Source organism: Rhodococcus sp. 06-462-5, assembly GCF_002258315.1.
In the GTDB taxonomy this organism is placed as follows: domain Bacteria; phylum Actinomycetota; class Actinomycetes; order Mycobacteriales; family Mycobacteriaceae; genus Rhodococcoides.
In genome coordinates, this window is record NZ_NOYD01000055.1 from 1 (window position 1) to 49582 (window position 49582).

Genomic DNA, 49582 nt, shown 5'->3' on the forward strand with positions numbered 1-49582 from the left:
GGTGCGAGGCCAACGGCCAGGAAGAGGCGGCCTCGGCGTTGCCCAATGCACGACTGGACAATCCGTCGTCGTTCACCTGCACCGTCCCCGTCGGTCAGGAAACGCCCGACACCATCGCACCGATGAAGACAGTCGTCATCGGACCGGGTGGCGTGCCCTACCTGACCGACGGACACCACACGCTGACCTCGTTCTACGAAACGGCCGACGGTGGACCGAATCTGCATCTGCGCCTGCGGGTGGTCGCGAACCTCAGTGACCTGAGCCCCGCTGACTTCTGGGCGCGGATGAAGGCCGAGAAGTGGGTGTGGAACTACGACGTCGACGGCAACGAGGTTCCGGTGGAACAGCTGCCCTCGGGAGTGGGGCTCGCCAAGTTCCAGAACGACAAGTACCGCAGCCTGACGTACTTCGCCCGCGACATCGGCTTCACTCCCGGAACCATTCCGTTCCAGGAATTCTACTGGGGTGCATGGGTTCGCGACTCCGGCTCAGTCGACATCAGCGGCTGGGACGCCAACAACCTGACAAGCTACCTGAGCACCGTCGAGTCAGTGTCGCGTGCACAGGTCGCGGCTCCGAAAGACGCGGTGATCGACAGTGGCCGAACCGCAGCAGAACTCGGTGCGCTCGACGCCTGGAACGACGGCAAGGCAGCCACCAAGGGTGAATTCGGAAAGCTCTCGGCACCGTACTCGGACGACAAGCCCGGGAAGCTGGCCTACGCCTTGCAGTACAAGATGGGGCTGCCCAGGTAGTTCCAATCAGGCGTTGTCACAGCCTGGTCTGGAGGCGAGATCGCAGCCGCATCGCCACGAACACAAAGAAAGCGGTTGCGACCGAGACGATGACGATCTTCTGCAGGATTTCGGCGTAGGCGTCGACCAGGTGCCAGTTCTCGCCGAGCTGATAGCCCGCGGTGACGAAGATGGTGTTCCAGATCAGGCTGCCGAGTGTGGTGAGTACGAGGAATTTCGGCAACCCCATTCGCTCGATGCCGGCGGGCAAGGAGATGAAGCTGCGAAACAGTGGGACCATCCGGCCGAGGAACACCGCCTTCGAGCCGTGCTTGGCGAACCAGGCCTCCGAGCGGTCGAAGTCGGTGGCCTTGATCAGCGGAATCCGCGCCACCAGTGCCCGCGTGCGCTCGCGCCCGATGAGTGCGCCCACCGCGTAGACGATGATCGCGCCCAGTACCGAGCCGAGCGTCGTCCAGAAGAGAGCAGCACCGAAGGAGAACACGCCCTGACTGGCCGAGAAACCGGCAAGGGGCAGAACGAGTTCGCTCGGGATCGGCGGAAACAGATTGTCGGCGCCGACGACGACGGCGGCACCGGGCCCGCCGAGTGCGTCCATGACGCCGACCGCCCATCCGGCCAGCCCGTCGAGTTGCTCGGTTTCGGCCGCTGCAGCAATCAGCAAGTCGGACATATTCATTCCCCTGTTCGTAAGTGACGTCTCCGGTCGAGACGGCCACTGAGAACGCTAGAAATTTTCCGAATGGGGGACATCGAGGTAAACCGTCGACCATTCATCCGGACTCCCCCGCCGAAATCCTGCGGTTTACCGCAATACCAGCGACCACATACCTCGCTACGCTGCTCGGGTGCAGGGAAACGACGTCGTGAATCCACCTGACCTGGCAGATCGGATTGCCGTGAGGTCGGTTGCTCGGCGTTGGCTGGAGGCGCTTTCCGGGGTTATTCTCGGCGGTGTCACGGCGGTCTCTGCCCTGTTGTTCACCGTGGCAGCGGTATTCGCCCTCGCGTCGGTGCGCCTCCTCGGCCGGTGGGGAGCGCGACTTCGTAGGACAGTCGATCAGAGTGCACTAGCGTTGTCCGAGTTGGAGATTCGTCGTATCGCTCGCTTTCACGGCACTCTCCACACAGATGTCGCGACCCCTCACCGCTGTCGCTGGTATCTCGGAATGCGCTGGACGATCGGGCTACTCGGTTTAGGCGTAGTCCTGCTGCTGGCGCTGTGTCTCGCCGTGGCCGGCTCGATGGTCTCGGCATGGGTCCTCAGCGGCGGCTGGGGCCTGATCGAGAACTCCGACCGTGTCGACGGTGGACTCGTAGCACTGGTGTCGCTGCCCGGCATCCTCTTGATCTTCGTCGCGATCGTCGGAGTAGCAGGGGTGGGATCGTTGGACCGCTGGTTCGCCGTCCAAGTACTCGGAAGACAGTCGGATCGATTGCTGCAAGAGCGAGTAACCGAACTGACGAGCAGCCGCGATCACGTGGTCGATGCCATCGACGACGAACGCCGCCGCATCGAGCGCGACCTGCACGACGGCATACAGCAGCATCTGGTCGCTCTGGGAATGCTCATCGGCCGCGCCCGTCGCGCCGAGCAGCCCGACAAGATGAACGAACTCCTCGCCCAAGCCCAGGCCACATCGCAGGAGGCGATCAACGAGCTACGCGAGGTCGCCAACCGGGTGTACCCGATTGCGCTCGACAAGGACGGCCTGCGAGCAGCTGTCGAGGCGATGGCCGAGCGAACCAGTGCTCCCGTTCGAGTCACCTACGAACTGACGAACAGGTTGCGACCCGCTGTGGAGTCGGTCCTCTATTTCGTCATCTCGGAGGCCGTCACCAACGCAGCCAAGCATGCGTTCCCGAAACTGTTGGAGGTCAGCGTCACTCAGCAGAGGTTCGACCGCGTGCTAGCGACCGTCACCGACGATGGGCCAGGCGGTGCCGATCCGTCCGGCACCGGCTTGTCCGGGCTGGCCCGCCGTGTCGCCGCCGTGGACGGCATTCTGAGCGTGCACAGCCCGGTCGGCGGCCCGACTGTCGTGACGGCGAGCGTTCCGTGCGGGTGATCGTCGCGGAGGACTCGACGTTGCTGCGTGAGGGTCTGGTCCGTCTGCTGGTCGACGAGGGCCACGACGTGATCGCGTCCGTGGGCGACGCCGATGCGCTCCTGGTTGCCGTGGAAATAGATCGTCCGGACATCGTCGTCACCGACGTGCGAATGCCACCCGGTCACAGCGACGACGGCCTGCGGGCAGCACTGACCATTCGCGATCGATGGCCGGAGGTGGCGGTGCTCGTGCTGTCCCAGTACGTCGAAAACCGTTATGCGGCAGAGCTGATCAGCGGATCCGGCGGCAAGGTCGGCTACCTGCTCAAGGACCGCGTCGCCCAGGTCGACGAGTTCTTGGACGCCTTGGACAGGGTGGCCGACGGCGGGACGGCCTTCGATCCGGAGGTGGTGCGAGCACTGCTGTCCCGCACGACCCGATCGAATCCCCTCGAACGACTCACGCCTCGCGAACGCGATGTGCTCGAGCTGATGGCGCAAGGTCTGACCAACGCACGAATTGCAGCCGATCTGTACCTCTCGCTGAGCTCGGTCGAGAAACACATCAACGCCGTGTTCGACAAACTCGGTTTGGCGAACTCCACCGGCATGAGCCGACGCGTCATGGCTGTGGTGGCCTACTTGCGTACGTGATCGGTCCGCCTACCAACGGTCGACGTGCAGCACCGTTTCGATCGGATCCCGCGGAGCGACTTTGAACGTCTCACCCGTGTAGTACGCCGTGGGAATCAGCGCACCCTGATGGAAGTCCTCGGGGATGCCGAGCAGCTCGGAGATCTCTCTTTCCTTGGCGAGATGGATTGTCGTCCAGGCCGTTCCGAGACCACGCGCCCGCGCAGCCAGGGCGTAGTTCCACACAGCGGGCAGGAGTGAACCCCACAGACCGGCTTGATTTCCGGCCGGGAGGGTCTTGCCGGCCTGGATGCACGGAATCAGCAGCACCGGAACCTCACCCATGTGCTCGCCGAGCCATCCGGCACTGTCTCCGACGCGCTTCTGTACCGAGGCGCGTTCCGGGTCGTCGGCGAACAGCGCCGACGCGGAGTGCTTCGACGCCTGATACGCGGTGAACAGTTCGCCATAGATCGCGCCGATTCGGGCGCGAAGATCGGGATCGGAGACGACGATCCACTGCCACCCCTGCTTGTTCGAGCCGGACGGAGCCTGAAGAGCGATCTCGAGGCATTCCTTGATCAGCTCCATCGGAACCGGCCGCGTCAGGTCCAGGCGCTTGCGGACGGTGCGCGTCGTGGTCAGCAGCTCGTCTGGAGTCAGGTCGATGATCGGGAAGGAAGTCACCCCTCGATCATGCACCATCGAGATCGACCGAGGGCATCGTCGGCGAAGTCTGCGTTCGCGGCACCCCACGGCGGCGTCATGATCGCCTGCTCCGACCCAGCTCGGACTGCGCGATGCGGAATCTCAGTACAAGAGGATCCATCGAGATACCGACGCAACACCGGTAAGTGGAAATGCGCACTGCAGCACGTGTGCTGCCCTCACAAGCGCAGTGCAGTAAGCATTTCCACTCATCTCGGGCCTGGACCCCTACCCGTTCACCAGCTCGATGAGGTCGGTCGCCGCGGCGGCCGACGAGTTGGGGTTCTGGCCGGTGATCAGCAGGCCGTCACGGACGACGTAGGAGGCCCAGTCGGGGCCCTTGCTGTAGTCGCCACCGAGCTTGATCAACTCGTCTTCCACCAGGAACGGCACCACCTCGGTCAGAGCAACGCCCTCCTCCTCGGTGTTGGTGAAGCCGGTGACCTTGCGACCCTCGACCAACGGACTGCCCTCCGAGTTCTTCACGTGCCGCAGAACACCCGGCGCATGACATACCAGTGCAACTGGAATATGTTGCTGCAGTGCAGTTTCGATCAGCGTGATCGAGGTGCGGTCCTCGGCGAGATCCCACAGCGGCCCATGTCCACCGGGATAGAAGACTGCGTCGAACTCCGCGATGTCGACCGTACTCAGGACGACGGTCTCCGCGAGTTGCGCTCTCGCGTCCTCGTCCGCCTCGAACCGGTGCGTGTCCGCTGTCTGAAAATCGGGTTCGTTGCTCTTGGGGTCGAGCGGAGGCTGCCCGCCGAGGGGTGACGACAACACGATCTCGGCACCCGAATCCTTGAACCGGTAGTACGGTGCGGCCAGTTCTTCGAGCCAGAAGCCCGTCTTTCGTCCGGTGTTTCCCAGCACATCGTGTGAAGTCAGAACGATGAGAATTTTCATCGGTTACCTTTCATCTCTCGACCAGTAGACCGGTCGACTAGTGTTCGGCACGAATGTGTCGACGTGTGCGATTGTGTGAAGTGTTGCTAGATGCCCAGCAGGCGTTGGGTGAGCCTCAGAGCGTTGTCCATCGGCACTGTCGTCCGACTCAGCTTTGCTACGACGCTTGCTCCGAGCCAGAGGTCGTACAGCGAGGCCGCAACCTGTTGCGGATCGCCGCCGACAGTCATCGATCCATCGTCCGCACCACCTCGGACAGCCTTCTCGATTCGTTCGGTGATCGCAGTGATGCCATCCCCGAGTGCAACACGCATCGATTCCGACAGGTCTGCGACTTCGGCACCCAACTTGACGGCGAGGCACTTGCCCTGGCAGTCGAAACTGCTTTGCGATTCGATCCAGGACTCGAAATACTCCTCTATCCGCTGCGCCCACGTCCGGTCGCTACGGCTCAATATTGCATCGAAATCCGTGAGATAGTCCGTGAAGTACGACTGCAACATCGCCTCCCCGAGCGCATCCTTCGATGCGAAGTGATAGTAGAACGACCCCTTCGGGACATGTACCGCAGCCAGAATCTCGCTCAAACCGACTGCTGTGTAACCCTTTCGGGCCATCAGGCGCTGCGAGCAGGCAATGATCGCCTCTCGCGTGTCGGTCGTTTCGATCTCTGGCATGACGGCAACGGTACACGCTAGTAGACCAGTCGTCTACCTATCGATACTTCTCGGCTGCACGGCTCGTCCGGCCGGCGCGTCACGCCCGGATCGGGAGCATCGGACCGAGCACGTCCCAGGCGGATGCGTCGACCCACGACGGGTTCGATTGCTGCGGGGATCGGAACACCTCGAGCATCGACAGTGCCGCGATGGATTGGATGGTCGACGCGAGGATGGGCTCATCGAACAGCGTGATGTTCGTCGAGACCTTCCACTGCGGGCCGGGGACCGGGGTGCCTGTCAACCGACCCGCACCCCAGATCCCGCGTCGAGGATGGCTACCGACCCAGAACAACACGGATTGCCCGGGTGCCATAAGACGCGTTCGGTAGTTGTCTGCGACGCACCAGTGCTCGTGCGCACGTCTGGCCGCAATCATCGGCGCGAGGTCGGTCTTGTGCGGATTGCACTTGATCACCCACGCACCGAGAGTCCGATCGGTAATCGCCCGCGCAGTCACCTGGTGAGTGTAGAAACTCAGGACACCGCGTCGTTGCCCTGGGCCGCGGAGACCACCAGATTGCTTGCAGTCAGCCCGCTTCCGTTCTTGACAGCGTCGACCCACTGGTCGGTGGAGGCGACGGCCGCGAAGTTCGACTGCAAGAGCACCATCAGAGCCTTGTGCAGTTGCTCGGCCGAAACCGTGCCCGCCTCGTTCGAGAGGTTGATCGCACCGGTCGCGTCGGACAGGATCTCGACGGTCAGGTCCAGGACCTCGGCGTCGGCGCTGGAGGCGAGGTCGCAGTTGTTGGTCATGTATCCGACGATGGTGACGGTGTCGATGTTGTTGCTCTGCAGCCACTTCGCGATGCCGGTTCCGGCGAACACGCTGCTGTACTTCTTCTCGACCCGCTCGAAGGACGGCTGCACGAGCGCCTGAATGTCGGGGTGCAGCTCGTACGTCGGGGTGCCCTTGACGAATGCGGGCGCGCCTTCGGGCATCTCGTGCTGCACAATCGCGACGGGAAGATCCTGCGCCGCAGCCGCTTCGATCGCGCGAACGATGTTGGCCAACGACTCGTCACGGGGCGGGTACTGAATCTGCAAGACACCCTCGAAGTACTCCTGCTGGACGTCGATGACGATCAATGCTCTGCGCGGTGCGGTCATGGTGTTCTCCTTCGGCTGGCGATCTCGGTCGCTTCTCATCCTGCGGTGGCGGCCTTGCCCGCACGAGTGGCACGGATGCATACTTTCGATGGATTTGCGCCAACGTACGAGATCGGAGTCAGCCATGCGCATCGCGCTCTACGCGTTCGATGGCATCACGATGTTCCACCTCGCGGCACCGTTGATGGTGTTCGGCGAGGTGACCCGACTCGGGCTCGCCCCGGACTGGGAGACGCGAGTGTGGTCCGACGAAGCCGGGTCGATCCGCACCGAGGAGGGGTTTCCGGTCGGCGAGATCGCTGGGCCCGATACCGTCGACTGGGCCGACATCGTCATCGTGACGTCCTGGCCGGAGTCGTTGCCTCACATCGGCAATGACCTCTCCTCGGCGCTTCGCGGAGCGCATATGCGAGGCGCGGAGATCGCGGGACTGTGTCTCGGTTCGTTCGCCGTCGCCGATACCGGCCTGCTCGCCGGACGCCCCGCCGTCACACACTGGACGAAAATGCCCGAGCTGCGGGAGCGAAATGCACACGCCGGCGTCGACGAGTCCGTGCTCTACATCGACCATGGCGACGTGATGACCTCTGCGGGCACTGCGTCGTCGATCGATTCCTGCCTGCACATCGTGCGCAAGCACCTCGGTTCGGCCGCCGCGACGCGGGTGGCGCGCAGCCTCGTCGTCGCGCCCCATCGCGACGGCGGGCAAGCGCAGTACATCGAGCGCCCGGTGATCGAGGCATCCGGAGACACCACGATCGCCGACGTGCTGAGCTGGGCACTCGAACGACTGGACGAGCCACTGCCCATCGAGCGACTGGCCGAACGTGCGCGCATGAGCCGACGCAGCTTCATCCGCCAGTTTCAGCTCGAGACGGGGTCAACCCCGGCGCGCTGGGTGATGGACAAACGCCTGGAGGAATCTCGGAGCCTGCTCGAAACGACCGATCGCAGTATCGAGAACATCGCTGCCCTCTGCGGATTCGGCAGCGCAGTCACCCTGCGTCAGAATTTCCGCTCGGCATTCGCGGTGACCCCTACGGCGTATCGACGACAATTCGCCGTTGGTTGTGCAACCACGAGCATCGCCGACAGGCAAGGATGAGCGACGTGATCCTGTGGATAGTTGCCGGCGTCGAACTCGCCGCCATCATTGCTCTCGGTGTGGTCTTGATCGTCTCGCGTCGAAAGTTGAAGCACACGCGTCGCGCACTCGACCGCGCCCTCGAATCTCAGCAACGTCGAAAGCGACGCGGCCTGGTGCCCTTCGCGATCAGAACCGCCTTCCATACGACGGACCTACTCATCAACAAGGGTTTCGGCGCGACGGTCCGCAATTCCGTCGAAGACCTGGCGGGCTGGGCCAAGGTGGAACGACCCGATCTGGCACGAATGACGGCCGACGGCGACATCGTGGTGATGTTCTCCGACATCGAGGGGTCCACCGCACGCAACGAGGAACTCGGCGACCGCGGCTGGGTGAAGCTGCTCGAGAAGCACAACAAGCTGATCCGCAAACACGTCGACGATCACGGAGGTCACGTGGTGAAGAGCCAAGGCGACGGCTACATGATTGCTTTCTCCGACCCCGGACAGGCAGTGCGCTGCGGAGTGAAGGTGCAAGAGGCGTTGCTGAAGAACCCCGACCGCTGGGACCGCATCCGCGTACGCATGGGCGTACACGTGGGCAGTTCCGTGCGGCGAGGTGACGACCTGTTCGGCCTCAACGTGGCCATGGCAGCACGCGTCGCGGGACAGGCCGACGGCGGCGAAATTCTGATCAGCGAACCGGTGCGCAATGCCATCGGCACGGCGCATGATCTGACTCTCGGTACACCGCGAGACGTCGAACTCAAAGGAATGAGCGGAACCTTCCAGTTGTATCCGGTTGTCGTGGTCCCTCACGACCAAATAATGCAGTTGGAGTGACACTCTCCGAGTTCGGACGCGTACACATGGCCGTGGGCAAAACGGGCTCTTCGACCGGCTGCTGTTTACAGATCCCCCTGCACCAAGCCTTATGTCCGGAAGCCTGCGCGTGCAATGGCACCTGACACTTGGCAAGCGACGAGCTGTTTCACTCGAGACCGAACAGTTTCACGTAGGTGGCCGCCGCACGTTCCCTGAGCTGTTCGCCCGAAAGATCCTCCGGGCTCTCGCGAAGCACCGGATCCGAAAGATAATTATCGACATCGAAAAATAGCTTTTCTAGAATTATGAACTCACTAGCCTACACCTGACTTTTATCGTTGGTGAAGGTGCGAATATATTCCGCCTCGAAATCATGAGCCGAAATCTTTTCTCGCACAAATGACTCGATCATCTCCCTGTATTGGCTCGGCATTGTTTCGACTGATCTCTTGCTCCGTCACTACCCCCCCAAGAACTTCGTGCCCGAGCGCATCGCTGACTTGTGGACGCGGACCAACGAGAAATCGAAACTATCCATCTCGACTCAACTGACGAAGTTTAACCAACGCCGCGGTCGCACAGGTAAGCAATTGTCCTGCGTCCAGATCGTCATCACCACGCAACCTGTCCTCGGCAACGTAAGCGTCCACGTCGCCGAACAGACCGTTGACGATCTCGGACACTTCCCTTTCGAGTATCCCCGGCGTCCGCTTCACCAGCCTCAAATATGCCTTCTCAAAGACATCCGCGTTGTTCCTCCCATCTACGAAAGCCTCGATAGTGGGAATGAAAATCAGGGCCTGCTCGGCCGCCCTCCCGATAGCACTCATCAGTACAGTCTCCCCTCACTGAGAACCGACGCCATCTGGTCCTCACTCATTTCCCAGCCACTGACGAACTTTCCGTCTGGGCGTTGAACCACAATAAGCTTGGTGTCTGGGTTTACGCTCAGAAGCACTTCGTCACCCCTGTAGGTGCCGGAGATGTGCTCGGTTTTCGGATCCGCCATGAACTCGCGCACCCTCTCCGTGAAATGCCGGAAGCCATCACTACCACGCGGTTCAGATACGCCGAAGTCAGCTGCGTGCTTGAACTTCTTCTCGATCTGGCCCGCGTCGAAGGTGACATCTACCGGATCGATCCGCTTGATCGCCGGGCCGAGCCCAGGACCCGAACTGGGCGACGGGCTCTGTTCCCCGAGGTTTTTGATCCGATCCAGTTCCTTCTGCCTCCGCTGGAGATCACGTTCACGCTCCACCCCTCTCCCAAGGTTTCGGGCCGATTTCCACACATCGATCACACGCCGAAGCGGCGAAGCGAACCGGGCGGCGATCGACACCGCCCTCGCAGACGCGGCGATTGCACCAAGTCCGAAAGTGACGAAAGAGGCAGCGACACCGATAGCTGCGGTTATCGCCAACTCTTTCAGCAGATCATCGCGCAAACCTTCCAACTTGACCACCAGGTCGCCGCGCAGCTCATTCAAACCGTCACGGTGCTCTTCACAAGACACCCCGAGCTCGTTGGCTGCGTTGAGCACGTCATCGGCCGCAGCTTTCAATACGCGCAAGTCCTCGTCCACGAAAACCGCGTCGGGTGCGGTGACGCTATCGAACGCGGCCGCCGCTCGTTCAAGCGCGTCGGGTACTGCCGCACACGCGGCGTCGGCTGCGATTGCGGCCCATGCGGCCATCGCGATTTCAAGCTTGTCGGTATCGCCGTCCGGGACGATGACACCGATCTTTTCCACTAGTCCGAGGCCACTGTCCAAGAGTCCACCGTCGCCGCCGGCGGACGGTACGGGGACCTTGCAGACGAACATCGGTGCCGACGGGACCGGCGGTGGATCCGGCGGGAGCTGGGAGTGGTGGCCCGCCGCGACAGCCGCGTTGTAGTCGGCCATGGCGTGGTTGAATCCGAGCTGGGCGACGACGTTGCCGTAATGGTGAATGGCTTCGGCCAGAAATCGGATCGTGTCCAGCGTTTCGTTGGCCCGAGCGTCGTAGGACGATGCCCACGCCGCGGCCTCCTCGTAGCTGCCTGCCATGCTCCCACACCCGTACAGCTGTTCGAGATGCTGATTGGCGGCACCGAAAAACTCGGCAGCTACCCGGACGCAGACATCGGCCACGTCGTAGTAGCCCTGCGGATCGAGGTCCAGGTCGCTCATCCGGTCGTTCCGCGTCCCAGCAATCGCAGGTTGGCATTCGATGCCTCGGAGTACGAGCGGCGCGCGGCGGCCGCGGCGGCCCGCATTTCCATCAGCCCTGCGGCCATCTCGACTGCGCCGGCCCGCCACTCTCGCTGCGCGAAGCCGTACTGCGCTGCCGCGGCACCCTCCCAATGCTGTTGATGTTGGACGGTTCTCGCCTCGATTGCCTCGAGGTTGTCTTCGACAAGACCGAGGAAGGCTTCCAGCTCGACCAATGCACTATCCAGCTCGGCAAAATTCACCACGAAACGACCCACGTTGCGCGCCTACAGATTCAAAGAACTGTGGGTGCGCGCATTGGCCAGGTCGGTGTCGGAATACGTTACGCCTGCCTCGTTCAACAGATCGCCCATTCTGGCCAACGCTCCCGCGACTGCAACCGCGCCACTGTGAAAGTCGTTCCATCCCTCCCAATATGCGGTGGCCGCGGGCCCACGCCACGACTCGAGCAAACCCTCTATGTGGCGGTCCGCCTTCTTCGTTCCGCTCGACAGCGCATCGGCCGTCGCCTGAACGAACGCGGCGTACTCGGCGATCTGCTGCGACTCGACCACCAGCGCTGGCGCTGACCTCGTGTCATCCGACATGTGCTCCCCCGTCTGCGCCGCCGCTGCTCGCCGAAAATGGACGCTCATGGACTTGGACGTCGGCCAAGCCCAGTCGGTTCCATCGAACCGCACTAGGTTCCGTCGAGAATTAGCCTCGGACGAATCTTGGGCTCGAAGTGTGCCGGCGTGCCATCTCGTGCGAGACCGGGTCGCTGGCACCATTGCGCTCCAGCACATCGAAGTCCTCGAAAAGCTGACGAAGGTGTTCGAGGCAGCGGCCAAGCGGGACGTCGAGACAAACCAGCAAAATCAACAAATCCGGCTGCACAGTAAATTGATCGGGATGAGTGTTGTCTGTGCAGACTCGCTGGATCGGGGCATGCCAGCTGTCGGCGACGCCGCCTTTGGGCCCTACGACTTCGACCGGGCGATCTCCGTCGTGTAATTGCCGAGACGTCGCCAGAGCGCGCTCACTGCTCGGCGTTCTGATTGCCCCCCACTGAACGAATGAATGGTCCATTCAGTACGTCTGAGCGCGTGAAAGTCACATTGATCCGAACGGGGTGGGCGATGGACCGAATTCTGTTGCACCCCAATACGAATGAATGGTCCATTCACAGCGTCTGAGCGCGTGAATGGACCATTCATTCGATGAGGGGTGAGCCAGAGAAACTACTGCTTGGCCGACTCCAGTGCCTCGTTGAAGGTCTTGGACGGACGCATCACTGCCGCGGTGGCTTCGGGGTCCGGGTAGTAGTAGCCGCCGATGTCGACTGCGTTGCCCTGAACCTCGTTGAGCTCGGAGACAATTTTCTCTTCGTTCTCCGATAGCGTCTTCGCCAGCGCGGCGAAGTGCTTGGCCAGCTCGGTGTCCTCGGTCTGCTCGGCGAGTTCCTGCGCCCAGTAGAGAGCGAGATAGAACTGGCTGCCACGGTTGTCGAGTTCACCGGTCGAGCGCGAGGGGCCCTTGCTGTTCTCGAGCAGCTTGCCGGTGGCGGAGTCGAGCGCCTTGGCGAGGATGGTCGCCTTGACGTCGCCGGTCTTGGTGCCCAGATCTTCGAGGCTCACGGCCAGTGCCAGGAATTCGCCGAGCGAATCCCAGCGCAGGTGGTTCTCCTCGATGAGCTGCTTGACGTGCTTGGGAGCCGAGCCACCCGCACCGGTCTCGTACAGTCCGCCGCCTGCCATCAGGGGAACGATGGAGAGCATCTTGGCGCTGGTGCCGAGTTCGAGGATCGGGAACAGGTCGGTGAGGTAGTCGCGCAGGATGTTGCCGGTGGCCGAGATGGTGTCGAGTCCGCGGACCAGACGCTCCATCGTGTACCGGATTGCGCGAACCTGCGACATGATCTGAATGTCGAGGCCCTCGGTGTCGTGATCCTTCAGGTACTTGCGCACCTTGCCGATCAGCTCGTTCTCGTGCGGGCGGTACGGGTCGAGCCAGAAGACGACCGGCATTCCGGACTCACGCGCACGCGTCACCGCGAGTTTGACCCAGTCCTGGATCGGGGCATCCTTGACGATGCACAGACGCCAGATGTCGCCCTCTTCGACGGTCTGCGTCAGCAGTACCTCGCCGGTGGCCTTGTCGGTGATGTTCGCGATGCCGGCCTTCGGCACCTCGAACGTCTTGTCGTGCGAGCCGTACTCCTCGGCCTTCTGCGCCATCAGGCCGACGTTGGGAACGGTGCCCATCGTCGTCGGATCGAACTGGCCGTTGGTCTTGCAGAAGTTCACCATCTCCTGGTAGATCCGGGAGAACGTCGACTCGGGGTTGACGGCCTTGGTGTCCTTGGGACGGCCGTCCGCTCCCCACATCTTGCCGCCGGCGCGAATCATCGCGGGCATGGACGCATCGACGATGACGTCGCTGGGCGAGTGGAAGTTGGAGATGCCGCGAGCGGAGTCGACCATCGCGAGCTCCGGACGGGTCTCGTGACACTTGTGCAGGTCTTCGATGATCTCGTCGCGCTTGGACGCCGGCAGCGTCTCGATCTTGGCGTAGAGATCCGACAGGCCGTTGTTGACGTTGACGCCCAGCTCCTCGAAGAGCTCGTTGTGCTTGGCGAACGCGTCCTTGTAGAACACGCGCACGGCGTGGCCGAACACGATGGGGTGCGATACCCGCATCATCGTCGCCTTGACGTGCAGGGAGAACATGACGCCGGTGTCGTAGGCGTCCTGCATCTCGTGCTCGTAGAAGTCGAGCAGCGCCTTCTTGCTCATGAACATCGAGTCGATGACGTCACCGTCGGTGAGCGAGACCGTCTCCTTGAGCACGATCGGATCGCCGTCGGTGGGCAGCAGTTCCATCTTGATCTCGCGGTCGCCGTCGACGACGGTCGACTTCTCACCGTGGTAGAAGTCGCCCTCGCGCATGTGCGCAACGTGGGTGCGTGACGCCATCGACCACTCGGTCATGGAGTGCGGGTGCTTGCGGGCGAATTCCTTCACGGCCTTCGGGGCACGGCGGTCGGAGTTGCCTTCGCGCAGAACGGGATTGACGGCGCTGCCGAGGCACTTGGTGTACCGGTCGCGGATCTCGCGCTCTTCGTCGGTCTTCGGGTTGCCGGGGAAGTCGGGGATCGCGTAGCCCTTGTCCTGCAGCTCCTTGACGGCTGCGAGCAACTGCGGCACCGAGGCGCTGATGTTCGGCAGCTTGATGATGTTGGTCTCGGGCAGCTGCGTCAGCTTGCCCAGCTCGGCGAGGTTGTCGGTCACTCGCTGATCTTCGTTGAGGTAATCGGGGAACTCGGCGAGGATGCGGTTGGCAACGGAGATGTCACTCGACTCGACGTTGATCTCGGCCGCGCTGGCGAAAGAACGTATGACCGGCAGAAACGCGTGAGTCGCCAGCATGGGCGCCTCGTCGGTCAGGGTATAGATGATGGTCGGCTTCTTCGCTGTCATGTTTCGCCTTTGCCTCAGTTTCAACGTCGTCTTTTGGATGCGTCCACTGACGACTTTAATCTTTGAACCCGCCGCTGTGCGTCCCAGTGGGGTATCACTCCACCTGCGGTTCCAAGTTACCGACCAGTAGGGCGCTCAAAGGTTTTCACAGCGTTCCTCGATCCGCCCCTGACCACCGCCGAAGCATCCGATTTGCCCGAATTGGAACAACAGACCCCTCCCCGACCGTTGAACGAATCATGACGACCTACAAGACTGTCAATCCAGCCGACGGCACAACCGTCAAGGAATTCGAAACCCTCGACTCGGCCGGGGTCGAGCGCGCGCTCGCCGACGCACACGCCGGATTCCGGACGTGGCGCAAGACCTCACCGAAGCATCGCGCCGAAATTCTGCACAAGGTCGCCGACCTCTACACCGAGCGCTCCGACGAACTGGCCAGGACCATCTCACTCGAAATGGGCAAGCCACTCACCGAATCCCAGGGTGAGGTGGAGCTGTCGTCGAACATCTACCGCTACTACGCCGACAACGGCCCCGCCCTGCTCGAGGACGAGAAGCTCGACGTACCCGGTGCGGAAGACACTGTGCTGCAGCGCAAGCCGGTCGGCGCGCTCGTCGGCGTCATGCCGTGGAACTTCCCCTACTACCAGGTGGCTCGGTTCGCAGGCCCGAACCTGATGGTGGGCAACACGATTCTGCTCAAGCACGCACCCAACTGCCCGCAGTCGGCGCTGCTGATGGAGGAGATCTTCCAGCAGGCCGGACTCCCACAGGACGCGTACATCAACATCTTCGCGACCAACGAGCAGATCGCCGACATGATCGCCGACCCACGCGTGCAGGGCGTCTCGCTCACCGGTAGCGAGCGTGCCGGAACCTCCGTCGCCGAAACAGCAGGACGCAACCTCAAGAAGGTCGTTCTCGAGCTCGGCGGATCCGACGTGTTCATCATGCTCGACTCCGACGACATGGACGCAACGGTCGAGTCCGCGACCCGGGCGCGGCTGTCCAACGCAGGTCAGGCCTGCAACGCCGCCAAGCGGATTCTCGTTGCCGAGGAGTTCTACGACGACTTCGTCACCAAGCTCACCGCCTCGTTCGAGGCCGTGCAGACCGGCGACCCGCTGGACGCGAACACCACCCTCGGGCCGCTGTCGTCGCAGACCGCTGCCGACACGTTGATCGAGCAGATCGACGACGCCGTCGCCAAGGGCGCAACACTGCTCACCGGCGGCAAGAAGATCGACGGACCGGGTGCATTCGTGCAGCCCACGCTGCTGACCGACGTCACCCCGGACATGCGTGCGTACAGCGAAGAGCTGTTCGGACCGGCCGCGGTTATCTACAAGGTCGAAAGCCCGCAGCAGGCAATCGAATTGGCGAATTCCTCGGCTTACGGCCTGAGCGGCTCGGTATGGAGCGCCGACCTGGACAAGGCCCGCGACGTGGCCGAGCAGCTCGAGGTCGGTATGGCTTTCGTCAACGAGCACGGCACCACCCTTCCCGGCCTGCCGTTCGGCGGCGTCAAGCGCTCCGGCGTCGGCCGCGAGCTGGGACCGTGGGGCATGGACGAGTTCGTGAACAAGAAGCTGGTTCGAGTCTCCGCGAAGTAAGCGGCACCGACGATGCTCCCCGGGCGCGCTGCCCGGGGAGTTTCGTCGTTCGAAGCATGGTCATACTGTCCCGATGATCGTCGAACACGCCCTGCTGCATGTCATTCCCCACCGAACCGACGAGTTCGAGGTCGTCTTCGCCGACGCGAAGTCGATCATCTCCTCGATGCCGGGTTTCGTGAATCTGACGCTGTCGCGGGGCATCGAGCAGCCCGATGTCTACCTTCTGCTGGTCGAATGGGAACGCCTCGAAGACCACACGGAGGGCTTCAGGAAGTCCGACCGGTACCAGGAGTGGAAGACGGTGCTGCATCACTTCTACGAGCCGTTCCCCGTCGTCTCGCATTTCGACCCGATATCGAACGCCTAGGAGATAGGTTCGAGTCCCGTCCCATCGCCGTTTCGAGGAGATATTCGTGGCCAACGCTTCGTCGTTCGTATCCAAGCAGGACGACATCGAGATCAGCACCTACACCTGGGCCACGTCGGCCGACCCGGCTCGCGGCGTCGTGCAGATCGCGCACGGCCTCGCCGAACACGGCAGCCGCTACGCCCGATTCGCCGCCGCCCTGAACGAGGCCGGATTCCACGTCGTCGCGTCCGATCATCGTGGTCACGGCCAGTCGATAGTCGACACCCCTGGCGATTTCGGTGCCGCCGCGTTCGCCGGGTTGTGGTCCGACATCGAGCAGTTGGGCGAGTCGTTGCTGAACGAGTACCCGGACCTGCCACTGTTCCTGTTCGCGCATTCGATGGGATCGTTTGCCGCGCAGCATGTTCTGATCGAACGATCCGACCTGTACGAGGGTGTGGTGCTGTCGGGATCGACGACGCTCGACATCCTCGCAGCCGGCATGGCCGACGCGCCAGCAGGCGACCTGAGCGTGTTCAACGCCGCCTTCGAGCATCGCACCGGATACGAGTGGCTCACCCGTGACGAAGCAGAAGTGGACGCCTACGTCGCAGATCCGTTGTGCGGATTCGACCTCCCGGAGTCGACGGTCCCCGCATTGTTCGGTGAGGCCGACAAGCTGGCCGACCCGCACAACCTCGAGCAGATCCGCTCCGACCTCCCGCTGCTCATCACCTCGGGAACCGACGACCCGCTCGCCGGAGGCGGACAGTTGATCGAGACCCTCGCCGCCCGGTACCGCGAGGCCGGGATGAGCGACGTGACCGTCACTCTCTACCCCGGCGCGCGCCACGAAATCGTCAACGAGACCAACCGGGACGAGATCACCGCGAACATCATCGACTGGCTCACCGACCGCGCCGGAAAGATCTAGCGCTTTCGTAGCTGCACGGGCTGCCCGTCCTCGGGGAAGGGTAGCGACGTGAAGTTCAGCGGCGCAACGTAATCGGGGTCGACCGACCAGTCGAACCGCAGCAGCAGGTGGTGCATGATCGTCTTGATCTCCGCGCCCGCGAAGAACATGCCGATGCACTTGTGCACGCCTCCGCCGAACGGCTCCCACGCGTAGCGGTGCACCTTGTCCTCCCGGCGATCGTCGGCGAACCTGCCTGGGTCGAACTTCTCGGGGTCCGGCCAGTACTGCTCCATGTGGTGCGTGAAGTGCGGCGCGACCGACGCGTACGTCCCCGCGGGTACGAACCTTCCCTGCACCTCGGTGTCCTTGACAGCGCGTCGCGCCACCACCGGAGTGGGCGAGACCAGCCGCAGGCATTCCTTCATCACCAGATCGACACTGTGCAGTTCGTCGAGTTGCGCGAGCGTCGGCGCATCGGTGCCGAGGGCCTCGGACTCCGCGCGGCACTTGTCCTGCCACTCCGGATGTTGCCCGAGGTACTGCATCATCGTCGACAGCGTGATCGTCGACGTGTCGTGCGCGGCCATCAGCAGGAAGATCATGTGGTCGATCACTTCCTCGTCGGAGAATCGCTCGCCGTCGTTCCCCTCGATGTGGCACAGAACCGAGAACAGGTCGTCGGTTTCGGTGGCGCGCCGCGACGGTAGGTAGCGCCGGAAGAACTGCTCGAGCATGGCTCGGCCATCGAGGCCACGCTTCCACCGCGTTCCCGGAACGCGATAGCGCACGATCGACGTCGCCGCCTGAACGCACGCCACGAAACTCGAGTTGAGCTCGGCTATCTCGGCTTCGGTGCTGCCCTCGGCACCGCCCATGAAGATGCTGGTTGCCACCTCCAGGGTCAACGCCTTGAGCGCCGGGTAGACCTGGACGTCGCGCCCGCCCTGCCATGCGTCCAAACCGGTTGCGGTGACAGGATTCAACGCCTCGACGGATTTGGTGAGCCGGTCCCTCGTGAACGCCTGCTGCATGATTCGTCGGTGCTTCAGATGCTCGTCGGAGTCGAGCAGCATCAAACCACCGTGAAAGAACGGGCCGATCAGCAGCGACCAGCCGTCACCATTCGCAAACGCCTTGTCGGCGTTCTGCAATACCTCTTGGCATGCGTCCGGACCGAGGACGGTGATCCACTTCTGCCCGGCCATCGTCAGCCACGACACCTCGCCGTACTTCTCCCACCGACTCCCTAGCAGTTTCAGCGGATCTCGGATGTATTCGAGCGTGTGCCCCACAACGGGAATGCCGCCGTCGCCGTATACCGGTTGGAGCGTTGAATCAGCAGGTGGAGCAGCCAGAGCACGTGCCATTGTCGACCTCCGTCAATCTGACAGAGTGTCCTGTCAGATGGCATGTAGTCTGCGTCACACGTGCTTCCTCTGTCAAGATCTACTCATGGCTTCCCCGACGCGCCGCTACAACGGCATGAGCGCCGACGATCGCACCGCCGACCGTCGCGCGCGATTGCTCGAAGCCGGGCTCGAAGTGTTCTCCACGGCCGGTGCCCAGAACACGACCATGACCGCGATCTGCGCAGAGGCGAAACTGACCGAGCGCTACTTCTACCAAAGTTTCTCCGGCAAAGAGGATTTGCTCGAGAAGGTGGTCGAGTCGGTGTCCGACGAGATCCGGGCCGCAGCTCTGGACGCGCTGCACTCCCCTGCCCCCACCGTCGAGGAACAGGTGCGCAACGCCATCACTGCGTTCGTCGGCGTGCTCACCGAAGACCGACGCAAGGGACGCGTCGCGATGATCGAGTCATTGGCCGTCGACTCCCTTCGCGACTATCGACGACAGTCCATGCGCGCGTTCGCCCATCTGGTAGCCGAGCAATCACGCGAGCTGTTCGGCGAACAGGCCTGGCCGCAGCCACAATCCGAGATCAACGGCCTGCTCTTCATCGGTGGACTCGCCGAACTGGTCATCGCGTGGTTGAACGACGAAATCGACATCACACCTGCCGACATCGTCGACGCCGCAACCCGACAGTTCATCGCGACGGCACACCGCTGAGGTGCCTTCGGCAGTGGCGTGATCAGGTGCCGCGGAGGGCACTTATTCGCACCACTGCGCCGAAGGCGCACTCCTACCGGTCGAAGTGCGCCTTGGAGATCTGACCGTGCACGCCGACCGTCTTGTCGACCACCTGCGAAACGGTGAAGTTGGCGGCCGCGGAGAGGTAGGCATAGGCCGTCGCCCGGTCCATGCCGAGGTCGGTCTCGAGGAAGTCGAGCGCGTTGACCACGGCGCGACGCATGGCTGCGTTCAGGTCCGAACTCTGACCACCGACGGCACCGTCCGGATCGGACAGGCCGATCGGAATCCATGAATCCTCGTTCTCGGCAAAGGGATACGAGTACGCGACGGACGGCGCATCCCCGCTGCCCGCCTTGCAGACCGTGAGGCGGAAGGTGCCGCGCAGGGACCCCTCCATCGCCGTCAGCGCCACTTCCCCGTCGCCCATCGCCATGTGCGGATCGCCGACGTAGAACAACGCACCCTCTGCGAACACCGGGAGGTAGAACGTCGACCCGACGCCGAGCAGGCCGACATCGATGTTGCCGCCGCCGAGCGTCGGGGGAATCGAATTCGCATTCGGTGACGTCAGGCCCGGGTCGCTGGCGAATGCAACACCCATCATGCCCATGAACGGACGCAGCGGAAAGCGCACGGCCGCATCGCCGTACCGCATCACACCCTGCCCGTCCTCGACTGCGGTGAACGTGGAGATGTTGCCGTACTGCGTCGGGTCACCCGACGGCCTGCCGTCGCTGCCGATCGGCGGCATCACCTCGTCCAGGCTGATGCCCGCAGGAGCCTCACCGGACGCAGTGACCGCCAGGGAGCCCTTGCCGTGCCTGCTCGACACCACACCGTACGGAACGCGTGGGATCGCCTCGAGAGTCTCGATCTTGAGTACATCCCCGCGCTGCGCACCCTCGACGAACACCGGGCCCGTCACCACATGCGGGCCGTCGACGTCGAAATTGCGGACCGTGCGGTCGTATCCGCCGGCGATGTCGATGGCGTCCTGCAGCACGTCGGATTCCGATACTCCCTTGCCGCCGAAGAATTCGACGGGATCGCGGCCCTGGTCTTCGAGAATTCCTTCGTGGCTGAGCGCATCGATGGTCACCGTCTCACCGGACTTCATCTGCAGCACCGACTCGGACTCGACCGTCGGGACGTAGCCCCACAGGACCTTGTCGACCTCGGAACTCAGGTAGTGATCGCCGGCGATGTCACCCGCTCCGGGCTGAAGGATCCCGCCAGCGGTAGTTGCGGGTGCCGATGAGCTCGCAGCGGCTGTGTTCGACGAGGACGTAGAACACGCTGCCGTCCCGGCGATTCCGACGCCTGCACCCAGTGCCGCCACCGCTTGGATGAATCCACGTCGACCGATTCCCTTGGTGATCGTCTCCGCTGCCTGCTCCGCCATCGACCGCGCCATGATGCCTCCTGAATTGTCCGAATCTCGAACGTAGACCGAGGGTGTTTCTCGGCAGTTACGAACATGCGTCGGACGAAGTGCTCAGCAGCTCAACTGGGATGACTCCCGCCGTCGAGACGAACGCGAGAATAGGTGCTGTCCACTCACATCGGTAGATTCACCACCATGCCGACTGCCTCCACACCCGACGGATTCGCCTTCGAGCGATTCGACGTCACCGACGCCGGATCCATCGCCACGGTCTTCGCAGCCAAGGAACACCGAGCCGGGCTCTACGTTCTGCACTTCACCGACGGCTCGGCCTACGCGGGCTACGCAGATTCGGTCCCCGCGCGGTTCGCCGCAGACCTCGACGTGTGGACCGACATCGAGGCACTCGACTTCACCTCCGGCACAGCAGACCAACTCGAGCAATTGCAGGATCTCGTGTCGCGCCTGACCCGCCCACGTGAGCGGACCTCGGAGGCCGGTGCGATCGGCGAGGCACCGAGCGCGAAATCCGCACTGCCGAAGGAAAGAGCCAAGCGGGCGACATTGCTCGACGCGGCCGTCGGCAAGACGCGCAAACAGTTCTGGGATCTGTCCGACCACATCGCATACCCCGCCATTCGCAGCATCGTGGCCGACTACATCAACTCCTCGATCCCCGACCCGGCGAACACCGCGAAGTACCTGTGGCAGATCGCTGCCCTGTCCGACGAGCCCGCCGACACCGGGCCTCGACGCTTGGTGACGCTGACGTGCGGCGGCTTCGAGACACTGCGCGTCGACGAGATCGTGCACGACGACGACACGATCGAACTCGACCTGCGCATCAACACCAACGTTCCGCGCGACCGGACCGACGAGCAACTCGAGGTCTCCAACGAGACCGTCAGCGCCGGGCGCGGACCCTACCGGGACGAACGTGTGTGGTCGTGGTCGATCGACCTCGGCGCGCTGCTGGAAGAAGACGTGGACGTCGACCTCGGGATCGACGACGACACGTTCGACGACCTCGCCTACGGCCTCAACGCCAGGCTGATGCGATCCGGAAACTCGACGGGCGCAGCGTCACACAACCACGACCTCGCGGCCGACCTGCTCGCCGAGGCATACCGGCAGCTGTTCGAGACCGAGTGACCGGTCAGCTCTGGTACGTCTCGTACGGTTCGAATCTGCTGCGCGAGAGGTTCTTCACCTACCTGACGGGATCCGACGAAAGCTCCGAATTCGGTGCGCACCCACCGGCGCCCTCGACGGCGTTGCCTGCCGGTGAAAGATGGCTGTGGATCGACTATCCGCTGTACTTCGCCGGAGTCTCGCGGCGCTGGACCGGAGCATCGGCGTTCGTCTCGACGACGGCAGATGCCGCGAATCGGTCTGTAGCGCACGGCTATCTACTCGACCGCGTCCAGTTCGCTCACCTGGCTGCCGTCGAGAACGTCGTCGCATCCATCGATGTCGGGGCGACGGAGACACTTGCCATCGGACAATGGTCGCAACTGGCAGTGGATCGCGAAGGTGCGAGCTTCCGCGGGAAATACGATGCACTGCTCCGACTTCCGGACATCGACGGATCGGCCGCGTTCACACTGACCAGCTCGATCGTGCGGGAGCGCGGCGAACCGTCGAGCAGATATCTCTCGACGATCCGGCGCGGATTACTCTCCGCCCCCGACGATCTCGAGGTGGACGCCTACCTGCACGCGGCGATCGAACGATCCGCGGAGCTTACTTCAGCGCATCGAGGTTCGTCTTCAACAGCAGCACGTTGTAGTCCGACCACCGAGAAGCAGTGAAGTACAGGTCTTTTCCGCTCGACATCGGATGAATGAACGGCGCATAGATTCCGCCGGCGGTCTGATTGGCATCGAGGATGGTCCTCGGCGCACTCCATGGCCCCTCGGGATTGTCGGCAGTGCGAGCGACCAAAGTGCGAGTGTTCTCGTCCCCGTACATCATCACGTAGCGGCCGAGGTAGTCGTTCCACGCAACCGACATCTCGCTGACCGGGCCCTTGACGATGGCAACGGTGTCACCGATGTTCTTCGACCACTGCTTCGTCGGATCCGGATCCTGCGTCGAGTACTCGTACGCGTCGAGATTCTCGATGTCGTTCGGTGCCACCCGCGAGACGAATGCGTCGCCGAATCGTCCGTTGGGAGTGCCGAACTGGTACAGGTACTCGCCGTCGCGACCCAGCACGTACGCACTCTGCTGAAACTTGCCCTGGCTTTCGTGGACGTTGGTGAAGCCCGGGATGGTGACACCCTTGTTGACGCGGATCGTCTTGGGATCCGTCGACCAATTCTGGCCGTTGTCAGTAGATTTCGCCGTCGCAGAGTAGTTCGTGACCCAGCGCCCGGGAGGGCCCCAGCTCTGCACCGACATGTAGTTGATGTACTGGGTGTTGCCGATCGCTATGGCCGCCGTGGGAATCGTCGTGTCCTCGACGCTGGGCAGCTTTGCGCTGGAGATGATCTCGGCTGCATAGTTCGGACTACCGGCCCGCACGACGGCACCGGAGGTGTTGTCCGCGGGGTCGGCTGGACCGATCTTGATTCCCTGCGCCAAGTTCGTCGACGCCTTGTCCGACCGGAAGAGCGCGTTGCTGCGCCACTGGGCATTGCCGGAGGAGCAGTCTCCGAAGGTGTCACCGAACGCCATCAGGATTTGGCCGACCCCGTTGTCCCAGCTGATCCCGAGGTCGGTGCCGGACATCGCAAGGTCGTTGTAGGTGTTGTTCACGCTCTGCGGACCGGTGACCCAGGCGATGCTCTGAGTGTTCCCGGTGATCCGAGGAAGCGGCCCCTGAGGGCCTTGTGGGTTCTTGCCAGACATCCCAGCGCTGCCCGACGACCCGAACAGCGGGGACGAGCCCGGACCACCGAGCCCACCGCACGGTTCGGCCGACACGGTGGGTGCGGTCAGAGCGCTGAGTCCGCTCACTGCCAGTGCCAGGACAGCCCCGACAGCAACCTGCCGACTACGTACACGCATGGACGAACCCACCGTTTCCCGTGTGACCCACGATACTGATGTGACTGATGGGACGAGTGTTACGCAAATCTACTGATCGCGCAACAAATCAGGCGTGTTGGTGCTTGACAAATTGCCTACGGCGAGAATGACACTCGTGTGATTAGCCGGCAATCATGCGGGCGTGAGTCGTATCCAGCGCGAGCAGCACAGCGCCCTGCACAATGACGGCAGTGCCGTGGCCCAGCGCCTGGTCAGCAGTGATCCGGCCGCCGAACCGAGGCTTCCTGACGGCGATGTGCGCACCGGTCGCGATGTAGAGGACGTCGAGACCGGCATTGATCCACAGCAGCTTGGTCAAGCTCTTGGACGTCGGGACCGAGGAGTTCAGCGCCCCGGCACCGGCGATGGCCACATCGATTGCTCCCCACCCGGCGGTCTGCTGACCGAACGCGCGCCAGGCAGGCGACGACCCGCGCAACGCCAACACCGTTCCGACGAGCACACTTCCACCGCCCCATACTGCGAGACGACGGCCGAGCCGCTGGGCAACGATGGGCGCTTCGAGTGCTGTCATGGACTCCAGTGTGCCGCGTTCGAGGAAGGAGCCGGTTCGTAACGCGCGGTCGGTTGCGGCCGATCCCATGAGCACTGAGCAGTCGTGCTCGAAACGAACGGAGCCACCATGCTGAAGAAGATCCTCGCCGGAGTCGCGCTGGCGATCGGCGGCGCAGTGCTCATCGCGCCGACAGCCTCCGCCGCTCCCGACGACAACCCGTTCGGGCCCAAGGATTCGACCGCGAACTTCGTGAGTGCCATCGAACCTTCGGCGTACGGCACCGACGGCACCAAGTCGTTGATCGTCAGCCCGTTCGGGACGAGCCGGCAGATCGACTGCTCGTCGTTCCGCGGTCAGAGCTGGTGCGCCCAGAACGGGCGAGTACTGGATCAGATTCGAATCCCGGCCGGATCCTCGGAGTGGGACTACCGGACCCTCTACGTCTACAACCCGTTCTGATGATCGTCGGCCGCATGCTCTGCGGACTGGCTCTGGTCGTGCTCACCAGTTGTGCCGCAACGGAACCCGAGCCGGGCATCGACGTCGCGGTGAACGTGGCGCCGTCGTCGTTCCCGCCCCCTCCTCCCTCCGTCGCGCCCACAGCCATCCCGACCCCGGAGGAAGCGACCGCCATCTTCCGTACCGTTTTCGACTGGACCGCAGAGCGGTCCGACCGCGCCGACGCACTCGAAGGCACACCCGAGGAGAACGCAGCGTTGTTCGACAGCGGCGGGGTCATGTCGGACGTGACGTTCGACCGCGTCGACGCCGTCGCACCCGGACGGGTGGAGGCGAGCGGCACTTCCGTCGGGCGAGTGTCCTCGATCGGTTTCTTTGTCTCCGAGGGCCGTTGGAAGCTGGAACGCGCAGCGGCATGCGCACTCACCGGAGCGTGTTGATCGCCGGTTCAGGTCACCATCCGAACGGGTCCGAGTCGGACCCGGGCATCCAACTGCTGCCTGGTCCGACCCAGCCTCGCGCCATGATCATCTTCTTCGCAGCACGCTGATTGCGGCCGATCAGACGGTCGAGGTACAGGCGACCGGCCAGATGGTTGGACTCGTGCTGCAGACACCGAGCCAGGTAACCGTGGCCCTCGACCGACACGGGATCGTTCTCCGCATCGACACCGGTCACGCGGGCCCAGTCCGCGCGGCCGGTCGGGTACCGCTCCCCCGGTACCGACAGACACCCTTCACCGTCTTCGGGGTCGGGCATCGTCTCCGGGATCGCCGACGTCTCGAGCACTGGGTTGACCACGTGCCCGCGGTGACGGACCCCGCCGTCCCTGAGGTCGTAGACGAACACTGCACGCAGGTCGCCGACCTGGTTGGCAGCAAGACCGGCACCGTGCGCCGCAGTGTTGGTCTCGAACAGGTCCTCCACGAACGCCGCCAACTCGGCGTCGAACACGGTGACGGGTTCGGCGACCGTCGTCAGCCGCGGGTCACCGGCAATGATAATGGGTCGAATCGCCATGCGACGAGGTTACTGTCGAAGCATGGCTCACTCCCGTCGATCTTCCACTGCGCCGCCCGCCGACAAGGTATGCGCATCGTGCGGGCGGCGAATCGAATGGCGCAAGAAGTGGGAGAAGAACTGGGATGACATCAAGTACTGCAGCGACGCATGCCGGCGACACAAGGTGAGCACCACCGACAAAGAACTCGAAGACAAGATCAGGACCCTGCTCGACGCCCGATCCCGCGACTCCACGATCTGCCCCTCCGACGTTGCACGAGCCCTGTCCGACGACGGTTGGCGGGAGTTGATGGAACCGGTTCGCCGCGCCGCCCGCCGGATGGTCGACGCGGGAGAAGTCGAGATCACCCAAAAGGGATCCGTGGTCGATCCCTCGACCGCGAAGGGCCCGATCCGTATTCGTTGGAAGCGTTGACCGGCGTCGCAGAAACGTGTCGGTGGTTGGGTATAGCTTTCGTGGGGTGAAGACATGGGGGGATGTGTTCGGGCTCGGGGACCAGGAATTGGTGTCCGCGCTCGCTGAGGTGTCCTCCCACGAAAGTGCCGTCGCTGCAGCCAGATACACGATGCTGGCGGAGATCGAGCGACGTGGTCTGGCGATGAAGCTCGGGCATTCGACGGTCACCCGCTGGTACGCGAGGTCGGTGCGCATCACCGACGGATCCGCTGCCCGTCAGGTGGAACTCGGGCAATGGCTCACCGACCGGGCCACTGTGCTCGACGCCCTCGCCGGTGGTGAGATCCATGCTGCGCACGCGTCGGCGATCGCCGACGGCTACGCCACCGTGGTGGTCGCCGACCCCACCCTCGACGAGCAGCGCCGCGACGCAGTCGTCGCGGAACTGCTCGAGCACGCGATGCGCGGCACCGCCGGGCAGGTCAGCTCCCGTGCCCAGGCACTCGCGCATTCTGCGGCAGAGGACGCGCGAGCTCGACACGAGAGGGCCGAGAAGAAACGCCGGGAGCAGGAACGAGAGCGCGAGCAAGAGCAGGCGGGCCGAGCCGATGCCGGGTCGAGCGCCGATGATGATGCCAGGAACTCGGGTGATGCCGGTGGTTCGGGTGGGCCCGAACCTGCTGGGCCCGAGCCTGTTCCGTCGAGTCCGCCGCCGGTACCGGTGTCGGAGAACCCGGGCCTGAACCGGTTCGATGTTCACCGGCTGGCCAGTGGCCGCTTCCAGATCGGTGGCGACGTCGACCGGCTCCTCGCCGAGAAGCTGCTCACCGTGTTGTCGACTTTGACCGCACCGCAACCGGGCCCGGGTGGGGAACGTGACCCGCGGAGTCCGTCGAAACGCCGGGCCGATGCACTCGATCGGATTCTCGACCGGCACCTGCGCGGTGGCAGCCGCGGGGCGTCGGGTGGGTCGCGGGCGTCGGTGCACCTGATCGTTCCGCTGCGAGACCTGCTCAGCGACCGCGGACAGAAGGAAACCGCCAGCGCACCAACGGCTTCGACAACACACCGCGCCGGTGCTGACGGCGGCCACCGCGCCAGCGAGAGTGCTGGTGCCCACGGCAACTCACGAACCAGTGATGCCGGCGCCGGTCCCGGTGGTGGTGCTGACAGCGGTCACCGAGTCAGCGGGAGAGCTGCCGGCGACAGTTCAGGAACCAGTGCTACTGACGCCCGTCCTGATCGTGGTGTTGACCGCGGCCACCGCGCCGGCGGGAGCAGTGCTGATGCCGACGGCAACTCACGAGACGGTGATACCGACGCCGGTCTCGATCGGGCCACCGGCTGCGGTCAACGCGCCAGCGGCAGTTCTGGTGCCGGCGACAGTTCATGCAGCGGTGACTCTCACGACGATCGTGTCGGTGGTCGCAGCACTGACGGTAGTGATGCTGCCGGTCGTGTCGATGCCGGAGGGAAGTCCGTTCCCGAGCCGGGCGATGCCGAGTGGCCGTTCCACTTCGACTGGACCGGGCCGATGAGCCGCTCCCTCGCCGAACTTCTCACCTGCGACGCCGACCTCACCCCCGTCATCGTCGACCACCACGGCGTCCCGCTCGCCCTCGGGCGCACCACCCGACTCGCCACCGACGACCAACGCATCGCTCTGACCATCCGCGACCGATGCTGCGTGATGTGCGGCCGACCCGCACAGTGGTGCCAGGCCCACCACGTGAAATTCTGGGAACACGGCGGCCCCACCGACCTGAACAACCTCGCCCTGGTCTGCGGAGAATGCCACCGCCTCGTCCACCACGGCGACTGGCAACTGCTCATGGGCGCCGACGGACACCCCTACGCCATCCCACCCGAATCCATCGACCCCACACGACAACCCATCCCCAGCTACCACCGACGAAAACGACGCGCAGCCTGACGACAGGTCAACCGCGCAGCTCACGCTTGAGCAGTTTTCCGCTCTGATTACGCGGCAATTCGTCGACGAAGGTGACGGTCTTGGGCACCTTGAACGGCGCTATACGACCTCTTACGTGGTCGATCAACACCTGCGACGACAACTCACTGCCGTCCTTGAGCACGACGACGGCCGTCACCGCTTCGATCCACTTGTCGTCGGGCGTCCCGATCACCGCGACCTCGGCGACCGCCGGATGGGTGTAGAGCGCATCCTCCACTTCGCGCGACGCGACGAGAATGCCGCCGGTGTTGATGACGTCCTTGATCCGGTCGACCACGGTGATGAACCCCTCGGAGTCGCGTGTCACCAAGTCACCAGAATGAAACCACCCATCCGAGAACGCATCTGCCGTCGCTTCCGGTTTGCCCCAGTAGCCGTCGCACAGCTGAGGAGAACGGTAGAGGATCTCCCCGGGCTCGCCGTCCGGCACATCGTTGCCGTCGGCATCGACGACGCGGGTCTCGACGAAGAACACCGCACGTCCGCACGACGCCGGTCGCGCCTCGTGCTCCTCGGGCTGCAATACCGTTGCCAGTGGACCGATCTCGGACTGCCCGAAGCAGTTGTAGAACTCGATGTCCGGGTACCGCTCACGTAGCCGAGTGAGAACGGTGACAGGCATGATCGACGAACCGTACTGCGCCTTCTTCAGTGACGACAGGTCGCGCGTGGCCAGGTCGGGGTGATTGGCGAGCGGAACCCACACCGTCGGTGCCAGGAACAGGGACTTGATCTTCTCCTCTTCGATCCGACGCAGGATCTCCGGAACGTCGGGCCTGCGCATCAAGCGGACCGTGGCACCCACCGAAAGATACGGCAGCATGAACACGTGCATCCCAGCCGAGTGATACATCGGCATCACGAGCAGAGGATCGTCGGTCTGGGTGAACCCGAGCGCGATGACGCACGAGACGTACTCCGCGACCAGCGCACCGTGAGACATCATCGCGCCCTTGGGTTTCGACGTCGTTCCGGAGGTGTAGAGCAGCTGAGCGAGGTCGGTCGAATCGGCGGCGGGTTCGAGTTCGGAGCCGTCGCCGTCTGTGTCCAGTACATCGGGAAGGGACACCACGTGCTCGATAGTCAGGTCTGCACGAACGGAGTCTAGGGTGGCCGTCAACGCCGGATCCACGAGAACCACGCGGGAGCCCGACTGATGGAGCAAGTAGTGCAATTCGTCGCCCACCAGCGCGTAGTTGATCGGAACGTGCACCAATCCGGCTCGCGCACAAGCGAGAAACGCAACGACGTACGCATCCGAGTTGACGCCGTACGCCGCGACGCGGTCACCCTTGTTCAATCCCAACGCGATCAGTCGTCGGGCGGCGCGGGTGACCGCGGTATCGAGTTCTCCGTAGGTGTGGCTGCGTCCCTCGAATGTCACGGCGAGACGGTCGGGGAATTTCGCGGCCGACCGTCGCAGGACGCCGTCGACGGTGTTCACTCGTGTTCCGCTACTCATCACCCGACGTTATAGGACGTCCAAGCATCTCGTCCCGTGTTTGGCTGCCCTTGGGGTTGGCACATTCCCAGCGGGGCATTCGCCCAGGTATGACACTCAAGCAAGCACTCGACAGCCTCGAATCGGCATCGTTCCTCGACGGAGCCGGCAACGCCATCAACGACGTCCTCGAGCCCACACTCGACGACAGCACCGTCGGTAGCGCACTGCGGGGAGGGTGGATCGGTCACCCCATCCACCCCGCTCTCGTCAACGTCACCATCGGTAGCTGGACCAGCGCCGTTGTCCTCGACCTGCTGAATCACCAGTCGAGGGCGAGCAAGCTCGTCATCTCAGTCGGGCTCGTGTCCGCGCCCGCAGCCATCGCCACCGGATGGGCCGACTGGTCGACGCTGAACACCCGCCAGCGACGCGTCGGGATGATCCACGCGGCCTCGAACGCGACCGGCGTCTTCCTCTTCCTCGGCTCCTACTTACGGCGTCGCAAGCAGACCGATGGCATTGCCAAGGCCCTGGCTGCGGCCGGTCTGGCAACAGCGAGCGTCGGCGGCCTCATCGGAGGCCACCTCGCCTACAGCTCGACCGAGCAGGAACCGGCTCCAGCAGGAAAGCACAGCCTTCGCCGTTAGATCAGCAGTTGCTGGTTCTCGCCGTCATCAGCACGAACCCTCGAGTTCGCCTAACTGTGGCGTTTCCGTACACCGTACGGTAGACTGCGTCGGCCCCGGACGAACCAGCGTCTGGGGCGGCGAAAGGCGACCGAAGCGCACATGACCCAGGCCCAGCCGACGACACCAGCTCAACCATCCACCGACGAACTGTCGACCATCCTCGTTCGCGGAGCACGTGAGAACAATCTTCGCGACGTGAACCTCGACCTCCCCAAACGCTCGCTGGTCGTGTTCGCGGGCGTCTCCGGGTCGGGGAAGTCATCACTCGTCTTCGACACCATCGCCGCCGAAGCTCAACGGCAGATCAACTCCACGTTCACCGCGTTCGCGCAGACGTTCCTTCCGTCCTACGGTCGTCCCGACGCCGATCTGATCGCCAACCTGTCGGCTGTCGTGATCGTCGACCAGAAGCGACTGTTCGGCGGCCCGCGGTCGACGGTCGGCACCATCACCGACATCGGCGACTGGCTTCGCATGCTCTGGTCCCGCGGCGTCACCCCGACGGTCGGGTTCGCGAACGCGTTCTCGTTCAACGACCCGGCCGGCATGTGCCTCGAGTGCGAGGGGCTCGGCGAGGCGCAGGTCGTCGACCTCGCAGAACTGGTGGACGAGTCGAAGTCCCTGCGCGAGGGGCCGTTCAAACATCCGGACTTCGAGGTCGGCAAATGGCCGTATCGGGTGTTCGCCGACTCGGGTCTGTTCGATCTCGATGTCCCGATCGAGCAGTACTCCGCCCGCGAGCGCCACATCTTCTTCGACGCCAAGCCCGGCGAGGTCGACGTGCTGAACCCCGACGCCGTCATGAAGAGCTACGAGGGGATCGTGTCGCGGTTCCGGCGCAGCTACCTGGCGAAGGATGCCGACGCCCTCAAGGGCAAGGCCAAGCTCGCGTTCGAGCGCATCGTCACGCGCGGCGTCTGCGAGTCCTGCGGCGGCTCCCGCTACAACGAGACCATCCGCGGAGCCACCCTCGAGGGCCTGTCTCTGCCCGACGCGTTCGCGATGCAGGTGTCCGAACTCGCCGACCGCATCGACGGGTGGAAGATCAGCGGCCTGGGTACGGTCACCGCCGAAATCGTCACGCAACTGCGAAGACTCGTCGATCTCGGTCTCGGCTACCTCAGCCTGGACCGGGCGACGTCGTCACTGTCGGGCGGTGAATCCCAGCGCATCAAGATGGTGCGCCATCTCGGAGCCACCCTCAACGACATGCTCTACGTCTTCGACGAACCGACCACAGGCCTCCACCCCCGCGACGTCCACCGCCTCGACGACATGTTGCTCGCGCTGCGCGACAAGGGCAACACCGTCCTCGTCGTCGAGCACGACCCCGAGGTCATGGCGATAGCCGACCGCATCGTCGAGATCGGCCCGGGTGCGGGAAAGGCCGGTGGCACAGTCGTGTTCGAGGGCACCTACGACGAACTCCGCAGCGCCGACACCAGGACCGGTGCCGCGTTGCGGCGCGAAGGCGTCGAATTACGCACTCCCCGTGCCCCTTCGGGTTGGCTGAGCATCATCGGAGCGAGCACGCACAACCTGCGCGATGTCAGCGTCGACGTTCCGCTCGGGGTTCTGACCGCCGTCACCGGGGTCGCTGGTTCCGGAAAGTCGAGCCTCATCCACGGCCACCTCCGTGAGGCCGCGCCGGACGCCGTCATCATCGACCAGGCACCCATCCGCGGATCACGCCGCTCCTCTCCCGCGACCTACACCGGTCTGCTCGATCCGATCCGCGCCTACTTCGCCAAGAAGACCGGGCAACCGCCGTCGCTTTTCTCGCCCAACTCCGACGGCGCGTGCCCCGACTGCCAGGGCAGCGGCGTCATCTTCACCGATCTCGGGTTCACCGACCCGGTGACGAGCACCTGTGAGACGTGCCAGGGCAGGCGTTTTCGGTCGGGCGCGATCCGGCACGCCGTCGACGGCATCAGCATCGCCGACATCTTCGAGATGTCCGTCGAGGACGCTCAGGACTTCTTCGAGGTCAAGAAGATTCACGACATCCTGCGCCGGTGCCGGGACGTCGGGCTCGGCTACCTCTCGCTCGGCCAGAACCTGACGTCGCTCTCCGGCGGTGAGCGTCAACGGCTCAAGCTCGCCACCGAATTGGTCGGGTCGTCGCCGGTGCTGGTTCTCGACGAGCCGACGACCGGTCTGCACCCGTCGGACGTGTCGAACCTGATCGGGTTGCTGTCCGGGATGGTCGACGAGGGCAGGTCGGTGATCGTCATCGAACACAACCTCGACGTCATCGCCGCGGCCGACTGGGTCATCGACCTCGGCCCCGACGGCGGACACAACGGCGGTCTGATCACCTTCACCGGAACCGTCGACGAATTGGTGGTCTCCGACACCCACACCGGGACGTACCTGGCACGGAGCCTGGGTCGCTGACCACGACCCGATAGTGTTGGCGCTCCACGAGGTATCGGAAACACAGGAGTGGCAGTGCAGCGTCGATCGGCACGAATGATCTCAGCCGGGTTCGCGGTCGTCGCGCTGGTCGCGACCGGATGCGGCAGCACCACCACGGACTCCCCGCCGACCGCCACCTCCGCCACGGCGTCGAGCGGGGAGTTTCCGAGGACGATCGCGTCGGGCTCGGACGGCGGGACCGTCACCATCGACGCGATGCCACGCTCGATCGTCTCGCTGAGCCCGACGGCGACGGAGACCCTGTATGCCGTCGGGGCGGGTGAGCAGGTGGCGGCCGTCGACGATCAGTCGGACTATCCCGCCGACGCTCCGAAGACCGGGCTGTCTGCGTTCACCCCGAGCCTCGAGGCGATCGTCGCATACGATCCCGATCTGGTGATCACCTCCACCGATCTCGGCCTCGTAACGTCCACTTTGGCCGAGGCCGGCATTCCGACGCTGCTGGTGCCGGCCGCGACGAGCCTCGACGACGCGTATTCCCAGATCGAACGCGTTGCGGACGCGACCGGGCACGACGCGGACGGCGACGCAGTGGTCGCGCAGATGCGGTCCCGGATCGACACTGCCGTGGCGAGCGTTCCGGATCGCGATCGGCCGCTGACGTACTTCCACGAACTCGACGACACGTTGTACACGGTGTCGAGCGCGAGCTTCGTGGGCCAGATCTACGGTTTGTTCGGCCTGACGAGCATCGCCGACGGCTCCGGCGCAGGCGACTACCCACAACTGTCCGCCGAATCGGTGATCACCGCGGATCCCGATATCGTGTTCCTCGCCGACGCCCAGTGCTGCGGCGTCACAGCCGAATCGGTCGCAGCTCGGCCGGGGTGGGGTTCGATGACAGCCGTCCGAGACGGCCGGATCTTCCCGATGGACGAGGACCTGTCGAGTAGGTGGGGGCCACGAATCGCGGATCAGGTGGAAGCCGTCGCCGACGTGGTGCAGCAGATTCCCGAGTAGTTCACCCCTGCCCGATACACATCTCGTCGATGAATTCGTGTGCAGCGCAGGACAGTTTGCGCCGTAGCGAATCGGGCACGGTCACCGTCACCTGAACCAGATACTGATCGACGATGTGGTGGACGACGACGTACCGGGTCCAGGCGAAGAGCAACCGACCGTCGCAGTCGTAGCGGCCTGCGATCGAGACTGCCGGCAGACCACGGAACGAGTCTCGGTCGTGACCGATCTCGACCCAGCCGGGCAGCGCCCGGGAGTCACCGAAGCCGCAGTCCAGCAACGATTCCGGACGGACCGCTCGGCCGAGCTTGCCGACCAGAACCACCGCGTTCGGAACGAAGCCCTCGACTGTGTTCACCGGCGAGCACAGCACCGCGGTGGCGTGCGGGAACAGGTGCTCGGGAACGACATCCCAGTCCGGTGGCGTCGGGAGCGCGAGCCCGAAACGGTTGCATTCGTCGCGGTGCACCGGAACGAGTTCGACACCCTGTTGCTGAAGAAACGCCTGTATCGATTTCTCTCGAACCGTCACCGGACAGCATTCCTTTCACCGGAGGTCGATGCGGCGCGGTCGGCGCGGATACGCTCGCGCAGCCTGGGCGGACGCAGTAACTCGCGAGCATCATCGTGGCCCAGTTGCGCACGAGCCCAGGGATTGTCGCGACACCACAGAAGCAGCGCGAGCAGCGAATTCGGTTCGACCTTCTTCTCACACGCCATGATGACCAGCTCCGGCTCGTCGGTCTCGCTCGATCGGCGCGGGACTCTGATCACCGGTAGATCACCTCGGTGCGGTACTGCTGGATTCGGATGCTCCTCCAGGCGCAGATCCGCAATGTCGCTCCATCGCACGACCGTCACGTCGTTCGTCACCTTCCACCCACGACGTCGATAGGTCTGCTGGACAACACCTTCGGGATGCAGAGATATCCTGGTGCGGTTGACGATGACGAACCCCAGGACGAACCACGCCAGGCATGCCGGCGCGCCTATCGCCGTCAGCAACTCGGCCATCTCTTGGCGAGGGTCCGGTCCGTCATCCCTGAAGACGAAGTAGGACAGGCCCACCACCGACGCGAAGGCAAGCAGACCTGCCCGAGCCACGAAGTCCCCGCGCCCGGGCACCGACAAACCTGCGCCGACGCCTGCAACGTCGACCCGCCGCACGAAACGTGACAATCGCGCAGCTCCGATGCCGGACATCGGCACAGCCATCCCCAAGGGAAGGAGCACGAAGAACGCGAGCCACGACAGTGTCAGGAGGCCTTCTGCGCCCGTCCTGGCAATCACAGGGACGGCGACAACGAGCAGTCCCACCACTACCGTACAGCTGCCGAAAACCACTGCGAGCCAGCCGAGGTGGACACTGCGCCATCTCCGCACCCACACAGGCGCGCCTGTGTACTCACGATCGGTCATCGCAGCGTCCATTCGAAGAACTTCGATACGCCGTGGCTGACGGAACCACCGACCAGGGCACCCAACGCGACGCCTGCGGCAGCACCGGCCACCGTGCCCGGCCCGGGAAACACCGAACCCGCGGCACCACCGACTCCCGCCAGGGCGCCGGTCACGTAGCTCGCAGCTGCGAGGCCGGCGGCGGTACTCGCCGTATTGACCGCAATCGCCTCGGTGGGGCTCACCCCCTCATCGATGTCGTGTGCAATCGAGGGAATCGTTCCGGCGACCGCACCGAACGCCCCGAGTCCGCGGCCGATGTTCTTGGCGACGTCGTCCACGGAAGTGACACCTGGAAGTTCCAGCGCCCTCTTCGTCACGTCGCTCATGCCCCCGATCACCGTCGCAGCTACGGTCGTCGGCCAGTCCGGCATCCACGAGAACGATCCGTCCGGGTTCTCGACCACCTTGCCGGTCGGACTGCCGAGCGCAAGCTCGGTCAACAGCTTCGTGGGTTCGGCCAACTGCTGCGCAGCGTCGACCGCAGCGCGCTCGGCCTGCAACAGCGCCCCCTGGATATCCCGCGTCAATTGGGCTGCAGCAGCCCGAAGTTCGTCCGCCTGGCGTACCTTCTCCTCGCCGAGACCGTCGGGGATCAGCGCGATCATTCCGTCGGGATCCACCACACCGTCGGACCCAACGGCGAACCCGCTGGCCGTCGCCGCCGACACCTGCGCCTGCAGGTGCGCCTTCGCAGCATCGACGATTCCGGCTGCGCCCTCGAATGCCTTCCCGAGCGAATCGATCTCACTGCACACCGTGCCCATCCGAGAACACTCGGTCACCACGCGTTCGGCTGCGGCCTCGGCTGCTTCGCCGGTCCATGTCTCGGCCAACGTGTCTTGCTCCTCCAGCACTCCGGTGCGCCGGCCGTTCACGCGCTCGACGATCTCCGACAGTTCGATCATCGTCTTGCGCATCGACTCGGGCTCCCAGCCCGCGACGTGCGGGACCGTCGGGGTCATTTCGGCTGATCCATCGCAGCGAGACGTCGGGCGAGTTCGTCGTCGGCGATCTCGTAGTTCTGCGCAACGCCGCGGGCGATGTCCGCGACGCACTCCACCCGCCCTGCCAGAGCCGCAACAGCTCCGGCCGCGGCCGCTGCCGCCGCCGCACATGCTGTGTGAAAGTCGGTACCCTGCAACGCATTCTCCGATTCGCGGAACGGAGCGAGAGCATCCATCTCACGGATCGCCCCGCCGGTCGCCGACAACACATTCGAGAACTGCCGCAGGATCACTGGATCCACATTCACTGTCATGACGCTCCCCCGAGTCGCATCGTAAAGACGCCCGGTGAATCGGCGTCATGGGGTTTGACGCCTGTGGGCTCGGATCGGTTCCGTCCGGTCCGATTCCGGAGTCGCAAATGCGGCGGGTACCGTTGGCCCGGCTAACGATATAGGGGGTGCTCGCCATGAACGGCCGTCGACTGTCGTTCGCTGCCGCGGCCGGACTTGCGGCCGCGATGGGCGTCGGGCGATTCGTGTTCACGCCACTACTGCCGATCATGGTCGATGCAGCGGAGGTGACGCCGAGCAGCGGTGCCGTCATCGCGACCGCGAACTACGCCGGCTATCTCGTCGGCGCAATCGTGTTGTCGGTACGCCCGTCGATCAACACGACGACATCGTTCCGACTGTGGACAGTGGTCCTCGTCGCCAGCGAGTTGGCCATGGCCGCTGTCCATTCCACCGCTGCGTTCTCCGCACTGCGGTTCCTGGCAGGCCTGGCGAGCGCAGCGGTCTTCATCGCGTGCGCGAGCACCGTGACGAAACATCGCGCCGACGGTGCCTCCCCCGGTATCGCGTTCGGCGGCGTCGGCGCAGGCATCGCGGCGTCGGGAATTCTGACCCTGCTCGTCGGACCGCACCTGTCCTGGGAGGCGCTGTGGGTGTGCTCGGCGCTACTGACAGCGGCCCTCATCGCCCCGGCGTGGACGCTACGGGTGCATCCCGAGCCCGCAACGCGGGCTGCGCGCGGCGACATCGACCGCAGGACCCGGACCGTATGGCGGACATTGCTGTTCGCGTATTTCCTCGAGGGCCTCGGCTACATCATCGTCGGCACGTTTCTCGTGGCTGCGGTCGGTGGCCACGGCAGCACGTCGGTGGGTCCGGCGGTGTGGATCGTGGTCGGATTCGCCGCGATACCGGCGACGGTGCTGTGGCAGGCAGTCGCCCGCCGAACCAGCATGCGCAACGCTCTGGTGGCAGCGTTCGCGTTGCAGTCGATCGCAGCAGTACTCCCCGCTCTGACCGGGAACACCATCGCCGCCGTGTTCTCGGCCCTGCTGTTCGGCGGAACGTTCATGGGCATCACGATGCTGACGATGAGCACCGCCCAGACACTGTCCATCGGGCGTACCGCAGCAACACTGACTGCGTTCTACGGCGTCGGGCAGGTGCTCGGCCCACTGATCGTCGCGCCTGCCATCGGCGACTCCTATTCGATCGCCTTCGCTGTTGCGACGGGGGTGCTCGTGCTCGGGACTGCCGGGGCCGTGAAGGTGGCCGGACTGACCGCGGTGCGCTGAGGACGACTCAGTGCTGCGGGTCGTAACCCGGAACCTGTGCCAGAGTCTCGAACGTTCGCGCTCGACCCCATTCCACGTGCGCGAACGCAACCGCGGCGGCCAACTCCGCGTCCCCCTTGGCGATGGCGTCGACGAGGGATACATGCTCCCCGTGCCGCAGCGACGGATCCCGCTCGAGGTTGGCCATGTTGAGGCGATTGCTGCGCTCCCGCAACGGTTCCATGATGACCGGGAACAGCCGGTTGGCGGACAGCGCCTCGATCCCCGAGTGCACTCCGGAGCTCGCGTGATGGAATTCGAGTAGGTCGCCCCGGTCGAGCGCAGCACCTGCACGGGACACGGCGTCGACCAACGATGACGAGTCCGCGCCCGCCGCCACGGCGGACGCTGCCCGTCGAGCCACGAGTGGCTCGAGCGCGGACCTGATGTCGTACAACTCGTCGACCGAGCTCCTGGTCACTCCCGTCACCACGGCAGGACGTCTCGGCGACAGCGTCACCAACCCGGCTGCTTCGAGCAACGGAAGTGCCTCACGAATCGGCACCCTCGACACCTGGAGCTCGGTTCCCAGATTTCGCTCGCTCAGTGTTTCGCCAGGCCGAAGGCGGCCGTCGAGGATGCGTGTCCTGATCGCGTCGAACACCGCACGCGACAACGATTCGCGACCTTCCGTGGATGCCATGCTGTGTGTATACCAGCGATCTGTAGGTATACCGGGCATCACACGGTCTGCACCTGCGGGTCACTTGACTTGGAACCCGTCCCCGACAGGCCAGGTGAGAGCACCTGGCAACACAAGTGTTACCGCCAGGAAACCTCCCATGGCCCGCAACTCCGTAAATTCTGCGCTGTTGGTATACCACTGAGCGAGAGGCACTGGGATGAGCGTCCCGACCACGAACGAAATGCCGTCACCGATCGACCCGCCACCGGAGGCCGGCAGCCTCAGCGAACAGATCGAGGCGTCGTACTCGAAGATCGGCCTCACCACAGCGCACTTCGGCATCGTCGCCATGGTCCTTTTCGGTGTGTTCTTCGACGCCGTCGAACAGAATGCCGTCGGCATCACCGGACCGCTCCTGCGTGAATCCTGGGGCCTCGGCGGAACCGAGATCGGACTGCTGAACACCGCGACGTTCACCGCCGTCGCACTCGGGCGCATCCTGGCCGGAGCAGTGATGGACCGTTTCGGTCGTCGAACCCTTCTCGGCGCAAACCTTCTCGTGTTCGCGTTCGGCTCACTGCTGTGCGCATTCGCACCCAACTACGAGGTGTTGGTGGGCGCGCGATTCCTGGTCGGGCTCGGACTCGGCGGTGAGATCGCCGTAGCGGTGATCATGCTCTCGGAGTTCTTCTCCGCCAGGCATCGTGGTACCGCGGTCGGCATGATCAACGTCGCGGCCGCAGGTCTGGGCAACATGCTCGCCCCACTGTTCGGGGTCATCGTCTTCGCCATCTTCACCGGTGACGACCGCTGGCGTTGGTTGTTCGGTCTGCTCGTATTGCCCGCACTCGCCGTCGTGTTCTATCGCCGCTCGCTTCCGGAGACACCTCGCTTCCTCGCGGCGACAGGCCGTGTGGCCGAGGCCAACACCGTCATCAATCGCCTCGCGCAGGGCAAGCTACGCGGCACTCTCGACTCCGAGGTTCAGTACTTGAACGTCGACACATCGGTCGACGATCCCGCCACACCACGCGCACGGTGGACGGAGATGTTCGGGCGGCGATACCGCAGAAGCACTCTCGCCCTCGGTATTGCCGTCTGCATGTCCTACGCAGCACAGATCTCGATGCTCACACTCATTCCCGTCATCCTGACCGAGCGGGGAATGTCGATCTCGAGCGCGCTCTGGTACACCCTCGTGATGCAGTCCGGATCGCTCATCGGCGCGCTGACCGCTGCCCTTATCGCTCGCAAACTCCCTCGCAAGGTGACACTGACCGGTGGCGCCGTGCTCGGTATCGTCGCCGGACTCGGATTCGGCTTCTTCGCAACCTCTATCGGCCTTGTCCTGTTCTTCGGTGCGCTGTTCAATTTCTCGGTCATCATCCTCAACACAACGATCTGGCTGTTCGCCCCCGAGCAGTACCCCACGCGAATCCGTGGCCTCGCGACGTCGGTGATCCTGGCGCTGGGCTCGCTCTCCGGCGGACTGTTCCCGCTCATCGCAGGAGCCGTACTGGACTCGTCCGGCGTGGGTGCCATGTTTGCGATGCTGGCCGGCCTGTTCATCGTGTGCGGAATCGCCGTTCAGTTCCCGAAAGAGACCTTCGGACAACCCATGCCGGAAGATGGCTGAGCAGTGAAGATTCTCGTGATCAACCCCAACTCGAACACTGCAACGACGCAGCTGCTCGTCGACGTCGCGCGACGTTGGCTCCACGACACGGAATTCACCGTCATCGGGATCACCGCGGGTACCGGACCGGCGATGATCACCGGCACCGAACAGCTGCGGGCTGCAGGACCGGAAGTCGTAGCGGCGGCGCTCGACGCGATCGAGCACCATGGCCCCGCCGCTGTGATCGTCGGCGCGTTCGGTGATCCCGGTGCGGCCGAACTCCGAGCCCTCGTCGACATTCCGGTCGTCGGGATCGGCGAGGCAGGAATCCTGCACGCAGCACGAGGCGGTCGCCGCTTCGCGATCGCCACCACCACAGCCGATCTCGCCGCCCAGCTCGATGCGCTGACTCGTGCCACCGTGCCCGACGGCGATTTCGCGGGTGTGTTCCTCACCGCGTCATCGCCGTTGGTCCTGGCCGAGGACCTCGCGTCGAGCGTCGACGAACTGGGGACAGCGGTCGATGCGGCAGTGGCCGCTGGAGCGAGCGCCGTCGTCATCGGCGGCGGACCGCTGAGCGACTCGGCCCGGCGGCTGGCGCTGCGCACCGACGTGCACGTCATCGAGCCGGTTCCGAGTGCCGTTGCGATGGTCGTCGACAGAATCTCGAGCGCGGTGGGCAGTTAGCTCCCTACCGGCGCTCGAAGGCCCTGGACACCCGCCGGCCCTCGACAATTCCGGAAAGGAAGTCGAACCGGCGGTTCCGGTGCGAGCTGTGGGTGTTGTCTGGAATATCCGACGTGACGGAGATCGCCACAGCGTCTACCAGCCCTTTTCGCTTGACGGCTCCCGTGTGCGCTCCCAGGATGTTTGACAGGCCCTCCACGCAGGGAAGCCGTCGACGAGACGCAACCGAGGCACATCGGTGAACAGCGCGTCACAAGTTTTGAGGAGAATCAATGCCCACCACAGTGGCCGATCAGCTCGTTCGAGGACTCGTCGACGCCGGCGTACAACGCATCTACGGCATCGTCGGCGACAGTCTCAATCCTGTGGTCGACGCAGTGCGTCGCACCGGTGGATCGGCCAAGGGTGGCATCGACTGGATTCACGTCCGACACGAGGAAGCCGCGGCCTTCGCTGCGTCGGCCGACGCGCAGACCACCGGCGCACTCGCCGTCTGCGCGGGTTCGTGTGGACCCGGAAACCTGCATCTGATCAACGGCCTGTACGACGCACATCGTTCCGGCGCACCGGTTCTGGCGATCGCGTCGCACATTCCCAGTAGTGAGATCGGTTCGGGCTACTTCCAGGAGACGCACCCCGACCGCCTCTTCGGTGAATGCTCGCTCTACAACGAGTTCGTCTCCACCGCCGAACAGGCTCCCCGGGTCTTCCGCGCAGCGATCAACGCCGCCGTCACCGGCGGCGGAGTATCGGTTCTGACGCTCCCCGGCGACATCGCCGAGCTGTCGGCCGCAGGCACGATGGATCCGATCGCCATTCCGTCCACACCGATCGTCACACCGCCTGCGGCGGACATCCAGAAGCTGGCCGACGCCATCAACAACGCCGAGAAGGTGGCCATCTTCGCCGGCTACGGGGTCAAGGGTGCCCACGACGAGGTGGTCGCGTTCGCCGACACCATCGGCGCTCCCATCGGACATTCGTTGCGTGGCAAGGAGTTCATCCAGTACGACAATCCGTACGACGTCGGCATGACAGGGTTGCTGGGCTACGGAGCTGCGCACGCCGGGATCCACGACGCAGACCTACTCATCCTGCTCGGCACCGACTTTCCGTATCAGCAGTTCCTTCCCGAGGATGTCACGACCGCGCAGATCGACATCGATCCCACGAAGCTGGGGCGTCGGACCTCGGTGCAGTACCCGATCCACGGTGATGTTCTAGCGACACTGAATGCGTTGCAGCCCTTGGTCACTCGCAAGACCGATCGTCGCTACGTGGAGAAGTGGGTGGACAAGCACAACGACCTGATGGGCAAGACCGTCGGCGCGTACACCCGCAACGCCGAGAAGCTCGTCCCGATCCACCCCGAGTACGCTGCCTCAGTTCTCGACGACCTCGCCGCCGACGACGCCGTGTTCACCACCGACACCGGCATGTGCAACGTGTGGACCGCGCGGTACATCAACCCCACCGGCAGAAGGGCATTCGTCGCGTCGATGCTGCACGGTTCGATGGCAAATGCGTTGCCGCACGCCATCGGAGCGCAGTTCGCCAATCCGGGCCGCCAGGTCGTCTCGATCTCCGGCGACGGCGGCTTCTCGATGTTGCTCTCCGAACTCCTCACAGTCGCGATGTACAAGCTGCCCGTCAAGATCGTGCTGTTCGACAATTCCACGCTCGGCATGGTCAAGGCCGAGATGCTCGTCGACGGTCTACCCGACTTCGGAGTGGACGTACCGCAGGTCGACTACACCGGTATCGCCGCAGCCGCGGGTATCCACGCACAACGCGTCGATCAGCCCGAGGACATCCGCGGCGCACTCGAGACTGCGTTCGCCGTAGACGGTCCGGCACTGGTGCAGCTGATCACCGATCCGCTCGCACTCTCGGTCCCGCCGACCATCACCGGGGAGCAGATCAAAGGATTCGCTCTCGCGATGAGCAAGGTCGTGCTCAACGGCGGCGTCGGCGAGGCAATGCGAATGGCCAAGTCGAATCTGCGTAACGTGCCGCGCCCGTAGATCGGACTGCGGACCGGAAAATCGGCGCGACGATACTCACCCGTCGCGCCGATTTTCGTGTCGGTACCTCGATCTACCCTTCGACGATCAACCGGCACCGAGGAGAAGTCCATGCCTGCATTCGTCGAGCACGACAACCTGACCATCGCCTGCCCCGACGTCCATCCGGAGGCGACCATGCGTACGACGTTTCAGCGCACCCTTCGTGTGCCCGACGACGGCACGGAGTACAACTTACCGCCTGGACTCGGCTCGTTTCCCCTGCGCCAGAACGATTCTGACGATGGTGCCGTGCTGCCGATGTGGCAGTCCGAAGCCTGTTGGATCGACTTCTCCGGCCACTACCCTTTCCTGGTCACGATCGCGGCCGGATCGATCAACGTGGTCACCGGCTCCCCGTGGTCGGCGACACCGGACTTCGAAGCCGAGGACTACTTCGAGATTCCCGAGCAACCGTGGCTCGACGGTTTCAACTTCGGTGAGGGCACCGTCCGGCAGTTCGTCGCAATGCCATTGGGCGACGGATACACGGTGGAGGAACAGTTGTCGGCCGATCCTGCGATCGGTGGGATACGCATCGCCGCGTATCCGCTGAAGGCGTCCGTCTGGGATGCACAACCGCCCCGACCCAACAATCCGGACTTCATAGTATGTGCAGCACCGGCGTCGGACATGGGCCTCGGCGGAGGGGGTTCGATCCGTCAAACCATCGCGTCGCCCCTTCGCCAGCACGACGACTGGGATCTCGAACACGGAATCCAGTTCACCGTCGACATCGCCAACAGCGATGTGTGGCAACAATCGACCGGCGAGTTACCACCGACCAGGCCGCCGTCGGCCGCCGATTACACGCGGGCCGGATTACCGTGGTTCCTCTGGTACAACGACTTCGCAGGAGCACGCGGCGGATCGAAAGAGCTAGCGAAGACGAAGTCGATCAAGGAACTCGGCGCCGCACACGGCGCGGAACCATTGCCCGAGAACGAGAGCTTCGACGAACCCATGCCCACTGTTCTCGGCGGCAAGCACACACCGAAAGGGTGATCGAGCGATCGGTGTTCACATTGCCGAAGCGCACAATCCACTCCCGGCCGGTGTCGGTCGTCGGAGTAGCGGTTATTGTCGACGGACCGCCCAAACCGGACATCGCGATCCGGGACTCGACCGTCCGGAAGGCTCCACCATGGCCATCGACTACACCCGCAAGCCCTCGACGGGCCAGAACCCAGCGCAGCAACCCGGAGCACCGGTCAGTCTGAGCAAGGTGACGCTGTCCAAGGCGTCACCGACGATCAGCCTCACCAAGTCCGGCGAGAAGCAGGGCTCGATGCGGGTAAACCTGAACTGGTCGACCGGCGCACCCGCAGCACAGCCGAAGAAGAAGGGCTTCCTGGCCAAGTTGGCCGCGGCGTCGTACGGGTCCGGCGGTGTCGATCTCGACCTCGGGTGCCTCTACGAATTGCGCGACGGTTCCAAGGGCGTCGTCCAGGCACTCGGAAACAGCTTCGGTTCACTGCAGGATGCCCCGTTCATCGCGCTCGACGGCGACGACCGCTCCGGTTCGGTCAGCGGCGGCGAGAACATGCACATCAACCTCGCCCACCCCGAGAAGTTCGCCCGCATCCTGATCTTCGCGATGATCTACGACGGCGCACCGAACTGGGCCGCAGTCGACGGGGTGGTGACGCTCTACCCTACCAGCGGACCACAGGTCGAGGTACGTCTCGACTCGGCCGAGAACTCCGCACGAATCTGCTCGATCGCTCTGTTGGAGAACACATCTGCGGGGATCACAGTCACCCGCGAGGTCGAGTACATCCAGGGCAGCCAGGCCGACCTCGACAAGAAGTACGGTTGGGGACTGCGCTGGGCGGCGGGCCGCAAGTAGTCAGAGAGGTTGCGGTGGAGTCATTTCCAGCCGGACGCCGATCAGCCTGACCTCTCTCGTGTGGTCGAGGCGGTCGACGAGGGCCACCGCAGCCGTGGTCAGGATCTCCGGATCGAAGGTGGGCGCACCGACGATCGGTGCGCTGACGGTGTGAGTCTCGAACGGCGCGTAGCGGATCTTCAGGGCCGCCCGAACGGCCGGCCGGTTCTCGGCTTCGATGTCTGCCAACACCTTCGAGGTCAACGCGGCGACCTCGTCTCGAATGATCGCCCAATCGGCAACGTTGGTCTGGAAAGTGACCTCGCGGCTGTGCGAACGCGCAACCCACGGCTCGGAGGTGACCGGCGCGAGGTCGATGCCCCGCCCCTTCGTGCCGAGCCACGGACCGATCTTCGGCCCGAACGCGGTGGCGAGGTCCGCATCCTGGGCATCGGCGAGTTCCCGGACTGTCGAGATGCCGAGGGCGGTCAGCTTCTTCGAGATCTTCTTGCCGATCCCCCACAGCGCATCGGTACCGCGATCGCCCATCACCTCGAACCAGTTGTCCTGCGTGAGCCGGTAGATGCCCTGCGGCTTGTCGAAGTCGGTGGCGATCTTGGCCCGTAACTTGTTGTCCCCGATACCGACCGAGCAATGCAGACCCGTCGCGTCGAAGACCGCGTCGTGCACGGTCTTCGCTACACCCTCGGGGTCGTCGGTCTCCACACCGAGAAACGCCTCGTCCCAACCGATGACCTCGACCACGTATCCCAACGTCCGCAGAGTGTCCATCACGATCGCCGACGCCTCGTCGTACGCTGGCTTGTCCACGGGGAGGAAGATGGCGTCGGGAATCTTCTTCGCGGCGACGCGCAGTGGCATTCCGGATCCGACGCCCTTCGCACGCGCCTCGTACGAGGCCGTCGACACCACCCCGCGCTCGGTCGGGTCGCCCCTACCGCCGACCACGACGGCTTTGCCCGCCAGATCCGGGTTGCGGAGCACTTCCACGGCAGCGATGAATTGATCGAGGTCGACGTGCAGTACCCATCGGCGACGAGCGAAGTCGGTCGAAGCGCTCCCGGTCATGGTGTTCAGTGTGCCCGTGGTGTCTGATGACGCCATGACGAAATCGATTTCTCGCACTATCGGGCGGGTCGTGTTGGGGGCGTTCCTCGTCTTCGCCGGGCTCAGCCACCTCTTCTGGGCGCGCGAGACGTTCGCAGCTCAGGTTCCCGACTGGGTGCCGCTGAGCACCGACTTCGTCGTGCTGGCATCGGGCGTCGTGGAGATCGTTCTAGGCCTGGCGCTGCTGTTCTGGACCGCTCGCGCACCACTCGTCGGTTGGGTGGTCGCGGCGTTCTTCGTCGCGGTCTTCCCCGGCAACATCTCGCAGTTCGTCACGCACACCGACGCGTTCGGCCTCGACTCCGATACGGCCCGCGGAATCCGATTACTGTTCCAGCCACTGCTGATCGTGTGGACACTGTGGTGCACCGGTGCCTGGGCGCACTATCGCGCATCACGTCAGGGCCACACTAGGAATCAGTAGGCGGACTGCCGACCGGCCGCAGCGATGCCGTGGTGCAACTGCGCCACGTCGGGGTGTGCTCGCGTTCGGGACTTCCACGCGTTCTCGCCGTAGGTGCTGTAGATGGGGTTGGCAGGATCGTTCTCGACTCCTCGTGACTGCCGCGCCAATTCGGCCGGCAGTTCGATCACCGGGACGACGGCATCGAGGGCCGGGCTCAGAAAGTGAGGCACCGATATCCGGTCCGTGTCGGGCCCAGGCGCGACCACCCGATGCCGCGTCGCCCGTAGATAGCCGCCGGTCGCCACTTCCAACAGCTCACCGATGTTGACGATGAACGCCCCGGCCAATGGCGGAACGTCGATCCAGGTATCGGGCGTCGTCTCCACCTGCAGCCCGGTCGAATTCGGCTCGACGAGCAGCAGCGTCAACACCCCGGAGTCCTTGTGCGCACCGACGCCCTGCGAATGATCAGCAGTGCCCGGGTAACGCACGACCTTCATCAGCGTCGCGGGCGCGGTGGCGAAAGCTTCGTCGAACACGTTCTCGGGAGCACCCAGTGACTGCGCCCAGTGTCGGAGCAGCCTCAGCCCGAGACCGGACACCGTGCGTTCCCACTGCTCGAACGTCTCCCTGAATCCTGCTGGCTGCGAGGGCCACAGATTGGGGCCCTGAAGATTCCAATAGCCTTCGGCTCCCTGGATCGCAGGGCGTTCGGGACCTATGTCGATCTGCTCCCGCCAATCCACCCGGCCGTTGGTCAGCTCGCCGCCCACCCGCGAGTAGCCGCGAAAGTGCGGGCTCTTCAGCTGACTGATCTCATCTTTGATGTGGTCCGGCACGGCGAAGAACTCACGCGCGAGGCGCAGCACCTCGTGCATTCGTTCGGTCTCGATCCCGTGCCCGACGAGATAGAAGAACCCGGACCCGTGAGCTGCTTCGCGCAGCGACAGCTGGAACGTGCGCGGGTCGTGGTCGGCCAGACCGAGATCGAGAACAGGAAGCATGTTCGCGATTGTCCTCCTCCCTCGACGCGTCGGCCAGCACTGTCAAGGTTCTGTGAAACCGCCGGACCCGGATGGAACACTGAATGTCATGAGCCCCGAAGCACTCGACATCACCGTCGTCGGTCACGGCGCGGCCACCTATCCACCCGAGCAGTGCACCCTATCCCTGACCGTTCGCACCGACGGTCGCACCGCGGAGTCTGCATCCGAGCCGGCTCAGCAACTCGTCCGGGAGCTCACCAGACTGGTCGAGCCGCTCTACAACAGCGACGGCGGCCCCATCGATCGGTGGTCCGTGGACCAGGTGCGCCACTCGCGCCACCGCCCGTTCAACCACGACGGAGAACAACTGCCGTACGTCTATCGAGCCGAGGCGTCCGTGGAGGTGCAGTTCAGCCAACTCGATCTGGTGGACGCGTTCGTCTACGCAGCGTCCGCACTCGAGGGAGTGTCGATCGACCACTTCGATTGGGACCTCACCGAATCCAGTAGAACTGCTCACACCCTGGCGGTCCGGGAACTCGCTGTGCGCGACGCTGTCTCCAAGGCCGAGGCGTACGCGTCGAGCCTGGGAAGATCGGGCGTGCATGCTGTCGCAGTGGCTGACCCCGGTCTGCTGCCAGGGGTCGCGGAGAGCGGTGGCGTCGAATCCTCGGCGCGAATGTTCGCCGCGAAATCAGCGCCGGCAGGATTTGCACTCAAGCCGGAGAACATCACGATCTCGGCAAGCGTGCACGCCCGATTCACTGCCTCCTGACGCCTCGCGCCTACGCTCGAATCATGAATCGAGACGATGCCCGACGCCTCTGGCCGCGGCCACCGCTGCTGCCTCGTCCGATCGTGATGGATCAGCGATGGGAACGGCTGGTCTTTCTGCATTGGCGTGTCCCGAGTTCGGCTGTCGCCCCGCTGTTGCCCCGCGGGTGCGTACCCGACGAATTCGACGGCTCGTCGTGGGTCGGGCTCATCGGCTTCCACATGGTCGGAGCCGGCATCGGCTACCGTCACCCCGTTCCGTACTTCGGCACGTTCGGTGAGATCAACGTACGCCTGTACTCGGTCGACGCGGAGGGGCGACGCGGCGTCGTGTTCCGATCCCTGGAAGCAACCAGGCTTGCAGTCGTGTTGGGCACAAACGCGGCTCGCATTCCGTATCGCTGGTCATCGATCGATATTGCCGACGACACCACGACGATCGGCTACCGCAGCAGACGGCTCGCACCCCCGCACCGCGGCGCAACAACGGACTTCGGCGTCGTCAGAGGATCGCGCGACATGTCCGAGGATCCGCTCGCTGTGTTCCTCACCGCGCGTTGGGGATTGCACACCTCACTGGCCGGACGGCTGCTGTACGTCCCGAACGTGCACCGGCACTGGCCGCTCGTCGACGCAGAACTCACCCACTGCTCCGACGAACTCGTAGCAGCGGCAGGACTACCCGATGTCAGCACCCGGCCACCGGACTCGGTGCTCTACTCCCCCGGTGTGGAGACCCAGTTCGGACGGCCCTACGCAGTACGCGGTCGGTAGAAGATCACGTGTCCCGAGGACAGTTCGACGACCCAATCTCCCGGTGTTGCAGCAGCACTATCGGATAGGGAACTCGACGTCACGCTTTCCCGCAACACGAGGTAACCGGCGTCGAGGGCAAGGTCGAACAAAAGCTTCGTGGCGTCCGAGAATTCGACGGCAGGATCGTCGCCAGTGGAGAGCCGGACCACGGTGGCACCGATGGACGGAAGCCTCTCGACGGTCGGGGCCAGCGCCTTCGGGTGCTCGGGTGCGGGCCACGATTCGACGTCCCCTTCTGGTCCACACAACACAGTCGAACCGTCCGCGGCGGTGTACTCCCAGGATTCGACCTCGTCTCGCGGACTGGCCACCACTGCCTGCCGGCCCTCGAAAGTCAGCCGGAGAACGCCGGATTCGTCGTAGTCTGCGTCCTCGCACACGAGACCGTGCAGTGTCGCGAGGGCGCGTAAACCCTCGAACTGATTATCCTCGTCGACGGTGAGTCCATCGACCGTCACCTCACTGAAGGCAATGGTGGCACCGTTGTCGAATTCGATGCTCAGATCGAAATCGAGCAGAATCCTGCTGACGCGGCGCTGATCGACGGGGAGTTTCATCGACATCGACTGTGCCACAAAATCTCGTGGGAGCCCACAAAGCCCCGCCGGAGGCATGATGCGCGGCAGCCTCGCCGGAGACAAGTGCGCGCGCGTTCGTCAGGTGCGCGGGGAATGGTCGGGGTTGGGGGTGCGATTTTGCGCGCGGACGGCGAATGCGTGCGCGTTCGTCTGCGCCAGGGGGGTGGTGTGGGGGTGGTGGTTTCGAAATGCAGAATGCCCCCGGACCTGGTGGTCTGGGGGCATTCTGGAATGTTGTGTTCGGCGGTGTCCTACTCTCCCACACCCTGTCGAGT

General features: G+C 64.1%; 54 protein-coding genes and 1 pseudogene. 29 read left to right on the forward strand and 26 right to left on the reverse strand.

The window, feature by feature from the left end; all coding sequences use genetic code 11:
* Positions 1–758, forward strand: a 758-nt coding sequence (locus tag CH251_RS25060) for a ParB/Srx family N-terminal domain-containing protein (RefSeq protein WP_094615521.1), incomplete at its 5' end; no start/stop codon positions are given.
* Positions 759–774: 16 nt separating this feature from the next.
* Here CH251_RS25060 and CH251_RS25065 read toward each other — a convergent pair.
* Positions 775–1431, reverse strand: coding sequence for a DedA family protein (locus tag CH251_RS25065; RefSeq protein WP_094615522.1), 657 nt, complete (start codon positions 1429–1431; stop codon positions 775–777).
* Between the two features lie 193 nt (positions 1432–1624).
* Here CH251_RS25065 and CH251_RS25070 point away from each other — a divergent pair, with 193 nt between their 5' ends.
* On the forward strand, positions 1625–2827 hold the full coding sequence (locus CH251_RS25070; protein WP_256979295.1) for a sensor histidine kinase: 1203 nt from the start codon (positions 1625–1627) through the stop codon (positions 2825–2827).
* On the forward strand, positions 2818–3462 hold the full coding sequence (locus tag CH251_RS25075) for a response regulator transcription factor (RefSeq protein ID WP_094615524.1): 645 nt from the start codon (positions 2818–2820) through the stop codon (positions 3460–3462). The genes CH251_RS25070 and CH251_RS25075 overlap by 10 nt, the downstream gene beginning before the upstream one ends.
* Before the next feature lie 9 nt (positions 3463–3471).
* On the opposite strand, the gene CH251_RS25080 is transcribed toward CH251_RS25075, so the two are convergent.
* The 5 genes from CH251_RS25080 to CH251_RS25100 form a co-directional block, all read right to left on the reverse strand.
* Positions 3472–4128 (reverse strand): nitroreductase family protein, encoded by a 657-nt coding sequence (locus CH251_RS25080; protein ID WP_094615525.1) that lies wholly within the window; start codon positions 4126–4128, stop codon positions 3472–3474.
* A 249-nt stretch (positions 4129–4377) separates the two neighbouring features.
* Positions 4378–5058 (reverse strand): type 1 glutamine amidotransferase domain-containing protein, encoded by a 681-nt coding sequence (locus CH251_RS25085; RefSeq protein ID WP_094615526.1) that lies wholly within the window; start codon positions 5056–5058, stop codon positions 4378–4380.
* An 86-nt stretch (positions 5059–5144) separates the two neighbouring features.
* On the reverse strand, positions 5145–5735 hold the full coding sequence (locus CH251_RS25090) for a TetR/AcrR family transcriptional regulator (protein WP_094615527.1): 591 nt from the start codon (positions 5733–5735) through the stop codon (positions 5145–5147).
* A 79-nt stretch (positions 5736–5814) separates the two neighbouring features.
* Positions 5815–6237 carry an EVE domain-containing protein gene (locus tag CH251_RS25095; RefSeq protein WP_256979296.1) on the reverse strand — a complete coding sequence of 141 codons (423 nt, stop codon included), beginning with the start codon at positions 6235–6237 and terminating at the stop codon, positions 5815–5817.
* A gap of 17 nt (positions 6238–6254) precedes the next feature.
* Positions 6255–6887, reverse strand: coding sequence for an isochorismatase family protein (locus CH251_RS25100; RefSeq protein ID WP_094615564.1), 633 nt, complete (start codon positions 6885–6887; stop codon positions 6255–6257).
* Between the two features lie 124 nt (positions 6888–7011).
* Here CH251_RS25100 and CH251_RS25105 point away from each other — a divergent pair, with 124 nt between their 5' ends.
* Positions 7012–7992: a GlxA family transcriptional regulator gene (locus CH251_RS25105; protein ID WP_094615528.1), complete on the forward strand. Its 981-nt coding sequence runs from the start codon at positions 7012–7014 to the stop codon at positions 7990–7992.
* Complete coding sequence (locus tag CH251_RS25110) at positions 7989–8816, forward strand: adenylate/guanylate cyclase domain-containing protein (protein ID WP_179273530.1); 828 nt, start codon at positions 7989–7991, stop codon at positions 8814–8816. Before CH251_RS25105 ends, CH251_RS25110 begins: the two co-directional genes overlap by 4 nt.
* Positions 8817–9117: 301 nt before the next feature.
* On the opposite strand, the gene CH251_RS28325 is transcribed toward CH251_RS25110, so the two are convergent.
* The 5 genes from CH251_RS28325 to CH251_RS27665 form a co-directional block, all read right to left on the reverse strand.
* Positions 9118–9231 (reverse strand): colicin immunity domain-containing protein, encoded by a 114-nt coding sequence (locus CH251_RS28325; protein WP_143537884.1) that lies wholly within the window; start codon positions 9229–9231, stop codon positions 9118–9120.
* A 97-nt stretch (positions 9232–9328) separates the two neighbouring features.
* Positions 9329–9628, reverse strand: coding sequence for a colicin immunity domain-containing protein (locus tag CH251_RS25115; RefSeq protein ID WP_094615529.1), 300 nt, complete (start codon positions 9626–9628; stop codon positions 9329–9331).
* Positions 9628–10968: a colicin D domain-containing protein gene (locus CH251_RS25120; RefSeq protein ID WP_094615530.1), complete on the reverse strand. Its 1341-nt coding sequence runs from the start codon at positions 10966–10968 to the stop codon at positions 9628–9630. The genes CH251_RS25115 and CH251_RS25120 overlap by 1 nt, the downstream gene beginning before the upstream one ends.
* Complete coding sequence (locus CH251_RS25125) at positions 10965–11255, reverse strand: WXG100 family type VII secretion target (protein ID WP_179273531.1); 291 nt, start codon at positions 11253–11255, stop codon at positions 10965–10967. The genes CH251_RS25120 and CH251_RS25125 overlap by 4 nt, the downstream gene beginning before the upstream one ends.
* A 21-nt stretch (positions 11256–11276) precedes the next feature.
* Complete coding sequence (locus CH251_RS27665; protein WP_179273532.1) at positions 11277–11597, reverse strand: WXG100 family type VII secretion target; 321 nt, start codon at positions 11595–11597, stop codon at positions 11277–11279.
* Positions 11598–11754: 157 nt separating this feature from the next.
* On the opposite strand from CH251_RS27665, the gene CH251_RS25135 reads away from it, so the two are divergent.
* Positions 11755–12003, forward strand: coding sequence for a hypothetical protein (locus CH251_RS25135; RefSeq protein ID WP_179273533.1), 249 nt, complete (start codon positions 11755–11757; stop codon positions 12001–12003).
* 227 nt (positions 12004–12230) lie between these two features.
* Here the strand turns inward: CH251_RS25135 and CH251_RS25140 are convergent, their stop codons facing one another.
* The gene (locus CH251_RS25140) at positions 12231–14468 is read right to left on the reverse strand and encodes an NADP-dependent isocitrate dehydrogenase (RefSeq protein ID WP_094615534.1); all 2238 of its coding nucleotides are present in this window, start codon (positions 14466–14468) and stop codon (positions 12231–12233) included.
* A 239-nt stretch (positions 14469–14707) separates the two neighbouring features.
* Here CH251_RS25140 and CH251_RS25145 point away from each other — a divergent pair, with 239 nt between their 5' ends.
* From CH251_RS25145 to CH251_RS25155, 3 genes are all read left to right on the forward strand, one after another.
* Complete coding sequence (locus CH251_RS25145; protein ID WP_094615535.1) at positions 14708–16084, forward strand: NAD-dependent succinate-semialdehyde dehydrogenase; 1377 nt, start codon at positions 14708–14710, stop codon at positions 16082–16084.
* Between the two features lie 73 nt (positions 16085–16157).
* The gene (locus tag CH251_RS25150) at positions 16158–16454 is read left to right on the forward strand and encodes an antibiotic biosynthesis monooxygenase (RefSeq protein ID WP_094615536.1); all 297 of its coding nucleotides are present in this window, start codon (positions 16158–16160) and stop codon (positions 16452–16454) included.
* Positions 16455–16500: 46 nt separating this feature from the next.
* Positions 16501–17370, forward strand: a complete 870-nt coding sequence (locus CH251_RS25155; protein WP_094615537.1) for an alpha/beta fold hydrolase — start codon at positions 16501–16503, stop codon at positions 17368–17370.
* Here the strand turns inward: CH251_RS25155 and CH251_RS25160 are convergent.
* Positions 17367–18719: a cytochrome P450 gene (locus CH251_RS25160; protein WP_094615538.1), complete on the reverse strand. Its 1353-nt coding sequence runs from the start codon at positions 18717–18719 to the stop codon at positions 17367–17369. The genes CH251_RS25155 and CH251_RS25160 overlap by 4 nt on opposite strands.
* An 85-nt stretch (positions 18720–18804) precedes the next feature.
* Here CH251_RS25160 and CH251_RS25165 point away from each other — a divergent pair, with 85 nt between their 5' ends.
* On the forward strand, positions 18805–19422 hold the full coding sequence (locus CH251_RS25165) for a TetR/AcrR family transcriptional regulator (RefSeq protein WP_179273534.1): 618 nt from the start codon (positions 18805–18807) through the stop codon (positions 19420–19422).
* 73 nt (positions 19423–19495) lie between these two features.
* Here CH251_RS25165 and CH251_RS25170 read toward each other — a convergent pair whose 3' ends face one another.
* Positions 19496–20860, reverse strand: coding sequence for an acetamidase/formamidase family protein (locus tag CH251_RS25170; protein ID WP_094615540.1), 1365 nt, complete (start codon positions 20858–20860; stop codon positions 19496–19498).
* Positions 20861–21025: 165 nt separating this feature from the next.
* Between CH251_RS25170 and CH251_RS28075 the strand changes: the two genes are divergently transcribed.
* Both CH251_RS28075 and CH251_RS25180 read left to right on the forward strand, forming a co-directional pair.
* Positions 21026–21982 carry a hypothetical protein gene (locus CH251_RS28075; protein ID WP_256979297.1) on the forward strand — a complete coding sequence of 319 codons (957 nt, stop codon included), beginning with the start codon at positions 21026–21028 and terminating at the stop codon, positions 21980–21982.
* Positions 21979–22641: a hypothetical protein gene (locus CH251_RS25180; protein ID WP_094615541.1), complete on the forward strand. Its 663-nt coding sequence runs from the start codon at positions 21979–21981 to the stop codon at positions 22639–22641. The genes CH251_RS28075 and CH251_RS25180 overlap by 4 nt, the downstream gene beginning before the upstream one ends.
* Here CH251_RS25180 and CH251_RS25185 read toward each other — a convergent pair.
* Together CH251_RS25185 and CH251_RS25190 are read right to left on the reverse strand one after the other, a co-directional pair.
* Positions 22574–23842, reverse strand: a complete 1269-nt coding sequence (locus CH251_RS25185) for a DUF4185 domain-containing protein (protein WP_094615567.1) — start codon at positions 23840–23842, stop codon at positions 22574–22576. The genes CH251_RS25180 and CH251_RS25185 overlap by 68 nt on opposite strands.
* A 142-nt stretch (positions 23843–23984) precedes the next feature.
* Complete coding sequence (locus CH251_RS25190; RefSeq protein WP_094615568.1) at positions 23985–24398, reverse strand: hypothetical protein; 414 nt, start codon at positions 24396–24398, stop codon at positions 23985–23987.
* A gap of 108 nt (positions 24399–24506) precedes the next feature.
* On the opposite strand from CH251_RS25190, the gene CH251_RS25195 reads away from it, so the two are divergent.
* Both CH251_RS25195 and CH251_RS25200 read left to right on the forward strand, forming a co-directional pair.
* Positions 24507–24839 (forward strand): hypothetical protein, encoded by a 333-nt coding sequence (locus tag CH251_RS25195; protein ID WP_094615569.1) that lies wholly within the window; start codon positions 24507–24509, stop codon positions 24837–24839.
* The gene (locus tag CH251_RS25200; RefSeq protein WP_094615542.1) at positions 24839–25279 is read left to right on the forward strand and encodes a hypothetical protein; all 441 of its coding nucleotides are present in this window, start codon (positions 24839–24841) and stop codon (positions 25277–25279) included. The genes CH251_RS25195 and CH251_RS25200 overlap by 1 nt, the downstream gene beginning before the upstream one ends.
* A 13-nt stretch (positions 25280–25292) precedes the next feature.
* Here CH251_RS25200 and CH251_RS25205 read toward each other — a convergent pair whose 3' ends face one another.
* Positions 25293–25859 carry a peptide deformylase gene (locus tag CH251_RS25205; RefSeq protein WP_094615543.1) on the reverse strand — a complete coding sequence of 189 codons (567 nt, stop codon included), beginning with the start codon at positions 25857–25859 and terminating at the stop codon, positions 25293–25295.
* A 22-nt stretch (positions 25860–25881) separates the two neighbouring features.
* Between CH251_RS25205 and CH251_RS28080 the strand changes: the two are divergent.
* The 3 genes and pseudogenes from CH251_RS28080 to CH251_RS28090 form a co-directional block, all read left to right on the forward strand.
* Positions 25882–26010: pseudogene (locus CH251_RS28080) on the forward strand (DUF2256 domain-containing protein); the annotation flags it as partial.
* A 15-nt stretch (positions 26011–26025) separates the two neighbouring features.
* Complete coding sequence (locus CH251_RS28085; protein ID WP_230596743.1) at positions 26026–26277, forward strand: DUF3253 domain-containing protein; 252 nt, start codon at positions 26026–26028, stop codon at positions 26275–26277.
* A 46-nt stretch (positions 26278–26323) separates the two neighbouring features.
* Positions 26324–28192 (forward strand): HNH endonuclease signature motif containing protein, encoded by a 1869-nt coding sequence (locus tag CH251_RS28090; RefSeq protein ID WP_256979298.1) that lies wholly within the window; start codon positions 26324–26326, stop codon positions 28190–28192.
* Between the two features lie 7 nt (positions 28193–28199).
* Here the strand turns inward: CH251_RS28090 and CH251_RS25225 are convergent, their stop codons facing one another.
* Complete coding sequence (locus CH251_RS25225; RefSeq protein WP_094615545.1) at positions 28200–29696, reverse strand: acyl-CoA synthetase; 1497 nt, start codon at positions 29694–29696, stop codon at positions 28200–28202.
* Positions 29697–29785: 89 nt separating this feature from the next.
* Here CH251_RS25225 and CH251_RS25230 point away from each other — a divergent pair, with 89 nt between their 5' ends.
* From CH251_RS25230 to CH251_RS25240, 3 genes are all read left to right on the forward strand, one after another.
* Complete coding sequence (locus tag CH251_RS25230; RefSeq protein ID WP_094615546.1) at positions 29786–30325, forward strand: DUF2231 domain-containing protein; 540 nt, start codon at positions 29786–29788, stop codon at positions 30323–30325.
* A gap of 141 nt (positions 30326–30466) precedes the next feature.
* Entirely contained in the window at positions 30467–32764 is a 2298-nt protein-coding gene (locus tag CH251_RS25235; RefSeq protein WP_094615547.1) for an excinuclease ABC subunit UvrA, read from the forward strand.
* A 75-nt stretch (positions 32765–32839) separates the two neighbouring features.
* Positions 32840–33766 (forward strand): ABC transporter substrate-binding protein, encoded by a 927-nt coding sequence (locus CH251_RS25240; RefSeq protein ID WP_094615570.1) that lies wholly within the window; start codon positions 32840–32842, stop codon positions 33764–33766.
* A gap of 1 nt (position 33767) precedes the next feature.
* On the opposite strand, the gene CH251_RS25245 is transcribed toward CH251_RS25240, so the two are convergent.
* Genes CH251_RS25245 through CH251_RS25260 form a run of 4 tightly spaced genes read right to left on the reverse strand, consistent with a single transcriptional unit; the run spans position 33768 to position 36485 of the window.
* On the reverse strand, positions 33768–34298 hold the full coding sequence (locus CH251_RS25245; RefSeq protein WP_094615548.1) for an LpqN/LpqT family lipoprotein: 531 nt from the start codon (positions 34296–34298) through the stop codon (positions 33768–33770).
* Positions 34295–35185, reverse strand: a complete 891-nt coding sequence (locus CH251_RS25250; protein WP_143537885.1) for a hypothetical protein — start codon at positions 35183–35185, stop codon at positions 34295–34297. The genes CH251_RS25245 and CH251_RS25250 overlap by 4 nt, the downstream gene beginning before the upstream one ends.
* Positions 35182–36189, reverse strand: a complete 1008-nt coding sequence (locus CH251_RS25255; RefSeq protein ID WP_094615550.1) for a hypothetical protein — start codon at positions 36187–36189, stop codon at positions 35182–35184. Before CH251_RS25255 ends, CH251_RS25250 begins: the two co-directional genes overlap by 4 nt.
* Positions 36186–36485: a type VII secretion target gene (locus CH251_RS25260; RefSeq protein ID WP_094615551.1), complete on the reverse strand. Its 300-nt coding sequence runs from the start codon at positions 36483–36485 to the stop codon at positions 36186–36188. The genes CH251_RS25255 and CH251_RS25260 overlap by 4 nt, the downstream gene beginning before the upstream one ends.
* 155 nt (positions 36486–36640) lie before the next feature.
* Here CH251_RS25260 and CH251_RS25265 point away from each other — a divergent pair, with 155 nt between their 5' ends.
* Positions 36641–37759 carry a YbfB/YjiJ family MFS transporter gene (locus CH251_RS25265; protein ID WP_094615552.1) on the forward strand — a complete coding sequence of 373 codons (1119 nt, stop codon included), beginning with the start codon at positions 36641–36643 and terminating at the stop codon, positions 37757–37759.
* A 7-nt stretch (positions 37760–37766) separates the two neighbouring features.
* On the opposite strand, the gene CH251_RS25270 is transcribed toward CH251_RS25265, so the two are convergent.
* Positions 37767–38441: a GntR family transcriptional regulator gene (locus CH251_RS25270; protein ID WP_094615553.1), complete on the reverse strand. Its 675-nt coding sequence runs from the start codon at positions 38439–38441 to the stop codon at positions 37767–37769.
* 199 nt (positions 38442–38640) lie between these two features.
* Between CH251_RS25270 and CH251_RS25275 the strand changes: the two genes are divergently transcribed.
* The 5 genes from CH251_RS25275 to CH251_RS25300 all read left to right on the forward strand — a co-directional run bounded on the left by CH251_RS25275 (position 38641) and on the right by CH251_RS25300 (position 44640).
* Positions 38641–40059 (forward strand): MFS transporter, encoded by a 1419-nt coding sequence (locus CH251_RS25275; RefSeq protein ID WP_256979299.1) that lies wholly within the window; start codon positions 38641–38643, stop codon positions 40057–40059.
* Between the two features lie 3 nt (positions 40060–40062).
* Complete coding sequence (locus CH251_RS25280) at positions 40063–40728, forward strand: aspartate/glutamate racemase family protein (protein WP_094615555.1); 666 nt, start codon at positions 40063–40065, stop codon at positions 40726–40728.
* A 272-nt stretch (positions 40729–41000) separates the two neighbouring features.
* Positions 41001–42752 (forward strand): pyruvate dehydrogenase, encoded by a 1752-nt coding sequence (locus tag CH251_RS25290; RefSeq protein ID WP_094615557.1) that lies wholly within the window; start codon positions 41001–41003, stop codon positions 42750–42752.
* 111 nt (positions 42753–42863) lie between these two features.
* On the forward strand, positions 42864–43796 hold the full coding sequence (locus CH251_RS25295) for a hypothetical protein (protein ID WP_094615558.1): 933 nt from the start codon (positions 42864–42866) through the stop codon (positions 43794–43796).
* 139 nt (positions 43797–43935) lie between these two features.
* Positions 43936–44640 (forward strand): tellurium resistance protein, encoded by a 705-nt coding sequence (locus CH251_RS25300; RefSeq protein ID WP_094615559.1) that lies wholly within the window; start codon positions 43936–43938, stop codon positions 44638–44640.
* On the opposite strand, the gene CH251_RS25305 is transcribed toward CH251_RS25300, so the two are convergent.
* On the reverse strand, positions 44641–45708 hold the full coding sequence (locus CH251_RS25305) for a DNA polymerase IV (protein ID WP_094615560.1): 1068 nt from the start codon (positions 45706–45708) through the stop codon (positions 44641–44643).
* Positions 45709–45742: 34 nt separating this feature from the next.
* Between CH251_RS25305 and CH251_RS25310 the strand changes: the two genes are divergently transcribed.
* Positions 45743–46171 (forward strand): DoxX family membrane protein, encoded by a 429-nt coding sequence (locus tag CH251_RS25310; RefSeq protein ID WP_218828327.1) that lies wholly within the window; start codon positions 45743–45745, stop codon positions 46169–46171.
* Here CH251_RS25310 and CH251_RS25315 read toward each other — a convergent pair.
* The gene (locus CH251_RS25315) at positions 46165–47157 is read right to left on the reverse strand and encodes an isopenicillin N synthase family oxygenase (protein WP_094615562.1); all 993 of its coding nucleotides are present in this window, start codon (positions 47155–47157) and stop codon (positions 46165–46167) included. The genes CH251_RS25310 and CH251_RS25315 overlap by 7 nt on opposite strands.
* Before the next feature lie 88 nt (positions 47158–47245).
* Between CH251_RS25315 and CH251_RS25320 the strand changes: the two genes are divergently transcribed.
* Both CH251_RS25320 and CH251_RS25325 read left to right on the forward strand, forming a co-directional pair.
* Positions 47246–47914 carry an SIMPL domain-containing protein gene (locus tag CH251_RS25320; RefSeq protein ID WP_094615571.1) on the forward strand — a complete coding sequence of 223 codons (669 nt, stop codon included), beginning with the start codon at positions 47246–47248 and terminating at the stop codon, positions 47912–47914.
* Positions 47915–47937: 23 nt separating this feature from the next.
* Positions 47938–48687, forward strand: coding sequence for a YqjF family protein (locus CH251_RS25325; RefSeq protein ID WP_256979301.1), 750 nt, complete (start codon positions 47938–47940; stop codon positions 48685–48687).
* On the opposite strand, the gene CH251_RS25330 is transcribed toward CH251_RS25325, so the two are convergent.
* On the reverse strand, positions 48666–49286 hold the full coding sequence (locus CH251_RS25330; protein WP_179273535.1) for a DUF6188 family protein: 621 nt from the start codon (positions 49284–49286) through the stop codon (positions 48666–48668). The two genes, CH251_RS25325 and CH251_RS25330, sit on opposite strands and share 22 nt — an antisense overlap.
* Positions 49287–49582: the final 296 nt, after the last annotated feature.

Coding starts and splice junctions, on each gene's coding strand:
- CH251_RS25065 (WP_094615522.1), bottom strand. CDS start 1,431: ATGTCCGACTTGCTGATTGCTGCAGCGGCCGAAACCGAGCAACTCGAC.
- CH251_RS25085 (WP_094615526.1), bottom strand. CDS start 5,058: ATGAAAATTCTCATCGTTCTGACTTCACACGATGTGCTGGGAAACACC.
- CH251_RS25090 (WP_094615527.1), bottom strand. CDS start 5,735: ATGCCAGAGATCGAAACGACCGACACGCGAGAGGCGATCATTGCCTGC.
- CH251_RS25100 (WP_094615564.1), bottom strand. CDS start 6,887: ATGACCGCACCGCGCAGAGCATTGATCGTCATCGACGTCCAGCAGGAG.
- CH251_RS25105 (WP_094615528.1), top strand. CDS start 7,012: ATGCGCATCGCGCTCTACGCGTTCGATGGCATCACGATGTTCCACCTC.
- CH251_RS25110 (WP_179273530.1), top strand. CDS start 7,989: ATGAGCGACGTGATCCTGTGGATAGTTGCCGGCGTCGAACTCGCCGCC.
- CH251_RS28325 (WP_143537884.1), bottom strand. CDS start 9,231: ATGCCGAGCCAATACAGGGAGATGATCGAGTCATTTGTGCGAGAAAAG.
- CH251_RS25115 (WP_094615529.1), bottom strand. CDS start 9,628: ATGAGTGCTATCGGGAGGGCGGCCGAGCAGGCCCTGATTTTCATTCCC.
- CH251_RS25120 (WP_094615530.1), bottom strand. CDS start 10,968: ATGAGCGACCTGGACCTCGATCCGCAGGGCTACTACGACGTGGCCGAT.
- CH251_RS27665 (WP_179273532.1), bottom strand. CDS start 11,597: ATGTCGGATGACACGAGGTCAGCGCCAGCGCTGGTGGTCGAGTCGCAG.
- CH251_RS25140 (WP_094615534.1), bottom strand. CDS start 14,468: ATGACAGCGAAGAAGCCGACCATCATCTATACCCTGACCGACGAGGCG.
- CH251_RS25145 (WP_094615535.1), top strand. CDS start 14,708: ATGACGACCTACAAGACTGTCAATCCAGCCGACGGCACAACCGTCAAG.
- CH251_RS25150 (WP_094615536.1), top strand. CDS start 16,158: ATGATCGTCGAACACGCCCTGCTGCATGTCATTCCCCACCGAACCGAC.
- CH251_RS25160 (WP_094615538.1), bottom strand. CDS start 18,719: ATGGCACGTGCTCTGGCTGCTCCACCTGCTGATTCAACGCTCCAACCG.
- CH251_RS25165 (WP_179273534.1), top strand. CDS start 18,805: ATGGCTTCCCCGACGCGCCGCTACAACGGCATGAGCGCCGACGATCGC.
- CH251_RS25170 (WP_094615540.1), bottom strand. CDS start 20,860: ATGGCGCGGTCGATGGCGGAGCAGGCAGCGGAGACGATCACCAAGGGA.
- CH251_RS28075 (WP_256979297.1), top strand. CDS start 21,026: ATGCCGACTGCCTCCACACCCGACGGATTCGCCTTCGAGCGATTCGAC.
- CH251_RS25185 (WP_094615567.1), bottom strand. CDS start 23,842: ATGCGTGTACGTAGTCGGCAGGTTGCTGTCGGGGCTGTCCTGGCACTG.
- CH251_RS25190 (WP_094615568.1), bottom strand. CDS start 24,398: ATGACAGCACTCGAAGCGCCCATCGTTGCCCAGCGGCTCGGCCGTCGT.
- CH251_RS25195 (WP_094615569.1), top strand. CDS start 24,507: ATGCTGAAGAAGATCCTCGCCGGAGTCGCGCTGGCGATCGGCGGCGCA.
- CH251_RS25200 (WP_094615542.1), top strand. CDS start 24,839: ATGATCGTCGGCCGCATGCTCTGCGGACTGGCTCTGGTCGTGCTCACC.
- CH251_RS25205 (WP_094615543.1), bottom strand. CDS start 25,859: ATGGCGATTCGACCCATTATCATTGCCGGTGACCCGCGGCTGACGACG.
- CH251_RS25225 (WP_094615545.1), bottom strand. CDS start 29,696: ATGAGTAGCGGAACACGAGTGAACACCGTCGACGGCGTCCTGCGACGG.
- CH251_RS25230 (WP_094615546.1), top strand. CDS start 29,786: ATGACACTCAAGCAAGCACTCGACAGCCTCGAATCGGCATCGTTCCTC.
- CH251_RS25235 (WP_094615547.1), top strand. CDS start 30,467: ATGACCCAGGCCCAGCCGACGACACCAGCTCAACCATCCACCGACGAA.
- CH251_RS25240 (WP_094615570.1), top strand. CDS start 32,840: ATGATCTCAGCCGGGTTCGCGGTCGTCGCGCTGGTCGCGACCGGATGC.
- CH251_RS25250 (WP_143537885.1), bottom strand. CDS start 35,185: ATGACCGATCGTGAGTACACAGGCGCGCCTGTGTGGGTGCGGAGATGG.
- CH251_RS25255 (WP_094615550.1), bottom strand. CDS start 36,189: ATGACCCCGACGGTCCCGCACGTCGCGGGCTGGGAGCCCGAGTCGATG.
- CH251_RS25260 (WP_094615551.1), bottom strand. CDS start 36,485: ATGACAGTGAATGTGGATCCAGTGATCCTGCGGCAGTTCTCGAATGTG.
- CH251_RS25265 (WP_094615552.1), top strand. CDS start 36,641: ATGAACGGCCGTCGACTGTCGTTCGCTGCCGCGGCCGGACTTGCGGCC.
- CH251_RS25270 (WP_094615553.1), bottom strand. CDS start 38,441: ATGGCATCCACGGAAGGTCGCGAATCGTTGTCGCGTGCGGTGTTCGAC.
- CH251_RS25275 (WP_256979299.1), top strand. CDS start 38,641: ATGAGCGTCCCGACCACGAACGAAATGCCGTCACCGATCGACCCGCCA.
- CH251_RS25290 (WP_094615557.1), top strand. CDS start 41,001: ATGCCCACCACAGTGGCCGATCAGCTCGTTCGAGGACTCGTCGACGCC.
- CH251_RS25295 (WP_094615558.1), top strand. CDS start 42,864: ATGCCTGCATTCGTCGAGCACGACAACCTGACCATCGCCTGCCCCGAC.
- CH251_RS25300 (WP_094615559.1), top strand. CDS start 43,936: ATGGCCATCGACTACACCCGCAAGCCCTCGACGGGCCAGAACCCAGCG.
- CH251_RS25305 (WP_094615560.1), bottom strand. CDS start 45,708: ATGACCGGGAGCGCTTCGACCGACTTCGCTCGTCGCCGATGGGTACTG.
- CH251_RS25310 (WP_218828327.1), top strand. CDS start 45,743: ATGACGAAATCGATTTCTCGCACTATCGGGCGGGTCGTGTTGGGGGCG.
- CH251_RS25315 (WP_094615562.1), bottom strand. CDS start 47,157: ATGCTTCCTGTTCTCGATCTCGGTCTGGCCGACCACGACCCGCGCACG.
- CH251_RS25320 (WP_094615571.1), top strand. CDS start 47,246: ATGAGCCCCGAAGCACTCGACATCACCGTCGTCGGTCACGGCGCGGCC.
- CH251_RS25325 (WP_256979301.1), top strand. CDS start 47,938: ATGAATCGAGACGATGCCCGACGCCTCTGGCCGCGGCCACCGCTGCTG.
- CH251_RS25330 (WP_179273535.1), bottom strand. CDS start 49,286: ATGAAACTCCCCGTCGATCAGCGCCGCGTCAGCAGGATTCTGCTCGAT.